Source organism: Paracoccus yibinensis (genome assembly GCF_030846195.1).
Lineage (GTDB): Bacteria > Pseudomonadota > Alphaproteobacteria > Rhodobacterales > Rhodobacteraceae > Paracoccus > Paracoccus yibinensis.
Genome location: NZ_JAVCWH010000013.1, coordinates 1 through 56,119 on the forward strand (window position 1 = coordinate 1; position 56,119 = coordinate 56,119).

Genomic DNA, 56,119 nt, shown 5'->3' on the forward strand with positions numbered 1-56,119 from the left:
GGCGCGGGGTAGAGCAGCCCGGTAGCTCGTCAGGCTCATAACCTGAAGGCCGCAGGTTCAAATCCTGCCCCCGCAACCAACTGAAGCGAAACCGCCCCGCGCTGATAAGCCGGGGCGTTTTGCGTGTCTGACGTATCCAACATCATGACCAGATCGCCTTCGAGTTCCAGGCGGTGGACCGTCATCGCCGCATACCCGCACCTCGCCGAGAAGCTCCCGCAGCAGCGCATTCGCTGCCACCATCTGGTCGCTGCCGCTCAGCAGCGACTCCATTGCCATCATGTGGGAATGTGCTTGCGCAAGTCCCGGATGGCTGAGGAAGCCATCGAGAAACTGGAAAACTGGCTTTGTTCGGAACGTCCATGGGTTGAACTGGGCGAGATGGATCTTCGGCCATTCCGGTCCGTAGAAAGCGGTTGAGGCGTGAAAGGGAAGTGAGCAGCTGGATGCCAGCGGATGCTCCGTGTTCCGTCATCCAGTTGTCGTAGATAGTGGCAAGATTGCATGTAGCTGATGCCGAACTTCCCGGATAGTTACAGATCTCGGTGGTGTCAGACACTCGCAACCAATGTTCCCCCCATGCCAGTCCCGCATCTACTCCGTACTCGTGGCTGATCGCGGCAAGGCCGCTCAGCATTGCACCATATCCCTCAGCGGAATTTCAGGCCGTTTGACAACTCCAAGTCAATCCGGCTTACCGGGCTGATCCGCCAGATGCCGGGACGGACAGCAAAGGGCTGCTCGATCCGCAGATGGACGATCGACGGAGCTTCCCAGGCACTGGAATGACCAGCCAACCGGTTCCAAGCGGTCAGGGCAGGCGGGTGCCACCGGGCCGCCATGTTGCCACCCGCCCGATCCTGTCGAACACCGGGGCAAGCCTGCCGCGGCAGTAGGTCAATCCCTCGTAGACAGAATAGGCTTGGCTTGCCCAGCCGACATAGATTTGCGGCCGGCCGGCTGCCGCGGCCAGCCAGGCCATCCGGTGAGAGGCGCGGCTGATCGCGGCGCGGGTGCGATAGACCAGCTTTCTGCGCCATCCGATCCCTGACGCCGACGGCGTAACGCGCTTGATCGGGCGGATGCCGCGCCTGAACCAGGTCAGGCGATACGCCAGCCCCTCGCGCCGCTGGCGGAAGCCTGCGGCCTGGGTGCCGGCCACGAAATCGGCATCGACCGGCTCGAGGTCCAGGCGACCGTCGGCCCTTGCCTCATCGATAAGGTGCTGGATCAGGGGCGCGCGGACCACCACGACGTTGGTGCCCCGCCCATCCGATGAATAGGGTTCCACCCAAGCGTCGCCGAAGCTGACATCGGCCGTTTCCGCCACGACATCGTCGCAGAAATTGCAGGCAGAGTTCTGGAAGAAGCCTGCCCCCCAATCGCCGTCGGCCAGATGGAACCAGTCCTTTTGCACGGTGCTGCCGTCGTCCAGCGTCAGATGCGCGGTATACCAGTTCGCGGGCCGGTTCGCGTCCTTCAGCCGGTATTCCACCGCGCGCACGCGGTCCGGTTCAGCTCCCAACTGCCAGGCAAAGCTCTCGACGAAGCGCGCGCTTTTCATGTGTCCGCAGAACAGTCCCAGCATGTGGGTGATCCGTTCCGCAAGAACCGGGTCCTGCGCGCGGGCAAGGTGAACGGCCTTGATGAAGCAGGGGATCCCCACCACCGCATAGCGGCCGGGCGAAGCGCGGACCTGATCCAGAACGGCCGCCAGATGGACGGGATGATAGCGTGACCGGGCGCCGGCCAGCAGTTCTTCCTCGGACCGGCTGATGCGATAGCCGAAGAAGGGTTCGCCTGGATTGCCGGGGTGGACATGCAGGACGCCGTCGATCTCTCCCCGCCGCATCAGCTCGGCCGCGACCCAGCTGACCATGCCGCCGGAACTGCCACGTTCGCGGAAGGGCGGCTCGGCCGCTGCGCCGACGTAACAGCTGACATGGCGGCCCAGCCGCGCATCCAGCAGCGGCGCGTCAGGGAAGCGGGCGGCGGCGATGGTGTCTTCGTTCGCGGCTGAAGGCGAGAAGGGGCAGAGCGCGGCAAAACCTTCGCTGCGCCGGTGCGTGGCGGGGCCGGAGGGTTTCAACTGGCCGTAATCGTCCCAGGCCATCGCAGCATCCGCCCCCGACGCACAAGTCCCGCAACCGATGCAAAGGCCGGAACGGACGATCTGCGCGGGGCTGAGCGGCTGTGTCATGCCCGCCCCGCCAGCGCCGCGTCCAGCCAGGCCGACGAATGCGCGCGCAAGTCCGCGATGCGGGCCTGGACCGCGCCCGAGACAGGCTCGGACAGCAGTGCGCCCACATCGGCGGGATCGCGGTCCTCGAAGGTCAGGTGGCGTTCGGCGGCCAGCAAGGCCGTCAGATCGCGGACTTTGGTCCAGCGGTAATCCGAGGGTGCGCAGGCCAATGGCTTGCCGTTCAGCAGCGCGAAGCAGCAGCCATGGAAATAGGTCGTGGCTACAGCCTGCGCCCCCGCCACCAAGGCTGCGAACTCCTGCGGCCCGGCGTCCAGCCGCTGCTCGTCGGCCCAATCGTTGCGATAGCCGACGCTGATCAAGCGCAACCCTCGGACACGGGCGGCGTCCTGCACGCGGTCGGCGAACCAGATGGGGATATGGTGGCCATAGACCAGCAGGTAAGGATCCCCGTCGGCGGGTTCCACCTGCGGCGGGTTCAGCAGGACGGGGTCCAGCACCATGGCAGGTTCCCGTCCGGTGGCCTGGGCCACGATCCCCCGGCTGTTGTCGTCGCGCACCGAGATGGCGTCCAATTCCTGCAGGCGGGCGGTCCATTCCGGCTCGACATCGGGGGCGGCATAGTTGCCGAAGCTGGCGGCATAGGTCACGACGCGCGGGGCCGGGATGCCGTCGCCCCAGAAGATCGGCTTGCCGCCATACCAGGGATGGGACAGGTTCAGCACCTCGTCGCTGCCGATCACTGCCAGATCGACGGGCGGCATCGCGCCGGGGTCGTCCAGGTCGAAGGGCGCGGACAGCGGAAGCGTATCGAAGGTTTCCACGAACTTGCGCAGCTTGCGCCCGTATTGCGCCACATCGGCGCGCGACGACCGGTCCGGTGTCAGCGGCTGGAAGGCATAGCGCCATTCGCGAGAGGTCACGTCGCGGGAGTGGTGGTCTAGCAGCACGGCGTCATGTCCGCGTGCGGCGATCGCCTCGACCAGGCAACGGGCCTGCCAATAGCTGCCGTAATTGATGCAGCGGTGGAAGGTGAGCACCCCGACGCGCATTCTATCGGCCATAGATCCGGTCGATTACCCGCGCGACCGTCACCAAATGCCGCGCGTCACCGTCATGGCGCGCCCCTGAAGCCAGCCGCGCCAGCCAATTCACCGCCGCGCGTCCGCCCCAGTCGTCGGGCGGCTCGACCAGGGGTTCGGCGCGGATGTGGTGGTGGCGTTCGGCCCGGAGGTCGTAAAAGGATCCGTTGACATTGCGCAGGCTCGCGCCGCCTTCGGTGCCGAAGAACTCGGCCGCGATCACGGCTTCTCGCCCGGCCTGCAAGCCCCAGGAACAGGCGAGGCGAACAACCGTTCCGCCCGCAAGATCCAGGGTGGCGATGGCGTAATCCTCGACCTGCGACGCAGGATGGGCCAGGGGGGCGCCCTTGGCGTAAAGGCGGCTTTCGACGCCGGTGACCTCGGGCCAGCCCAGCGACCACAGCGCAAGGTCGATCAGGTGGACGCCCAGGTCCACGACGCAGCCGCCGCCGGACAGCACGGGGTCATAGAACCAGGGCTTGTCCGGTCCCCAGGCGTTGTGGAAGGTCACGTCGAGGCCAAAGACATGACCCAAGCTGCCGGTATCCAGCAGCGGGCGGATCGCCCCCATGGCGGCGGTGTGGCGATAGGACAGGTCCACGCCCAGCAGGCGGTCGGCGCGGCGGGCCGCCTCGACCACGGCGGCGACCTCGGGGCCGGTGCGGCCCAGCGGCTTCTGGCAGAAGACCGCCTTGCCCGCTTCCAGCGCGGCAATGGACTGTTCCGCATGGGCCGCGCTGGGGGTGGCGATCACCACCGCATCGATGTCCTCGCGCAGCAGCGCGTCCAGCCCATCGACGCGCTTCGCGTCCGGCGTCAGCTTCAGCGCCTCGGCGGCGCTTGCATCATCCGGTTCGGCCACCGCAATGATCTCGGCCAGGCCGGTCGCGGCCAGCGCGGCCATCCGGTGCCGCCCGATCCAGCCGGTGCCCAGGAAGCCAAGGCGCGGCCTCACAGCGCCACCCAGGCCTTGACGAAAGCGCCCGGCTTGTCGCGGGTCGCGGCCAGTGCCTCGCCCAACTGGTCCAGCGTATAGGTCCCGGTCAGCAGCGGCGTCAGATCCAGCCGCCCCGATGCCAGCGCATCCACCGCCGCCCGCAGCCCCGCCACGCGCACGCCCGCGTCGCGTTCATGGGCGCTGACGATGTCGATGCCCTTCCAGTTCCACATCTGCATGTTCACCTGCCGAGGCCCGTCCTGGTGATAGCCTGCGATGACCAGACGCCCGCCCTCGGCCACAAGTTCCCCTGCCAGATCCAGCGGCCACTGCTTGCCCACGCATTCGATCACCCGTTCCGCCATGCGGCCATCGGTCAGGCGGCGCACGTCCTCGATGATGCGCCAGTGATCGTCCATGGGGATGGTTTCGGCAGCGCCCATCCGGCACGCCAGGTCCAGCGTCTCGGCCCGGCGGGACACGGCGATCACCCGCGCACCCGCACCTGTCGCCAGCCGCGTCAGGATCGCGCCCAGAAAACCGATGCCGACGATCACCACCGTCTGACCCGCGCGAAGGTCCGACCGCGCGAAGATGTTCATGGCGCAGGCCACGGGTTCGCCCGGAACCGGCATTCCGTCCAGGGCCGCGGGCAGCGGCACCACCATCGCGGCGGGCGCAACGTCGTATTCGGCATAGGACCGTTCGGTCAGCGCCGTCACGCGGTCGCCCACGGTCAGCCCCTCGACCCTTTCGCCCACAGCCGCGATCCGGCCCCAGCCCTCGTGTCCCATGCCGCCCGGCGTGCCGGGCCAGGTGGACCAGGGCTGTCCTTCCCAGGGTTCCACGTTCGACGCGCAGACGCCGCAGCCTTCCAGGCGGATCAGCACCTCGCCCGCGCCGGGCTGGGGGACAGGCACTTCGGCCACGGAAAACCGCTGCGGTCCCTCAAGGACCGCCGCACGCATGGTCTGGATCATATGGCTTCTCCTGGAACCCGGGCGCCACCCGGGCCCTTGTTCTTGGCAGGCTTGGCGAGGCTGTCATGGACCAGAAAGATCCCATTCCCCCCGGCGATGACATGAAGGAGCAACTGACCAGCAACATCATGCGCCTGGTCCAGCGGCGCAGGCAGGAGGATGCCCGCGCATCTCTCAGCGACAAGATCGCGGAAAGGATTACCCGGATTGCGGGGTCGATGACCTTCATCCTGCTGCATGTCGTCCTTTACGGCGGGATGCTGCTGGTGCTGACCGACCTGATCCCCATTCCCGTCCCCTTTGGCGAAGGGCTGGGGCTGATCGGGTCTGTCGCCTCGACCGAGGCGATCTTTTTGTCGCTGTTCGTGCTGATGAACCAACGGCGCGAGGAACAGCGCGCCGACGCCCGCGCCGACTTCACCCTGCATGTCAGCCTGCTGACCGAGGACGAACTGACCAAGCTTGCGACCGTGATCCACCGGATGGCCGAAAGGCTGGACGTGCCCATCGACGAAGGCGCGGCCCAGGAGGTCGAGAAGAACATCGACCCCGAACAGGTCCTGGACGCGCTGGAGGAAGTGGAGGGGGAGGGCGCCCCCGGTCATCCCGCCAGCCGTCACGACAAGGACGCCGTGGCAGGCAGACCCCCGGCGATGAAGGATTCGACCGCCTCGTAAGCCTCGTCGTCGGTCATCTGTTCGGGCGGGTGCTTGCAGAACCAGGCGGCGGGCGCGATCACCGGACCGGCAAGCCCGCGGTCGCGCGCGATGGCGGCGCAGCGGATCATGTCGATGGCGACGCCTGCGGAATTCGGGCTGTCCTCGACCGACAGGCGCAGTTCCAGGTTCATGGGCACACCGCCGAACAGCTCCCCTTCCATGCGCAGGAAGCAGACCTTGTTGTCGTTCTGCCAAGCCACATAGTCGGACGGACCGACATGGATGTTTTCATCCGCAATGCGGTCGGCGGCGACCGACTGCACGGCCTCGGTCTTGGAGATCTTCTTCTTCTCCAGCCGCTTGTGGTTCGCCATGTTCAGGAAGTCGGTATTGCCGCCGGTGTTCAGCTGATAGGTCCGGCACAGCTTGACGCCGCGCTTGTGGAACAGGTCGGTCAGCACCCGGTGAACGATGGTCGCGCCCAATTGGGCCTTGATGTCGTCGCCGATGATCGGCACGCCCGCCTTTTCGAACCGTTCCGCCCAGACCGGATCCGAGGCGATGAAGACCGGGATGTTGTTGACGAAGGCCACGCCCGCCTCCAGCGCACATTCGGCATAGAACTCGGTCGCCTGCTGGCTGCCCACGGGCAGGTAGTTCATCAGGACGTCCACCTGCGCGTCCCGCAGCGTGGCCACCACGTCTTCGCGCGTGGGTTCGGGCGCGTCGGCGGGGACGAAGGTGCGCGCCTCGGGATAATCGGCCATATGCTCGGCCACGCCGTCCAAGATGCGGCCCATGCGGACCACCGCGCCGGTGTCGGGCACCTCCGGCGCAAAGACCGCCGTGCAGTTGGGCAGGGCGAAGATCGCCTGCGCCACGTCGCGGCCCACCTTGCGGGCGTCGATGTCCCAGGCCGCGACCACGCGGATGTCGTCGGGGCGATAGCCCCCCAGCGAATGATGCATCAGCCCCGTGGCATCGTTGCGCCCCGTGTAATGCGCCAGCCCCTGCACCAGCGAGCTGGCGCAGTTGCCGACCCCGACGATGGCGATGTTGATCGGCATATGGGCGTCTTTCATGTGGGGGCCTTCCGGTCAGGACGGGTCAAGTCAGGGCGGCCAGCTTTGTAGCTGGCTGTGCCTCAACCCGTTGGGGCGCATATCGTTCAATCATCGCCGCGCAGAAGTCGGCGAACTGTTGCGGATCATGCGGCGGGCTGGTGTGATGCGCGCCTGGACCCAGATGTTCCGGCGTGAAGCAGAAGGTGACGGTGGTGTCGAAATCGGCCAGGGCCTCCATCTGCCGGTCGAACCAGCCCAAGGCATCGGGGCGGAAGCTGTCCGCCCAGGACAGGCCGGTGCGCAGGTGCCGCACGCCCAGCCGTTTCATCCAGGCCACCGCGTCGTCCAGGCGCGGATCCTGGTAATGGAACCACTGCATCAGCCCCATGTCGGCGGCGTGGGGCGCATAGGCCTCCAGCCCCGGCTTGGGCGTGCCGTCGGCGCGGATCAGGCCCATGTAGAAATGGCGGTAATAGGAGGAACCCTCGGCCTCGCGGTGCCGCGTTGTGGCGCCCCATTCCTGCGGCAGGTCGAACAGCGAATACCAGAAGATGCGCGGCACGCGGCCGACCAGCAGCTCGGCGGTCTTCTGCACGCCGAAGACCTGCACTTCCTCGGCGCCGAAGGAACCCACGCCCACTTCCGTGACCCAGACGGGCTTGTCGGTGACGGCCTCGATCTCGGCCACCTTGGCGGGCCATTCGTGGATCTGCCACAGGTTCCAGTCCAGCGGAAAGCCGTGGACCGCGACCACGTCCACATGATCCAGCGCGCCATGCCCTTCCATCCGCTGCACCCACAAGGGGTCAATGGGCGACATGCCGCCCAGCACGCGGGTCACACCCGGGTTCACGTCGCGGATCGCTTGCCCCGCCAGCGTCACGCATTGGGCAAAGCGCGACCAGTCCGGGTCGAGTTCGGGATCCCAGTGGGACTTGTTGTTCGGCTCGTTCCAGATCATCGCGGCTTCGATCATCGGGCGGCACCTCCTTGGCTGGGATAGACCGCGTGCGGTCCGTATTGGGCGAATGGCACCGGCGCGGTGCGGCACAGGTAAACTTCGTCGGCGGGTCCGGCATCCACCGCAAAGCCCGAGGCGCGCAGCATCGCCTCGACGCCCGCGCGGTTCGGGACCCACCAATTGGTCCAGTCATGCGCCCACTGATGCTCGATGAAGGCCATGCGCGGCCAGTCGGGCTGCTGGAACTGCGCGTCCTCGCTGAAATCGTAGTCGGCGGCGGGCTGCGCCACGCTGTCGGAACCGCGCGTCAACGTCTGGAACAGCATCAGGTCGCCCGCGACGTGTTCGCGGATCAGATCCAGCGCCAGAAGCGGGTGGCGCAGGTGGTACAGCACCCCCATGAAGACCACGAGGTCGAAGCGTTCGCCCAGGGCCGCCACGTCATAGACGCCCATCTGCCGGAACTCGACCTTGTCGATGTCCAGCACCTCGGACGCGAAACGGGCCTGGGCCAGATAGCGGGCGTCGGTGTCGATGCCAAGGACGCGGGCGGCACCCCGGCGGCGCATTTCAAAACTGTAGAAGCCGGCGTTGCAGCCGATGTCCAGCACCGTCTTTCCGGTCAGATCGGCGGGCACCAGATGCGAGAAACGAGAGAACTTATCCGCAGGATAATCGCCCAGGAAATGCGCTGGCGCGGTCCTGACGCCCTTCAGATCCAGGTTCTGGAACCAGGGGCCAAGTCCTTCTGCTTTCTGGGCAATCTGCGTTGTGTTCATTATGCGTTCCGTTATTCCCTGCCATTTATGGTTAGGACATGGGCCTTGCCTTGTCCATGCGCCATGACCCAACTGACCGATGCCGGGTCGATATCGAAGCGCAGGATGTTGTCCAACGACAGGCCCAGAGCATGGGCGATCACGCCCCGGATGACGTCGCAATGGCTGACGCAAAGAACCGGCCCGCCCCCTTGCCGCGCAAGCCCGTCCAGATGGGCCATTGCACGCGACACGGCACCGGTCATCGTCTCGCCGCCCGGCGTGGGCGCGGTCGCTCGTGCCGCGTTCCAATGCTGCCAGGCAGGATCACCGTCCAGGTCCGCAAACCGCGCGCCGGACCAGGCGCCGAAGTCGATCTCGTCCAGCCCTTCCGCCCGGACCGGGACCAGGCCCATGCCCTGGCCCAGGATCGCCGCGGTTTCGACCGTGCGGCGGCGGGGGCTGGTGGCGATGCCCGTGACACCCCGCTCCGCCAGCCGTCCCGCCAGCGCCGCCGTCTCCTCGCGCCCCGCTGTGTTCAGCGCGATGTCGCGGCTCCGCCCGCTTAGCCAGGTGCCCAGGTCGTCATGCGCGCCATGGCGGACCAGTCCCACCAGCACGCTCATGCGGCGGCCCGGACGGACCGCAGGCAGGCCAAGCAACAAAGATGAAGGTGATGAGGGAACAAAATCCGCATGGAAGCTTTAACACCACAGGACTGAAACAGTTGCAATTTCTCGATCAGAGAACGGGGGACACGATGGAAAAGGTTCTGATCACCGGCGGCGCGGGCTTCATCGGCCGCTTCGTCACCGACGAGCTGCTGCGGCGCGGCCACCAGGTGCGGGTGCTGGATGCCCTGATCCCGCAGGTCCATGGCGAAGGCGCCTCCCGCCCCGATGCGCTGAACCGGGACGCCGAATTCATCCAGGGCGACGTGCGCGACGGGGACGCCGTGGCCCGCGCGCTGAAGGGCGTGGACAGCGTGATCCACCTGGCCGCCGAGGTCGGCGTGGGCCAGTCCATGTACGAGGTCGAACGCTATACCTCCACCAACGACGTGGGCACCGCCGTCCTGTTCGAGAAGCTGATCGACAATCCCGTGCGCCGCGTGGTCACGGCATCGTCCATGTCGATCTATGGCGAGGGGCTTTACCGCGACGCCGACGGCGCGATGGTCGAGGATGCCGAGCGCGTGGGCATCCGTGACGGGCTGAAGCAGTGGGATCCGACCGACGCCCAGGGCCACCCGCTGACCCCGGTCGCCACGCCGGAATGGAAGCGTCCGAACCTGGCGTCGATCTATGCGCTGAACAAGTTCGTGCAGGAACGCACCACCCATATCATGACCGCCCCTTATGGGATCGAGGGCGTCTGCCTGCGGCTGTTCAACGTCTTCGGCCCCGGCCAGGCGCTGTCGAACCCCTATACCGGGGTGCTGGCGATCTTCGCCTCGCGTTACCTCAACGGCCAGGCGCCGATGATCTTCGAGGATGGCGAGCAGCGCCGCGATTTCGTCCATGTCTCCGACGTGGCCCGTGCCTTTGCGGAATCGCTGTCGCTCCCGCAGGCGGCGGGCGGCACCTTCAACATCGGCTCGGGCCACGACCGGTCTGTGACCGAGGTCGCGCAGGAACTGGGTCGCGCCATGGGCCGCAATGCGCTGGAGCCGCAGCTCGTTGGCAAGGCCCGGATCGGCGACATCCGCCACTGCTTCTGCGACACCACGCTTGCGGCGGAAAAGCTGGGCTTCACCGCGCAGACGGATTTCCGCGAGGGGCTGGCCGAACTGGCCGAATGGGTCGCCAGCCAGACCGCCGTGGACAACGTGGAAAAGATGCGGGCGGAACTCGACAAGCGCGGGCTGGTGGCGTGATGGCCAGGTCCGACGCATCCGCCGATCCGCGCCCGGTGCTGGTCACCGGCGGCGCAGGCTTCATCGGCTCGAACCTGGCCGACCGGCTGGCCGGCGACGGGCACCGGGTCATCGTCTATGACGCGATGAGCCGCCCGGGGGTCGAGCGGAACCTCGCCTGGCTGCAAGGGCGCCACGGCGACCGGATCACCCACATCCAGGCCGACATCCGCGACGCGGCCCGCATGGCACAGGCGGCGCAGCAGGCGAAGGTGGTCTTCCACCTGGCCGCCCAGGTCGCCGTGACCACCAGCATGGTCGAGCCCGTCGAGGACATGACGATCAACCTGATCGGCACCATGAACCTGCTGGAGGCGTTGCGCGCCAAGGGTGACGGCACGCCGCTGGTCTTCGCCTCGACCAACAAGGTCTATGGCGATCTGGCCGACCTCGACTTCGCGCTGGAAGGCGAGGCCTACAAGCCCACCGACAGCGACGTGCGCGCCCATGGCATTGGCGAGGCCCGCCCGCTGGACTTCCACACCCCCTATGGCTGTTCCAAGGGCGCGGCGGACCAATATGTGCTGGACTATGCCCGCAGCTTCGGCGTGCCCACCTGCGTCTTGCGCATGTCCTGCATCTATGGCCAGCGCCAGATGGGGACCGAGGACCAGGGTTGGGTCGCCCATTTCCTGATCCGCGCGCTGAAGGGCCAGGGGATCACGCTTTACGGCGACGGCTGCCAGGTGCGCGACATCTTGGACGTGTCGAACGCGGTCGAGGCCTATCTGGCCGCCTGGAACCGCATCGACCAGGTCTCGGGCCGGGTCTTCAACCTGGGCGGCGGGCCGAGCAACGCGGTCAGCCTGCGCCAGCTTTTGGACTTCGTGGGCCGGATCATCGACCGACCCGTAGACATCACCTATGCCGACTGGCGCGCGGGCGACCAGCGGTATTTCGTGGCCGATACCCGCGCGGCGGATCAGGCGCTTGGCCTTTCGACCAAGGTGGACTGGCAGGACGGCGTGACCCGGCTGGCGCAATGGCTGGCCTCCGAGGGCGGGATCAACCTGCCCATCGGCCAGCCCCTGGCGAAATCGGCATGATGCGGGTGCTGATGACCACCGACGCGGTCGGCGGCGTCTGGCAGTATGCGCTGGAACTGGCCGGGGCGCTGGACGCCCAGGTGGTGCTGGCCGTGCTGGGCCCCGCACCGGATGCGGATCAGCGCGCCGCAGTGGATGCGGCGGGCGTGACGCTGTTGGACATCGGCCTGCCGCTGGACTGGCTCAGCCCCGGCCCCGCGCCGGTGCTGGCGGCGGCGGATGCGGTGGCGCGGCTGGCCCGCGAAACCGGGGCGGATCTGGTGCATCTGAACGCCCCCGCGCTGGCCGTGGCACGGTTTGACCAGCCGGTCGTGGCGGTGAACCACGGCTGCCTGGGCACCTGGTGGGACGCGGCGCGCGGCGGGGCGGTGGACCCTGCGCTGGCCTGGCTGCCCGACCTGGTGGGCCAAGGGTTACGCGCGGCGGATCGCGTGGTGGCGCCGACCCGCGCCTATGCCGAGGCGACAGCGCGGCGATATGGCCTGCCGGTGACGCCCCTGGCGGTCCACAACGGCCGCACGGCCCTGCCCCTGCCGGACGCGCAGCCCTTCCACGGCGCGCTGACGATCGGGCGGCTCTGGGACGAGGCCAAGGACAGCGCCACCCTGGACGCCACGGCGGCCCGGCTGGACGCGCCCTTTGTCGCCATCGGCGCCACCCGCGCGCCCCATGGGGCCACTGTCACGCCCGCGCATCTGCAAGCGACCGGCCCGCTTCCGGCCGAGATCATCGGCCACTGGCTCGCCCGCCGCCCCGTCTTCGCCAGCGCCGCGCGGTTCGAGCCCTTCGGCCTGGCCGTGCTGGAAGCTGCGCAAGCCGGATGCCCGCTGGTGCTGTCGGACATTCCCACGTTCCGCGAACTCTGGGACGGCGCCGCCACCTTCATTGCGCCCGGCGACGCGCAGGGCTTTGCCGATGCCATCGGCGCGCTTCTGGTCGATCCCTCGCGCCATGCCGCGCAGGGCAAGGCCGCCCGAAGCCTCGCCGCTCGCTATACCCCCGCCGCCACCGCAGCAGCGATGACGGAAATCTATCGCGACGCCCTTTGCAGACGGACCCAAGCCGCATGAAGATCGTCTATTTCACCCATTCGCTGCAAAGCTGCTGGAACCACGGCAACGCCCATTTCCTGCGCGGCGTGCTGCGGGAACTGGCCGCCCTGGGCCACCATGTCCGCGCCCTGGAACCGCAAGGCGCCTGGAGCCTGGAGAACCTGCTGCGCGACCATGGCCAGACGGGGCTTGATCCCTTCCGCCGGAACTATCCCGACCTGTCGGTCGAAACCTATGACCCTGCCGCCGATCCGGTGGATCTGGCGGGCGATGCCGACTTGGTGATCGTCCACGAATGGAACGACCCGGTGCTGGCCGCGACCCTGGGGAAGGCGCGCAAGGGGGGTGCCCGCTTCAAGCTGCTGTTCCACGACACCCATCACCGCGCCGTCAGCGACCCCGAGGCGATCCGCGCCTTCGACCTGTCGGGCTTCGACGGCGTGCTGGCCTTTGGCGAGACGCTGGCGCAGGTTTATCGCCGCTGGGGTTGGGGCGATCGCGTCTGGACCTGGCACGAAGCCGCCGACACCCGCCTGTTCCACCCGCCCGCGCAGGAAACCAACCGCGAGGGCCTGGTCTGGATCGGCAACTGGGGCGACGGAGAGCGGACCGAGGAGCTGGAAAGCTTCCTGTTCCGCCCAGGCCGCGATGCGGGCCTGCCGCTCGACATCTACGGCGTCCGCTACCCGGCCGAGGCGCTGGCGACGCTGGACCGCTATGGCGTCCACTATCACGGCTGGGCGCCGAATGCCGCAGCGCCCGAGATCTTCGCCCGCCACATGGCGACGGTCCACGTGCCCCGGCGCTTCTATACCACGATGCTGCCCGGCATCCCGACCATCCGCGTCTTCGAGGCGCTGGCCTGCGGCATCCCCCTTGTCTCGGCCCCGTGGCAGGACAGCGAGAACCTGTTCCGCCCCGGCCAAGACTTCCTGTTCGCCCGCGACGGGGCGGAAATGACCGCCCATCTGCGCGACCTTGCGCATGACCCCGACCTGCGCGCCTCGCTTGTGGCGCATGGGCTGGAAACCATCCGCGCCCGCCACACCTGCGCCCATCGCGCGCAGGAACTGCTGTCCATCGCCGCCCAGCTCGGCCTGAACCAAGGAGCCTCCGCGGCATGAAGATCGCCTTCTACGGATCCAGCCTTCTGTCGTCCTACTGGAACGGTGCTGCCACCTATTACCGCGGCGTGCTGGGGGAACTGGCCAAGCGCGGCTACCAGATCACCTTCTATGAACCCGATGCCTTCGACCGGCAGAAGCACCGCGACATCGACCCGCCCGACTGGTGCCGGTCGGTCGTCTATCCCGCGACCGAGGACGCCATGCGCGGCGTCCTGGCCGAGGCGGCGCAGGCCGACATCGTGGTCAAGGCCAATGGTGTCGGCGTGTTCGACCGCGAACTGCTGGAGGGCGTGGTCGCCACTGCCCGCCCCGGCGCGCTGAAGATCTTCTGGGACGTGGACGCGGCGGCGACCCTGGATGAGATGCGCGCGGATGCCAGCCATCCCGTGCGCCAGGCGCTGCCCGGCCTCGACATGGTGCTGACCTATGGCGGCGGTCCCCCGGTGGTGGAGGCCTATCGCGGCTTCGGCGCGAAGCTGTGCGAGCCGGTCTATAACGCGCTGGACCCCGCGACCCATCACCCGGCGCCCGCTGATCCGAAATTCGCCTCGGACCTTGCCTTCCTGGGCAACCGCCTGCCCGACCGCGAGGCGCGGGTCGAGGAGTTCTTCCTCAAACCCGCCGCGATGCTGGCAGACCGCAGCTTCCTGATCGGCGGCAACGGCTGGGACAGCAAGCCCATGCCCCCCAACGTGCGCCACCTGGGCCATGTCTATACGCATGAGCACAACGCCTTCAACTGCACGCCGCTGGCCGTCCTGAACGTTGCCCGCGACAGCATGGCGCATGTGGGCTTTTCCCCCGCCACCCGCGTCTTCGAGGCCGCCGGCGCCGCCGCCTGCCTGATCACCGACGCCTGGGAAGGGATCGAGCAATTCCTGACCCCGGATCGCGAAGTCCTGGTCGCCCGCGACGGGCAGGACGTGGCCGACCACCTGGCGGCGCTGACGCCCGAGCGCGCAAAGGAAATCGGCCAGGCCGCGCTGGCGCGGGTCAAGGCGGAACACACCTATGCCCTGCGCGGTGCGCAGGTGGACGCGCTGCTGCGCGCGCAGGCAAAGGGAATGGCGGCATGAAGCTGGTCGTCCTTGGCCTGTCGCTGTCGTCGTCTTGGGGGAACGGCCACGCCACCACCTTCCGCGCCCTGCTGAAATCCTTTGCCCGGCGCGGGCACGAGGTGCTGTTCCTGGAGCGCGACGTGCCCTGGTATGCCAGCCAGCGCGACCTGAGCGACCCCGACTGGTGCCGGCTGGAGTTCTATGCGGACCTTCCCGGCCTGGACGTCTGGCGCAAGGAGATCGCTGCGGCGGATGCGGTGATCGTCGGCAGCTATGTCCCCGACGGGGTCGAAGTGTCCCGCCGGGTGCAAGACTGGGCGCGCGGCACGACGGGCTTCTACGACATCGACACGCCGGTGACGCTGGCCAAGCTGGAGCGGGGCGATTTCGAATACCTCTCGCCCGCCGTCATCCCCGGCTTCGATGTCTACCTGTCCTTCACCGGCGGCCCGACGCTGCGGCATATCGAGGGCCGCTATGGCTCGCCCATGGCGCGGGCGCTGTATTGCTCGGTCGATCTGGACCTGTATGGCCCGCGCGACGTGCCCACCCGCTGGGACCTGTCCTATCTGGGCACCTACAGCGACGACCGCCAGCCCACGCTGGAACGGCTGCTGCTGGAACCCGCGCGCCAGCGCCCCGACCTGCGCTTCGTCGTAGCCGGGCCGCAATATCCCGCCCATATCGACTGGCCCGCCAATGTCGAACGGATCGAGCATTGCCCGCCCACCGACCACGCCGCCTTCTATTCCGCCAGCCGCTTCACGCTGAACGTGACGCGGGCCGACATGATCCGGGCGGGATACTCGCCTTCCGTCCGCCTGTTCGAGGCCGGAGCCTGCGCCACGCCCATCATCTCGGACAGGTGGGACGGGATCGAGACGCTGTTCCGGCCCGGAGAGGAAATCGTGCTGGCCGATAGCGCGGCTGACGTGTTGGCGGCGTTGGGCCGTGACGCCGGGGCCATGGGCCGCGCGGCACGGGCGCGGATCGAAGCCGCGCATTCGTCCGACCATCGCGCGGCGGAACTGGAGGCGCATCTGACCGATGCGGCGCAACACAAGGCTGGCACCCGTCCAGTCGAAACAGCGGAGGGATAAGCAGCATGAGGAAACAGACCAACCTGGATCGTGACCCTCGCGGAACTGTGCAACCCTTGTCGCTGAACGTCGTCGCGGGGGGCGCGGGCTTCATCGGATCGCATCTGTGCCGCGCGCTTCTGGACCGGGGGGAGTCGGTCCTGTGCCTTGACAACCTGCAGACCTCTCGCCCCTCGAACCTGCGGGCGCTGGAGGGCCAGCTCCGGTTCCGCTTCCTGCGCCACGACATCACCCAGCCCTTGCCGGCGGAACTGCTGCGCCTGGCCCCGCGCATCACGCGCGTCTGGAACCTGGCCTGCGCGGCCTCTCCGCCGCATTACCAGCGCGACCCGGAACACACGATGATGACCAACGTGGTCGGCACCAACCACCTGCTGCGGCTGGCCGAGACTGCCAAGGCGCGCTTCCTGCTGACCTCGACCAGCGAGGTTTACGGCGACCCCGAGATCCATCCCCAGGCCGAAAATTACCGCGGCAATGTCAGCTGCACCGGCCCCCGCGCCTGCTATGACGAAGGCAAGCGCGCGGCAGAATCGCTGGCCTTCGATTATGCGCGCGCAGGCCGGGCGCAGGTGCGCGTGGCGCGCATCTTCAACACCTATGGTCCCAACATGGACCCGGGCGATGGGCGCGTGGTGTCGAACCTGATCTGCCAGGCGCTGCGCGGGGACGAGTTGACGGTCTATGGCGACGGCAGCCAGACGCGTTCGTTCTGCTATGTCTCGGACATGGTGGCCGGGCTGATGGCGCTGATGGAGGCCGAGATCGACGGGATGGAGCCCGTGAACCTGGGCAACCCCGCCGAGATGACGGTGAACGAATTGCTGGGCCATGTCCTGGCCCTGACCGGCACGCGTGCGCCCGTCGTTCATCGCCCGCTGCCGGTGGACGACCCGCGCCGCAGGCGCCCTGACATCAGCCGCGCCGGCGTGCTGCTGGGCTGGGCGCCGCAGGTGCCGCTGGCTGAAGGGTTAGAGGCGACCTGCGCGTGGTTCGCGGCGGAACTGGCGGCGGCCAAGCCCGCTGCGGCCGGGATTGTCGGTTAGGGCCATGGATGCGCGCCATGCCGCAGGGGACCGGCCACCAGGACCGGGCGAGACGGGTGCCATGACCGATCGCGATCCCTGGACCACTGCCATGCGGCGTGGCGACTTTCCTGCCGCCTGGGCCATCGCGGCCGAGGAACTGGCTCGTCGCGACCCGGCGACACGCGACGACCCTCGCCAGCCCTACCATCTCCGCTGGGTCTGGGATGGCCGTCCCTTCGAAGGGCGGGATGTGCTGGTTCGATGCTATCACGGGCTGGGCGACACGCTGATGTTCTCGCGCTTACTGCCCCTGCTGGCAAGGCGGGCGGCGCGAGTTACTGTCGAGATTCAGCCCCATCTGGTGCCGCTGTTCCGGGGCTTTCCCGGCATCGACCGGCTGGTCCCCTTCGATGTGGCGCGGCCCCTGCCGCCGCAGGATTGCGACATCGAGATCATGGAACTGCCGCTTGCCTTGCGCGCCGGCCCGTCGGACGCGCCGTTTCCCGCGCTGGACGTCGTTGCGCCCGCCGCACTGCCGCCCGACACGGTCGGGCTGTGCTGGGGCGCGGGCGATTGGGACGCCCGGCGATCCGCGCCCGAGGCCATGTTTGCGCCCTTCTGCACAGGCCCGGCGCTGTCCCTGATGCCGGGGCCGACCGCGCTTCCGGTCCTGAACCCGGAGGGCTGCCCCTTGGACATCCTGCAAACGGCGCAGCTTGTGGCCGGATCGGCCCTTGTCGTCACGGTGGACACCATGATCGCCCATCTGGCCGGAATCCTGGAACGGCCGGTCTGGCTGCTGGCCCGGCACGACCCCGACTGGCGCTGGCCCGTCCAGGCCGAATGCACCCCCTGGTATCCGACGATGCGCGTCTGGCGCCAGTCCGCGCCCGGAGATTGGGCTGGCGTGATCGGCAGGGCGGTCGCGGCATTGGATCGCGTGCCCCGGTTTCAGCCTGCAGAAGGGAAATGAGCATGACCCCCCAGTTCCGCCCTGCGCCGCTGGCCCCCGTATCCTGGGGCGAGCTTCTGGACAAGATCACCATCCTGGAAATCAAGGCGGTCCGCATCTCCGACACTGCCGCCCGCGCCAACGTGGACCGCGAACTTGTCTTGCTGCGCGATGTTGCAGAACCAGTCCTGCCGCAGCCGGGCCTTGCCGTCCTGATCGACAGCCTGCGCCGGGTGAACCTGGAATTGTGGCAGATCGAGGACGACATTCGCGCCAAGGAAGCCGCCGCCCAATTCGATGCGGAATTCATCGCGCTGGCGCGCTCGGTTTATTTGAAGAACGACCGGAGGGCGGCGTTGAAGCGCGACATCAACACCCTGCTGCGGTCCGAACTGGTCGAGGAGAAACACCACCCTTGCACCCCACGGACGTTCCAGAGCGAAGCCCCCGCCCCGGGTGACGGTCGATCCACCTGACCCGGCACGGTGGCCCGCAGCCCGGAAGGTGTTATCCGCTCCAAGAGCGTCACTTCACCCTGGGACGAGGCGACATGTGAAATCGCAGGCATCGTTGCGGTGGCAAGGGTCCGTTCAGGCTGGGGCTGCACTTGTGTCAGCAGTTCCGACAGCGGACCGCCTGAACCCCGCAGATCGCAGCCCGCAAGTGCCTTTCGCATGATTGCGGCGAAGCCTGCCGATGGCAAACGGCGGGAACTGGCCACGGCTGCCGACGGCTGACCTGAGATCGGCACCCCGGCATGGCGTGGCGCCTCAGCGGCCTTCCCCTGCATCTGGACCACCCGATGCCAGTGCTTCTTCCGCTTCATCAGGTCCACCGGCCGTTCCGCCTTCGCCGGCTTCTATGATGCGCCCATCTGCTCGACCGTGGTCCTCTGGAGCGATGTCGGGGGGAAGTTCGGACAGGCCGCGGTCTTCCTCTTCTTCAACGGGCGCATTGTTGTTCGGGATGCCGCTTTCGCCAAGCTCGGCCTTGGCCTGCGCCCAATGCTGGGCCTCGCGGCCCTCGGGGCGTCCTTCAGCTTCCCAGATCTGATACGCGCGATGGCGAATGTGTTCGTCGTCCTGCATGGTGCCTCCAGGATCCTTCGCAGTCGAACCCCGACCGGTGCCAAAATGTTCCTCGACGCCCAAGGCGGTTGAGTGGGGGCTGCATGACCACGGGCGCCGTTCCGGTTGGAAACGGGAACGCGGGTTCGGATGGACGAAGGTCAGTCTGCGTCAGTCTTCGCGGCAGACGGCAAAATGTCTTCAAGCGCCAGGTTCACCGAAACAATCGGCGCTGTCGAAGGTTCTAGTCAAGGACACGTTTCCCGGAGGCCATTGTGAAACATCGCGTCGTCGTTGTCGGGGCTGGCTTTGCCGGTTTGCAGCTGGTGAAGGATCTGGCGGGTGCCGATTGCGCGATCACGCTGATCGACCAGCGCAACCATCACCTGTTCCAGCCGCTTTTGTATCAGGTTGCGACCACGCTTCTGGCGACATCCGAGATTGCCTGGCCGATCCGCCGGGTATTGCGCCACCGGCCCGACGTCGTGACCCTGCTGGCGCGCGTGACAGGCATAGACCGGACTGCCGGTCAGGTGGTGCTGGATAACGCGGACCCGGTGCCCTTCGACACCCTGGTGCTGGCGACAGGCGCGCGCCACGCCTATTTCGGCCATGACGAATGGGAGGTCCATGCGCCGGGCCTGAAGACCCTGGAGGACGCGACCACCATCCGCCGCCGCCTGCTTCTGGCCTTCGAGCGGGCGGAGTTGACCCATGATCCGGCGGAACGCGACGCGAACCTGACCTTTGCCATCATCGGCGGCGGGCCGACCGGGGTTGAACTTGCCGGGATCGTGGCCGATCTTGCGCATCGCGTCCTGCCACGGGAGTTCCGGCGCATCGACACGCGCACCGCGCGGATCATGGTGATCGAGGCGGGGCCGCGTGTCCTGCCGGTCTTTCCGCAGGGGTTGTCCGATTACGCAGCGGCGGCCTTGCAGCGACGCGGCGTGCAGGTCCTGACCGGGCAGCCGGTGACCGGCATCTCGCCCCTGGAGGTCACCATCGGCGAAAGCCCGGTTCCCTGCCGGACGGTGATCTGGGCTGCCGGAGTGCAGGCCTCGCCGGCTGCGGAATGGCTGGCGGCACCGGCCGACCGCGCGGGACGGGTGATGGTCGATGCGCACCTGACGCTGCCTGGCGATCCCCGGATCCTCGTGCTGGGCGACACCGCCCATGTCGAGATGGACGGCAAGCCGGTGCCCGGACTGGCACCGGCGGCCAAGCAGCAGGGCAGGTATGCAGCGGCCCTGATCAAGGCACGGCTGGCCGGAAGGCCGATCCCTAAGCCCTTCCGCTATGTCCATCAGGGCAATCTGGCCACCATCGGGCGCAATGCCGCAGTGATCGATCTTGGCCGCATTCGCCTGACGGGCTGGCTGGCCTGGTGGATCTGGGGCATCGCCCATATCTACTATCTGATCGGCGTCAGGTCGCGGCTGGCTGTCGCCATCAACTGGCTATGGAGCTTTCTGTCCCGTCAGAACACGGCCCGTCTCATCACGCAAAAGGAACCCGCCCGGCCCGGATGATCTGTCCGGGCGGGACCTGGCGCGCGGGGCCGGCGCGGAAAGGACGCTGACCGCCCGGCAATCCCGCAGGCCGGGTTACTGGTTCTCCTGCGGGTTGCCGGGTGTCTTGCCGGTCTTCGCCGGGTTCATGACATCGAATTCCTCGGGGGAATGAGGAACGCCCTCATGGTCGCCCTGACCATGCTGGCGCGGGGGATCGGTGGCTGGATTGGGTTGCTTGGGCCGTTCACGGGTCATGATGGTTCCTCCTGAACCACAACCCTGGGACTGGGCGGTTGTTCCGCCTGTGCCGCAAGATGGCTGCAAGCGTGCGTCGGCCGACTGCGACGCGCGCCAGCCGAACCGGGCGCCCGGTGCGCCATGCAGATCAGCTCGCGGGAAGCTTGAAGGGAATGACCTTCGGGTCTTGCCTCGACCTCAGCGCCTCAAGCACCGCTTTCTCCAGTTGGGCCTGGAAGTAGGGCTTGTCGAGCTTGAACGCGATGTTGGGATGATCCGTGGGAAGCTCTGCATAGCCGGTGGCAAGGATCACCGGCAGGTTCGGGTGCCGAACCTGAATGGCTTCGGCAAGCTGCAAACCCGTCATCCGCGGCATCGCCTGGTCGGTGATCACAAGATCAACGTCGCCGGTCTTGTCGAGGAGGCGGAGGGCCTCCTCTCCGTTATGCGCGGGAATGACCCGATGCCCCATGTCCTCGAGCATGGCCTGGGTGTTCATCAGGACCAGCAGGTCGTCGTCCACGGCCATGATCGTGGACGACGCCTTTTGTGCGGGCGCCTGTTCGGGGAATGTCCGAACCGGCTCGGCAACGACTGGTGCCTCTGCTGCCTGCAACAGGATCGTTGCTTCGGTTCCTTCCCCCGGCGTGCTGGAGAGGTGGAGACGGCCGCCGGACTGGGCCGCGAAGCCGTGAACCATGGAGAGGCCAAGCCCGGTGCCCTTCGTCGGACCCTTGGTGGTGAAGAAGGGGTCTGTCGCGCGAGCCAGGGTTTCGGCATCCATGCCGGAACCATGATCGACGACCTTGACGGCGATCTGCCGCGAGGATGGGTCGGTGCCCAGGGTTTCCACGATGACCTTGATCAGGCCTCCTTCCGGCATGGCGTCGCGTGCGTTGACGATCAGGTTCAGAAGCGCCATCTCCAACTGGTTTTCATCGACGTTCGCAACGGCGACGAGATCGGCTTGGGGAAGCTGCAATTCGTATTGAGGTCCCAGGGACCGCTGCAGAAGGTCAACCATGCCGTTGATCAGGGCAATCACGTCCACCGGCTCGGGTGCCAATGTCTGGCGGCGCGCGAAGGCCAGCATGCGCTGCGTCAGCATAGAGCCTCTCTGCACGCCCTGAATGGCGACTTCGATCAGCTGCCGGGCGCGCTGGGCGTCGGTGTTTCCCTTCCGCAGCAACTCCAGGTTTCCCAGAATGATCGCAAGCAGGTTGTTGAAATCATGCGCCACGCCGCCCGTCAGCTGCCCCAGCACCTCCATCTTCTGCGTCTGCCTGAGCGCGATCTCGGCCTCGTTGCGGGCCGTGACATCGACCAGGCCCTCGATGCAGGACAGAAACTCTCCCTTGGCGTCCACTTCGATCCGGCGGGCGATTTCCACTTCGATCACCTTTCCCGACCTGCTGACAAGGGCCGCCTGGACCTTGTGGATCCGTTCGGTTTCTTCAAGCGGCCATCGGGTGGCTTTCATCCGATCTTGTGCGGAAGCGGGCGTCATGAACTCCCAGACGGGACGGCCGATGACCTGGTCGCGGTCAAAGCCCAGCAGGGCAAGCCAGGCGTCGCTGATGTCCAGGATCCGGTCATCGCGATCAACGGCATGCAAGGGAAGCGGCGTCCGGCGGTAGAGCAGCCGGAAACGCTCCTCGCTTGCCTTCAGAAGTTCCGCTTCCCTTCGGCTTTGCTGTGCCATGCGACGGTCCAGGGTGGCCGCAATCAGGGCGAGGGACAGGATCACGAAGGTGATGGCCGAAATCCCGGCGGCAAGCCCTTCGTGATTCACGCTGTGCATGCCGATGCTTTCGCCGCCTGGAAGCGGAGAAAAGACAGCCGCGTGCATTCCCGAGAAGTGCATCCCCGAAATGGCGGCGCCCATGACCACGGCGGCTATGAATTTCTCGACCTGACCCGTGTTCATGAAGGCCAGCCACAGTGCGGCCGTGGCAGCGGTGATCGAGATCAGAAGCGAGATCGCCACCCAGGCCGGATCATAGCTGACGCTCATGGGGATCTGCAGGGCCGCCATGCCCGTATAGTGCATCGCGGCAATCCCGAAGCCCATGAGCGGACCGCTGAGAAGAAGCGCGAGCGCACGCTGGCGCACATGGCCCACGATCGAGAAGCCAACTCCGGTCGCCCCGACCGCGAGGAAAAACGAGAGTGTCGTCAGCCCCAGGTCATAGGACGGCTGCATCCCCGGCATCGAATAGGCCAGCATCGCCACGAAGTGCATGGACCAGATGCCCCCGCCAAGCGAGAACGCGGCGCCTGCGAGCCAAACCGCCCGTGCGGATCGAGTGGCTGCGGCACCAAAGCGGCCTGCAAGATCCAGCGCGGTATAGGAAGCGACCACTGCGATCAGAAGTGCCAGAAAGACAAGAGCCTCGTTATGGTGGCCGTGCATGCGTATTCCTGCATCGATTCAGCTGCAAATGGCGCACTATAATAACAGCCTCGATCCGAACGCCATCGGGAGCTTCGGCCCGGGGCCTTCGATCAAGGCGGCGTCGCGGGCAAGGATTGCAGGTCCTTTCCAGAGGCGACGTGGCTGATGTTTCGCTGAAGGCATGGACCTGCCGTTGAAGCCCGGGTCGCGGGCAAGACACGGGGCCAGGGTGCCATGCGCGTTGTTGAGGAAAAGGACCCAATTGTCTGCCAAAGGTGTTTGAACCATATTATCCCTTGCCCTTGCGAACACCCTGCGGAGGCATCTCTTGGATCTTGATGAACTCTACCGCCTGTTGCGCGGCTCGCATGTCCAGGCTGTCAGCATCGTCAACACGCTGCGCGATCCGTTGGTGGTGCTGGATGACGATTTCAGGGTCCTGACCGCCAACCCGGCCTTCTACAAGACCTTCTCGACAAGCCGGGACGAGACGATCGGGACTGCCTTGGCCGATCTTGGCAACGGTCAATGGAACATCCCGGAGTTGCGCCTTCTGCTTGATCAGGTGATCCCGAGAAGCACCTCGGTCATCGACTACGAGGTGCGGGCAGAGTTTCCCCATATCGGCCCGCGCACCATGCTGGTCAGTGCCCAGCGTCTGAGCCACCCCGACAGCGGCCAGCGCATCCTGCTTTTCACCATCGTGGACGCCACCGAGAGGCGGCAGGCCGACGATGACAAGGACATCCTGATCGGAGAGCTGGGCCACCGGATCAAGAACCTTCTGGCGGTGACGCGGGCGATCGCCCGGCGAACCGGGGTCGAGGGGCGCAGCGCGGAGGAATACCGCGACGACTTCCTCGGCCGCTTCGATGCTCTGGCCCGTTCATTGGCCGTCTCGACCCAGGAAGCCGAAGCCGACCTGGGTCAGCTGGTGCGCGCGGTAATGGAACCTTGGCTCGAGGAAACAAGCGCCATCACGCTGGACGGGCAGGGGGCCATCGCCCTGCTGCCCAGGCAGGCCATGTCCCTGGGGATGATCCTGCATGAACTGGCCACCAATGCCCTCAAGCATGGGGCGCTGTCGGTTCCCGGCGGGCTGCTGGATATCTCCTGGAACCTTGCCGAGGACAGGGACGGCCAGCGCCAGGTGCATCTCTGCTGGCGGGAAAGCAACGGACCGGAAGCCTCGCCACCCGAGGCTGTCGGCTTCGGGACGTGCCTGATCAGGTTTGCCACGGAAGTGGACCTGAAGGGCCAGGCGGAACTGAGCTATCGGCAAGACGGTTTTGTGGCTGATCTGACGTTTCCCCAATAGCGGTTCCCGGTTGGCCGATGTCTGACAAGCCCGCTCCATCTTCTCCGGGCGCCGGTGTTTCGGTACTGGTCGTCGAGGACGAGATGCTGATCGCTCTCGATGTGCAGATGATGCTTCAGGACAATGGCTACACCGTTCTGGGACCGGCAGGGACCGTGGAAGGCGCGCTGCGCCTGCTGGACGACATGCGCCCCGATGTCGCGGTGCTGGACGGGAACCTGCGCGGCCGTCCGGTGGTGCCGGTCGCCCAACGGCTGCGGGACCTCGGGATCCCTTTCGTGCTCTCGTCGGCCTATGACATCCTGGCCTTCGATGGCTGTGAAGCCCTGGCGGGGGCCGAGAATGTCGGGAAACCGGTCACCGAGTCCCGCCTGATCGCGGCATTGCAACGTGCACTGCCCTAGGGAAAGACGCAGGATGCCTTCCCCTTAAGGGCCGAGGTGTTTCCGACAGGCAACTGCGACATATGAACGCAAGGCCTTGGTAATGCTTCTGAACCGCCGCGTCGCACGTTCGGATTGCCTTGCCGAGCAGTCATTGAGGGTGATCGTCTTGCCAGGGCGTCATGTTCCCCGCCTGCACGATCTCCACTGTTCTCACGGCAATATCCGTCGCGGCCTCCTCGTTCAGCCCGGCCGCCGCGCAAGCCTGCAAGACCGCCTCGAACAGTGTGCCATAACCTTCGCGGACGTGCCGGTCCGTGTTCTTAGTCATCGGGCCTCCTCCTGGTGTTCGCCTTCGCCCGCAACGCTACCGCACGTCGCGCCATGTCCTGGCCTTCGGCATCGGACATGCCCATCGAGTTGCACGCAAACCTGATGCGGTCGGCGACAATCTCATCCGACTGCCGGTCTTCTGCCGTTTCTGTCATGATGCGCCCTTTCATGGCTGAGCGTTCACCTGATCATGGCAGCCCCGTTAAGGCAAATCACCACAGGAAGATCACTCAAGGTCTAGGCTGGCTGGTCCGCAACCAGGCCTGTCAGACGCCTCGGGCGCCGACGGTGTCGATCGCTGCCATCACCGCACCCGGACTGGTCTGGTGTACCATGTGACCGCAGCCCGGAACCAGGTGGAGACTGCTTTGGGCAATCGCCTGATGGAGCCGCTGCGACTGCGCGGCAGGATCGATCAGGCGGTCCTGGGCACCCGCGACGATGGCCACGGGCATCGTCAGGGACGCGTAGTCCTTGCACATCGCCGCAGCGGACGGGATCAGGAGGGCCGACTCCGCGGCCTCGGCCCGGATCTGCGACGGGCGCACGGCCATCTCCTCGGGGAAAGCCCTGAACTTTTCCGGGACTGGCGCGGGGCCGAAGATCTTGCGCATCAGAAGCGGCCAGATGAGCCTGCTGGCAATGGGCGCGACGGTATGGCGTGCGACGTCTCCCAGCAGCGGCACGGCCGGACCGGAGAGAAGCGCCATGTCGACCCGCGCGGTCGGAAAGTAGTAGCCGGAGGCGAGGACCAGGCCCCGGACCATCTGCGGATGGTTCAGCGCCATCGCCAGGGCCACCGAGGCCCCCCAGGAATGACCCAGGATCACGGCTTGCGACACGCCAAGCCGCCCGAGTGCCGCCTGGAACAGATCGGCCTGGGCCTGCGGGCTCCACACCCGGCCGCGCGGCCGCGGGCTGTGCCCATAGCCGGGGCGGTCGAACACGATGACGCGGTGCCGCCGGGCCGCCAGGTCAACAAGCCCGCTTGAGACGAAGTCCTGGATCATGCTGCCATTGCCATGCAGCAGGACCAGCGGCGATCCCTCGCCACGTTCCAGGTAATGAAGGCGGATCCCGTCCACCTCGATGAACTGCCCGACAGGGGGATTGCGCCTTTCCGCCCGCCTTGCAAGCTGGTGGTTGACCACTGCCGTGGCCGCCAGAACGCCCGCAACGGCAAGTCCCAGCCGCCGCCTTCGCGCTGTCCGCCCAGGACGGGGGTGTTCGGCGTCTGCAAGGGCCTTGAAGGAATGTCCTGTCATGCGATCCGTTCTGGTTGGGTCGGGAACTCCGGGGAGTTCAGGGAAAACTGCGCAAAAGCGGTTCCGGCGATCAAGGATGCGCCAGAAGACGGCGCGCTGTGCGGCCGTGCAGGACGGTGTTCGTTTCCACCGTGCCCGCCCGCCGCAGCGCGGATTGCCGCCGGCACCCGGGGCGGCCTTAGCGGCGGGCGACCAGGATGCCAAGCAGAAGGCCAATCCCCGCCGCGATGCCCAGGGCCTGCGAGGGATGGCTGCGCGCCCAGTCCCGGACTTCCTCATAGCCCAGTTCCGCATAGAATGCCGCTTCCTCGGCTCTCCGGTGCCCTGTCTGATAGACGTCTTCGGCCAAGTTCTGTCCCGCCTCGCGGATGCGGCCGGCATATTCGCGTCCTGTCTCCAGGGTATCGTTCACGGTCGCGGCAGCACGCCCGGCCAGATGGGAGGCCCCGGACTTGAGATCGTCGATGACCCCGGTCGCAGTCGCTTCGGGGCCTTGTTCGTGTTCAGCAATCTGGTTCTGTGCCATTCTCGCGTTCTTTCTGCAGTGGGCTGTTTCGACAGGAACAACAAGACACGCCGCCAGTCGTTCCATGATGCGGTCGCGCAAGGCCACGAATGGCCGGCTTTCAGCAACCGCGCCGCTCTTCAGCCTGCATCCGTTTCGGAAAGTCCGCCAATCGGAGGCGCAAGCGACGGGCTGGAGACGATTGGGGGCCGCTTTCGGAGCGTAAAGCACCAAGCATTCGGAAGCTCCGCAATGGGCCAGCCATCACGGGCCAAGAGGCTGAAGCTCCCTCATATCCGTGGAAAGCGACCGGCAGGTTTGCTATGCTCGATCTGCTGTCGGAACTGTTTCCCTGAACGCGGCTGTCCTTGAAAGGCTGCCCGGAACTCCTGCTTTGCCGCCTTGTGATGATCGACATGGAACGGAGGTTGCCGATGTCGTCCGGCCCCTATGTATGGAAAGAGCGGCCCCTTGCCGCGGGCATTCAGATTGCCGTTGCTGACTTCATGGCAGTGCATACCGCCTGCGGAACAATCGGTTGTTTCGTCCGGCAGCGGCCGAAGTCTGGTATCGCGGCGGCAGACAACCCGCCTTATCTTCTGACTGCAGGTCATGTGCTGATGCCCCAGAAGAAGGGGGGCATCACGCCGGTGGATCAAAGGGTGTATCAGCCAGCGCCCGTCGGGTGGATCAACGGCGTCGCCTCTACAAGCGAGGTTCATTACGAGGGAAGCATCGATGCCGGCATCGCGCTTCTCGACAGCGATACCGGCTTCAGGAACTACGTCTGGAAGATCGGAGACATTAAGGGCATCGCCGATCCGGTCGATGGCATGATCGTCTCGAAGCATGGTCGCACGACAGGGCGAACGGTCGGCCTGGTTACCATGTCAAGCTACACCTATGGCGGCTTCCACGACCTCTTCCAGATCACCTTCAATGCCGACGACCCCGCCAACAACAGCAGTCGTTTCGGATCCGAGGGCGACTCCGGCGCCCCGATCATGACCGGCGACGGATTGCTTGTCGGCATCCTCCACGCCGTCGACGAGGACGGAAGCGGGGGTTATGCCTGCAAGATCAGCAACATCTTCGACGCGATGAGGCTGAGCCTCGCTTGATCCGCTTCGGTGCAAGCGACGCCCATGGCCGGTGAAGACCAGGGGCTGTGAAAGACATCGCGATGCCTCTTATCGGCGCCCCGGACGGCTTACAGGCGAGGCGGTGATCACTGGGGCGTGAGCGTGCAGGAACCTTTGTCGCGCAAAGCCGGTTTTCCTGACATGTGGCTGCGAGGGAAGGTATCATGCTGGGCAACAACGGGACGAACGGAACACACCAGGACGCGGCCCCGGGTACTGCAGGCACAAGGTCGCAGCCGGATCCCGAGGCAAGGTCGGACGCAAGGCTCCGGGCGCTTGCCGCGCAGCGTATCGCCATCGAAGGCGTCTCGATCGAAATCGATGGCGGCCGCTTTCCTGCCAAGGCCGTCGCGGGTCAGCCCACGGTCATCGAGGCCGACATCTTCTCGGACGGGCATGACTCGATCGCCGCCGCAATCCTGTGGCGTCGTGCTGGTGATGAGGACGCTTCTGAATCCGCGATGACCCTGGTCGAGAATGACCGATGGGCCACCAGTGTCGTGTTTTCCGAGAACGACTATTACGAATGCACGATCCTGGCCTGGCGCGATCTGTTCACGACCTGGCACAAGGAGGTGACCAAGAAACTGGCGGCCGGCCAGAGGATCGCCTTGGAATTGGAGGAAGGCCGCAGGCTTTTGCAGGCCGGGTTGGAGGATGGCCATGCCTCGGGTGAAGCGCGCGCGACGGTCATCGGGGTTCTGGCGGCGGATTCAGCCTATGCCGAGGCTGCCGGGGACGACGCGTCGGTGGATGCAGCCCGCTTCGCCCGGCTGGGCGATCCTTCCGTTCTGGCCCTGATGCAGCAGTTCGGCCCCCGGACCAATCTGACCGAATACAAGACGCTGACGGTCTTCGTGGACCGCAAGCCTGCCGCCTTCAGCGCGTGGTACGAACTGATGCCCCGGTCCCAGTCCGGCGACGTGAACCGCCACGGCACCTTCGACGACGTGATCGCGCGCCTGCCCTATGTCCGCGACCTGGGCTTCGACGTGCTGTATTTCCCGCCGATTCATCCCATCGGCAAGACCAACCGCAAGGGCCGCAACAACAGCCTGACCGCGCAGGAGGGCGAGCCGGGCAGCCCCTATGCCATCGGCAGCGAGGCAGGCGGCCACGACGCCATCCACCCCGAGCTTGGCAGCTTCGACGATTTCCGCCGCCTGATCGCCGCCGCTAAGGATCACGGGCTGGAGATTGCGCTGGACTTCGCCATCCAGTGTTCGCCCGACCATCCCTGGATCCGCGAACATCCCGAATGGTTCGACTGGCGCCCCGACGGCACCATCAAGTTCGCCGAGAACCCGCCCAAGAAATACGAGGACATCGTCAACGTCCATTTCTATCGCGGGGCCATCCCCTCGCTGTGGTATGCGCTGCGCGACGTGGTGCTGTTCTGGGTGGACCAGGGCGTGCGCATCTTCCGCGTCGACAATCCGCACACCAAGCCCTTCCCCTTCTGGGAATGGCTGATCGAGGAGGTGCGCAGGAAGGACCCCGGCGTGATCTTCCTGGCCGAGGCCTTTACCCGGCCCAAGGTGATGAAGCGGCTGGCGAAGCTGGGCTATTCGCAGTCCTATTCCTATTTTACCTGGCGCAACGAAAAGCAGGAGATCATCGACTATCTGACCGAACTGACGCAGGAGGAGTGCCGCGAATACATGCGGCCGAACTTCTTCGTGAACACGCCCGACATCAATCCCCGGTTCCTGCAAACCAGCGGCCGCCCCGGTTTCCGCACCCGGCTGGTCCTAGCTGCGACCCTAGGGGGCAACTACGGCGTCTATAACGGCTTCGAGATCTGCGAGGCCGCACCCGTGCCGGGCAAAGAGGAATACCTCAATTCCGAGAAATACGAGATCCGTGCCTGGGATATGAACCAGCCCGGCAACATCCAGGACGACATCCGCCTGATGAACCGGCTGCGCCGAACGCATCCCGCGCTTCAGGACTTCACGAACGTGAAATTCTACAACGCATCCAGTGACAAGGTCCTGTCCTATGGCAAGCAGACCGGCAACGACTTCGTCCTGATCCACGTCAACCTTGACCCCCACAACACCCAGGCCTTCGAGTTCGAAGTTCCCCTGTGGGAGTTCGGCCTGCCTGACGAGGCCTCGGTCGAGGTGCGCGACCTGATCCACGGCAACAGTTTCACCTGGCACGGCAAGAACCACTGGCTGGAGCTTGAGCCCCACAGCCGTCCCTATGCCATCTGGCAGCTTTTCGCCCCCGGAGTTCCCCGCTGATGAACGATCTGACAGAGTTCATGGTCCTGGACACGTCGAACGGGCGGGTGGCGACGGCCCTTGAGGGGCACGAAGGCACGCAGTTCAGGACCGAGGTCCTGCCGAAATGGTTGCCATTGCAACGCTGGTTCGCGGGCAAGGACAAGGCCATTGGTGCGGTCGCCATGACGCCACTGGGCGACTTGGCCCAGGGCGAGCATGAGTTGGTTTCGGTCAATGTGACGGTCGGAGACGAGGATCAAAGCTATCTGCTGCCCATTTCCGTCCGCTGGGGGGATGAGCACTCCGGTGCGCCGAAGACGTCTTATGCGCTGGCCAGGATCCGCCATGCCGACCGGGCAGGCACCCTGATCGACGGCGCCTATGACGAGCGTCTGCCGCAACTGCTGCTGGACGGGTTGAAGGAAAACCGCCTTGACGGACCCCTGCGGTTCGAGGGAACGGACGCCTTGCGCCAGATCGAGCAGCCGGGCGATCCCCGGCAGCTTGGCGCGGAACAGTCGAACCTGTCCATCGCCTTCGGCGACAGGATCATCCTGAAGCTTTACCGCCGCCTCCGCGAGGGCGAGCAGCCGGACGTGGAAGTCGCGAAATTCCTGACGGAAGTCGCGGGCTTTGACCATACACCCCGCTTCCTGGGTCAGGTCGTGCATGGATCGACGACCCTGGCCGCGGCCTTTGCCTTTGTCGCGAACCAGGGCGACGCTTGGAGTGGCATCGTTGACGCGCTGCAGCAGGAAGCTTCGGCCGGCGAGGCGCAGTCCGGGACGGCCGTCTTCGACTTCCCGCTCAGCCTGGGGTCGATCCTGGGACGGCGCACGGCGGAACTGCACAAGGCGCTTGCGACGGAAACCGAAGATCCGGCCTTCGCGACCAAGGATCTGACGTCGGACCAGCTTGGCAAATGGGCCGAAGATGCCCGGGCCGAGGCCGAGGCGCTGATCGCGCGCCTGGAACAAGCGCAGCTGCCCGACACCGTTGCCCCCTTGGTGCAATCCCTGCTGGCGCAGCGGCAGGCGTTGCTGTCGCGGCTGCGGGCGGTGGCCGATCTTGCACCGGGCTGCAAACTGTCGCGCATCCATGGCGATTACCACCTGGGGCAGGTCCTGCTGGCCCAGGACGATGTGGTGATCATCGACTTCGAGGGCGAACCGGCGCGCACCCTTGCCGAACGGCGCGAGAAATCCTCTCCGCTGCGCGATGTGGCGGGGATGCTGCGGTCCTTCGACTATGCCGCGATGACCGTGATCGCGCGGCACGACAATGTCGAGGGTGGACGGGACCGGATCGAGACATGGCGGCAGTCGGTCATGCGCGACTTCCTGGATGCCTACCGCCGGCATTCGGAAGGCGCGGCCAACCTGCCGTCCGACGAGGGATCGCGCGAAACGCTGCTGGACTTCTTTCTGCTGCATAAGGCGATCTACGAGGCGGGCTACGAGTTGAGCAACAGGCCCGCCTGGATCGGCATCCCGCTGAAGGGAATCCTCGACCTGCTGGAAGGAAAAGACCAATGACCAAGGCGTCCGCATCGGAAATCGAAGCCATCCTGCGCGGCAGCCATCCCAACCCGTTCGCCATCCTTGGCCCCCATGACGGCGAGGTGCGGGTCTTCGCCCCGCAGGCGGCCGAGGTCTCGGTCCTGGCCGACGGCAAGCGCGCGCCGCTGGAACGTGTCCACCCCGAAGGCTTCTTTGCCGGCCCCTTCGACGGCGACCACTACCAGCTTGAGATGACATCGGGGGACCACAGCTGGGTGGTCGAGGATCCCTATCGCTTCGGTCTGGTTCTGGGCGAGATGGACGAATACCTGATCGCCGAAGGGCGGCACCGCCAGCTTTACGAAAAGCTGGGCGCCCATCCCATCACCCATGGGGGCGTGGACGGCGTGGCCTTCGCCGTCTGGGCACCGAATGCGCGGCGGGTCAGCGTGGTGGGCGATTTCAACGCCTGGGACGGACGCCGCCATCCCATGCGCAGGCGGCTGGGGCCGGGCTTGTGGGAACTGTTCATTCCCGGCCTGTCGGTGGGCGAACTTTACAAGTACGAGATCATCAGCGCCCATGGCGAACGGATGCCGCTCAAGGCCGATCCGGTGGGCTTCCTGCACGAGCAGTCGCCCGGAACCGCATCCGTCATCAGCGGCCTGCCGGATTATTCCTGGCAGGACCGGGACTGGATGGAAAGCCGCGCGGCACGGCAGGACCGCACGGCCCCGATTTCCATCTACGAGGTCCACCTGGGATCATGGCGGCGCGGGGCCGAGGGCGAGATCCTCGACTATGACGCCATCGCCGACCTGCTGGTCCCCTATGTGACCGAGATGGGCTTCACCCATGTCGAATTCCTGCCGGTGTCGGAACATCCCTTCACCGGATCCTGGGGATATCAGCCCATCGGATTGTTCGCGCCGACCAGCCGCTATGGCTCGCCCAAGGCTTTCGCGCGGCTGGTGGACCGGCTGCACGCCTCAGACATCGGCGTCATCATCGACTGGGTTCCTGCGCATTTCCCGTCCGACGCCCATGGCCTGGGCAAGTTCGACGGGACCGCGCTTTACGAACATGCCGACCCCCGGCAGGGCTTCCACCAGGACTGGAACACGCTGATCTACAACTTCGGCCGGCGCGAGGTGGCGAATTTCCTTCAGGCCAGCGCGCTTTACTGGCTGGACATGTTCCATGTCGATGCGCTGCGCGTGGATGCGGTGGCCTCGATGCTGTATCTGGATTATTCGCGCCAGCCAGGCCAGTGGATCCCGAACCAGTTCGGCGGGAACGAGAACCTGGAAGCCATCGACTTCCTGCGCGACGTGAACTGCCGCGTCTGCGAGGATTATCCCGGCGCCATCACCATCGCCGAGGAATCGACCGCCTTTCCCAAGGTCAGCCGCCCGGTCAAGGACGGCGGCCTGGGTTTCGGCTTCAAGTGGAACATGGGCTGGATGCACGACACGCTGGGCTATTTCCGCCGCGACCCCATCTATCGCCGCCACCATCAGAACGATCTGACCTTTGGCATGGTCTATGCCTGGTCCGAAGACTTCGTGCTGCCGCTGAGCCATGACGAGGTCGTCCATGGCAAAGGCTCGCTGATCCGCCAGATGGCGGGCGACCGCTGGCAGAAATTCGCGAACCTGCGCGCCTATTTCGGCTTCATGTGGACGCATCCCGGCAAGAAGCTTCTGTTCATGGGAGGCGAGTTCGCGCAGGACCGCGAATGGAACCACGACCAGTCGCTGGACTGGCATTTGCTGGACGATCCCCTGCACGGCGGGGTCCAGCGGTTGATCAGGGACCTGAACCACCTTTATCGCAGCCAGCCCGCCTTGCATCGTCTGGACTGCGATCCCGAAGGTTTCGAGTGGATCGATGCCAGCGATGCCCAGCAAAGCGTGCTGGTCTTCATGCGAAAATCCGACGACGGCGCGCCCCCTGTGGTGGTCGTGTGCAACCTGACGCCCCAGGTGCACCATGGATACCGCATCGGCCTGCCGCAGCAAGGCGGCTGGCGCGAGATCCTCAACACCGATGATGCCGATTTCGGCGGCTCGGGTGTCGGCAACGGGGAAGCGCTTCAGTCGGAGGATATCGCATGGCACGGGCGCCAGGCCTCCATTGCCCTGACGCTTCCCCCGCTTGCAACGATCATCCTGGCACCCGAGTGACTGGACCCGTCCTGTGCTGCATCCGGGCCTGCGGTAAACGCACGACCTGGCCGGATCGGACACCGGTCGCCGGCAAAAGGCCTGACCAGCGACGATCTTGCCGCAAATTCGGCGATCTGGCGGGTTGTATCCGAACCGCGATTTCGGGCGGCGATCCTGAATCCGCATGATGACGCGCTGGATGATCAGCTTGCCATGCCCGGGCGAGGCACCGGGATGGAAGGCTCTACCGAGGAACCTCGTCCAAGCTCTGCTGTTGTTTCGAACAACGTGAAGATGGGATTGCATACTATGACCACAGCGCCCGACAGCGATATGATTGATAAGCTGGTCTCCTTATCGATGCTTCATCAGGCACGTCGCTTGGCCGAAAACTACGGCGGCAAAGGGCGGATGTGGCAAAATCCCTATGCAGATTCCCGGCCCCGTGCTGCTTCCGCGATCGCTCCGGTATGGTTCACGGCCTATCCGCCTTCCGTGATCACCCGCCCTGGCCAATCGGTTCTTGGTGCGCTCGGCGATCCCCAGCTGTGGTCGGCGCTGGCTTCGATGGGGGTCCGGGCGATCCATACCGGTCCCACCAAGCAGGCGGGGGGATACAAGGACGGAAGATATACGCCGACGATCGACGGGAACTTCGATCGGACCGGCTTCGGAACGGACCCTGCCTTCGGCGCGACAGAGGAATTCCAGGCGATCAGTCGCATGGCAGCCGCCCATAATGCCGTCGTGATCGACGACGTGATCCCTGCCCATACCGGCAAGGGTCCCGATTTCCGCCTGGCTGAAATGAACCATTCCGGCTATCCCGGCCTCTATCACATGGTGGAGGTTCCCGAGGAGGAATGGCCGGTTCTTCCCGAAGTTCCCGAAGGGCGGGATGCCGTCAACCTGTCGCCCGCGATCGTCGATCATCTCAAGGAACGCGGCTTGATCGTCGGGCAATTGCAGCGTGTCATCTTCTTCGAGCCGGGCGTCAAGGAAACCGACTGGAGCGTGACGGGTCCTGTCGTCGGCGTGGACGGAAAGGTTCGCCGCTGGGTTTACCTGCACTATTTCAAGGAAGGCCAGCCCAGCCTGAACTGGCTCGATCCCTCCTTTGCGGCGCAACAGATGATCATCGGCGATGCGCTGCATTCGATCGACCAGATGGGCGCACGGGGGCTGCGGCTCGACGCGAACGGGTTCCTGGGCGTCGAGCGCCGGACCGACGGTCCCGCCTGGTCGGAAGGCCATCCCCTGTCCGTCACCGGAAACGCATTGCTTGCCGGCATGATCCGAAAGGCCGGGGGCTTTTCGTTCCAGGAATTGAACCTTACCGTGGACGACATCGCCACGATGTCGAAGGGCGGGGCGGATCTGTCCTATGACTTCATCACCAGACCTGCCTATCACCATGCGCTTCTGACCGGCGATACGGAGTTCCTGCGCATGATGCTTAGGATGGTGCATGATTTCGGCATCGACCCGGCATCCTTGATCCATGCCCTGCAGAACCACGATGAACTGACCACGGAACTGGTCCATTTCTGGACCCTGCATGCAGACGACATCTATACGTTTGCGGGCCAGACCTGGCAGGGGCGGACGTTGCGGATGCATCTGCGCGATGAAATCCGGGAAAGGCTTACGGGAACCAACGCCCCCTACAACCTTCCCTTCGTAACCAACGGGATTGCCTGCACGACGGCAAGCGTGATCACCGCCGCCCTTGGCATTTCCGACCTGGACGAGATCACCGACGAGGATATCCAGCTTATCAAGAAGGTTCACCTGCTGCTTGTCATGTACAATGCGTTTCAGCCGGGGGTGTTTGCCTTGTCGGGCTGGGATCTGGTCGGTGCGCTGCCCCTTGACCCCACGCAAGTGCAGGCTCTCATGTCGGACGGCGATACGCGCTGGATCGAACGCGGAGCATATGACCTCACCGGAGAGGCGTCGGACCAGGTCTCTTCACCAGATGGCATACCGCGCGCCCGCTCCCTTTATGGGTCGATCTGCGAACAACTGGAACAACCGGACTCCTTCGCATCGCAGCTCAGGCGTCTTCTTGCGGTCCGGGAATCCTATGGCCTTGCTGCAAGCCATCAAACCCATATACCCGACGTTTCCGCAGCAGGTCTTCTGGTCATGGTGCATGTCCTGCCCAACGGGCGGGGAACACAGGTCACCGCGCTGAATTTTAGCGGCGAGGCGATAGAAGAGGTCGTCCTGCTGACCGACGTTCCGCCCGGCCCGGTGGTCGATATGGTCGCAGAGACGATCGTGGGGGACTTGCACGAAGACGGTGCCCTTGCGATCAGGCTCAGCCCCTACGAGGGACTTTCGCTGCGCATCGTCAGCACCTTGCCATCGCTTTAGAAAGAGCCGCCGCGTAGGTCGCCCTGTCGGTCGCCGAGCCGGTCGCATCACGGTCGGAATGGCGGCGATGCGTGTTTGGCGGCGTCGAGGGCGGCTACCACACCAGGACCTCGCGACGAACACGCGGTCAAAGCGGCCGTCCGCCTGCAAGCCAAGTGCTTTGCTGTGCAGCATCGCCTTGTTTCAGGGTATTTGAAAGATCACACCGTTGATGATTCCGCTCCGACGGCGGTATTCGCAGATAGGGATCGGCCTTGGTGGGCAGGGGACGGCTGGTCCCGCGCGACATGGGTTGCGCTGCCTCCAGGGCTGCCGCATCGCTATGCGGTCGCGGCCTTCACGAACCTGCGCACGGACGAAAGCCGCCGGCAGCGGTCCCGTATCGCAGCCTCGGGAACGCTGCGGGCAGTTCATTGAAATGCGGGAAAACGGTTGGCATCGCAACGTCGAACCAAGGATGGCGGCTTGGGGTCGGTTGATTGCGCTCCAACCGCAGCGCAATCAACTTTGGCATAGCAGCCGCTACAGTCCTGCTATCAGGATGTAGAGCCGAGGCGTTCGGACTGGCTGCCGGACTTCGAAGTGGAATCAGTATCCGAGCCTTGGCTGGAACTGTCGCTGCCGCCTTTGGTCAGCTCTTCCTTCGCTGCCGCAGTCACCTGTGCAGCGGCCGATTTTGCCTCATTGAGACCGGCGGACACGGCATTCTGAACCTTGGCCTTTTCTTCCTCGAAGATGCTTTCGGCTTCATGGAACAACTGATCGCTGTAACTGCCAAGCATCTCGTCCTCTTGCCGGGTCCGTGGCAACAGGCAGGCAAGGCCGGCACCGATCGCGGCCGCCGCAGCGCCAAAGATCAGGGGTTCGCTGTCATAGCCCTTGGAAACGGTGCGGCTGCTTTCACGAAGGCGCCTTGCCGCACTGTCCCGGGCATCGACTGCGCGGCGGCGGGCGTCATAAACCCGGCGTCGAGCCTCTTCGCTCAGACCTTCGGTTCCTTCGCTCAACCGGTCATGCAGGCTGCTGGTGCTGCCGCTGATCCGGTCCCTCCAGTCGTAAGCCTTCTGGCGCACGGTTTCAGCCATCCCGCCATGCCCGGAACTGCTGCCCGAAGCGTTGTGCTGACTGCCGCTTCCAGTGCTGTCCCAGCGGTCCGGCCTTGATGTCGTGTATGACGACGATCTGCTGACGCTGCCGGGCCCCGCCATGTCGCTTCCTGTGGTGCTGACGGCATAAGGCTCGCTTGGTCTGTCCCAGTCGCTGTCACGGCGACGGGAACGGTAATCCATCGCCCGATGCGTGGGATCATAGCCGCGGCCGAAAATCAGCCAGGCCAGACCCACCCCCGTCAGCGCAAGCGCCACCGGGTTCGAACGCGCCGCATCGCTGGCGGTATTGGCCCATTCGGATCCGTTCTCGCGGAACTTGTCGGTCAGGCGGCGCGCAAGGCCGTCCAGCGACAGTTCATCCTGCAGGTCGTCCAGGGTGCGGCGCAGCGCATTCCGGTCCTGCTCGATCTCACGCTCGATGCGTTCTGGATTGTCCGTCTCATTTGTCATTGTAGGCCCCCTTGATGGTTTGCGCGTCGCGCTGCACGTTCTGGACAGTGCGGGACGGCATCAGCGCTTCGGGCTTCAGGTCGTTCGTGCCCTTGCGCAGCAGGATGTAGGCAAGCACCGCCAGCACGACGCCCACGATGACCGCGCTCCAGATCGGACCAAGCTCGGTTTCGGCAAGCGCGGCGACCAGTGCCGCCACCAGCACGTTGATGGTGACGATGGCGATCACCCCCGCGGCGGCGATAAAGCCTATCGCGACACCGGCCCGCTGGATGTTCTGGCTGACCTCGGCCTTGGCCAAGGCGACTTCCTTGCGAACAAGTTCGCCCGACAGGCGCAGTGCTTCGGATGCCAGCGACGCGGGGTTATGCGACCGGACAGGATCGTCGACGCGTCCGGTATCGTTTGAATAATCAGACATCTCGGCCTCCATTCCGATCAGTGGCGGGTGCATTGCGATAAGACTGGCCCTGGGCTCCAGAGGTGCCTCCGGTGCCTCCGGTGCTGCCGGTGCGGGAAGACTGCGCCGACGGATCACCGCCAATCTCGCTGCCCGCGCCACTGCCGCCGATCCCGCTGCCGGAGGTTCCCATTGCGGGCGACATGCTTCCGGCGGTGCTGCGCGGGGGCGTGGTCCCGGATCCGGTACCACCCGTGCTGGTGGATGACAGCCCGGAACCGGACGAGCCACCGCCCGCGGGGGTGCCGGATGTTCCATACCCGGTAGAGGTGCCGGAACCGCCGGTTCCACTGTGGCCCATGCCAGCCTGTCCCGTCCCGGTCCCGGCCTGGCTTGACCCGGACATGCTGCCGGTCATGGCGCGCGCCTGGCTGCCCGACCCACCCATCGCCGCATGTGACCGCGACGAACTGCCAGAGTAGCTGGAGCCTGATGAGCTGCCCGGATAGCTGGAGCCGCTTTGGCTGCCGGTGCCGTTCCGATGGCCCTCGGGGGCACTGGCCAACAGGAAGCGTGCTGCCGCAAAGCCTCCCAGCGCGCAGATGCCCAGGAATGCGCCTGGACGTTCGCGCGCAAAGTCGCGGACGCCGTGCACGATATCGGTCGTGTCCGTGGATTTCATGTTCTGCGCAAGGCTGCCGACGCTGTCGGCGGCATAATCGAACATCCTGCCGATGCTGGAATCGGGATCGATTTCGGACTTGGCGGATCGCAAGGCCGAGGCCAGTTGGTCCGCCTGCTTGGAAAGTCCGCCGCGAAAACCTTTCTCGCGTTTCGCGGCTTCTTGTTTCAGGGTGTCGGCAGCCTGGCTGACCTTTTCGCCTGCCTGCTCCTTAAGACTGCCCAATGTGGACTGGTTGTTTCCTTCCGAGGTCTTGTGATCTTCTGAGTGCATGGGAAGCCTCCCGATATCTGAGATTTCGTTGCCGAGGATACGGTGCCCCAACCTTGTCATAGGGTTCACAACGACCCAGTTTGGCAAATGTTCCAATGCAGCTTGGCAAGGTCGTCCATGGAACCATCGGCTGCTTCCCGCGCGTTCCAACCGCAGCAAGGCAGTATGCTTTCCCGGGGATTTGCAAAAACGCCCACTCCGCAGCGCCGCACCGGTAGTGAAGGAACACGCTATGTCACGACACGATCGCAACAATCCTGGCAGAAGCGCAGAGACGCCTGCCCGCATTCCGGCCGCCGGATGGAAGCAGATCCTGTGGCGGGTCAAGGACGAGATTTCTCGTGACCACATCTCGGTCGTGGCGGCGGGCGTCGCCTTTTACGCGCTGCTGTCCCTCTTTCCCGCCATCGCGGCGCTGGTGTCGATTGCAGGGCTGGTTCTTGATCCGGCGGACATCGCGGGCCAGCTGGAAACCGTGGTGGGGATGTTGCCCGAGGAAGCTGCCGGGATCCTGCAGGATCAGGTCACGAAAGTCACAAGCGGCAGCCAGACAGGGACCGGCCTGGTCGCGTTGTTCGGGGTGGCGGTGGCCCTTTACGGCGCCATGAAGGGGGTAATGACCCTGATAGAAGGGCTGAACATCGCCTATGACGAGGAAGAAACGCGCAGCACCATCAAGCTTTACCTGACCGCCCTGGCGATCACGATCGGCGCGATCCTTGGGACTGCGGCGGGGCTGGGGCTGATGATCCTTTTGCCGTCACTGGTTGCCTGGGGCAACCTGCCACCGATCCTCGAAACCGTGGTCAACGTCCTGCGCTGGCCCTTGATGGCGGCGCTGGCGATGCTGGGACTGGCGGCACTCTATCGGTTCGGTCCTTCGCGTGCGGAGCCGAAATGGCGGTGGATCAGCATCGGCGCCGTTGTCGCGACGACGCTGTGGATCGTCGGCACCCTCGGTTTCTCGATCTATGTCCGCAATTTCGGCAGCTATACCGAAACCTACGGCACCCTGGGCGGCGTGATCGTGCTGCTGACCTGGCTGTGGCTGTCAGCCTTCGTGATCCTTGGCGGCGCCGAGTTGAACGCCGAGACAGAGCAGCAGACGGAAAAGGATACGACAAGTGGCGCACCCCTGCCCATGGGTCAGCGCGACGCGGTCAAGGCCGACACGCCCCCGCCCGCCGAACAGGGCCGGTCCGGGCAGGGCCGGGCTGGACAGAACCGTGGGCGAAGGGCGCGGAACGCAGCCGCGGCGACTTCACCGACGACCGACCTGTCCCTGGCGATGGTGCTGATGGGAAATGCGGCCTGGAAGATGTTGCGGCGAAACCGCTGACAAGGGCTGCTTGACGGGCGACTGTCAGGCGGCGGTATCCTGCGGCTCGGCCAAGTCGGGGGCGGGCGCCTTGGAACGGGCGGCCTCGTCCTCGCGCTGGGTGCGGCGCAGGACGATCAGGCCGGAACCCACGATCAGGGCCGCCCCTGCGATCATGCCGGTGGCAGGAACATCGCCGAACACGATGAAGCCTAGCAGCGCGCCCCAGACCAGCAGCGAATATTGCAGCGGCGCCACCACCGAGGCATCCGCAAGCTTCAGCGACCGCGTGACCAGCATATGCGCCCCCGTCGCGACCAGCCCCAGCAGGAACAGCAGGCCCAGGTCGCCCGCGGACCGGACCGGCTGCCAGTCGAAGGGCGCCAGCAGCACCCCCGCCACCAGTGCGGCCGCAAGCTGGAACAGCACCAGGTCGCGGTCGGGGGTTTCGCGCAGGGACCGGCCCAGGATGACCATGGCCGCGAAGGCCGCCGTGCCCAGCAGGGCGAACAGGACGCCCAGACCGGATACCTGCAGCGACGGGGCCAGCAGGATCAGGACGCCCGCAAAGCCTACGGCGACGGCGGTCCAGGTCTTTGCCGACACCCTCTCGCCCAGCAGAAGCGGGGACACCGCGACGACATAGATCGGCGCGGCCATCCAGAAGGCCATCACGTCGACCAGCGGCATATAGAAGACGGCCAGGTAGAAGCAGAACACCTCGGCCGTGGCGCAGATCGCGCGAAGGGCTTGCAGGCCCGGGCGGGGGGCCGACTTGACCCGCGCCACGATGCCCTTGCCGCGCAGGAAGAAGGGCGCCATCAGCAGGCAGGCCGCAAGGGATCGCAGCAGGATCACCTGCGCCACACCGTAATCGGCCACCAGCCATTTGCCGATCGTGTCGTTCAGCGCGAAGGCCGCCATGCCCAAAAGCATCAGCAGCGCGCCGGCCAGATTGCCTGACATCCAGAATCCCGCCCCAAGCCCGTTTTCTGTCATGCCCGCGGCGTCGTCACCGGCGCCGCGGGCTGTCTTGAAGCTGCCGGGTCAGTTGCCCGCGCGCAGGTCCGCCAGGGCTGCCTGCACCTGGTCCACGACATCGGCGCCGATGGCGTCCTTGTGCTTTTCATAGACGACCTGCGATTTCTCCAGCATCTCCTCCTGCTCCTCGGGCGAGATGGTGTTGAACTGCAGGCCGGCCTCTTGCATCTTCGCCAGCGACTCCTGGTTCAGCTTCTGGATCGCCTCGCGTTCCACATCGCGCCCGACGATCGCGCAGTCGCGCAGCGCCTGCTGTTCTTCCGGCGAATAGGTGTCGAAGATCGCCTTCGAGAACAGGAACAGGAACGGCGTATAGGCGTGCTTCGTCTCGCTGATGTATTCCTGCACCTCATAGAACTTCGAGGTGTCGATGGTCACATAGGGGTTTTCCTGCGCGTCGATCGCCTTGGTTTCCAGGGCCGAGAAGACTTCGCCGAAGGCCATCGGCGTCGCGTTGGCCCCGAAGTTCGAGAAGGTGTCCAGGAAGATGTTGTTCTGCATCACGCGAACCTTCATCCCCTCGAAGTCTTCCCACTGGGTGATCGGCCGCTGAGAGTTCGACATGTTGCGGAAGCCGTTTTCCCAATAGGCCAGATTGACCAGGCCCACCTCGTCCAGCTTCTGGTTCAGCATGTCGCCGAAGGGGCCGTCCATGATGGCATAGGCTTCCTCCGGGGTGCGGAACAGGAAGGGCAGATCGAAGACGCCAAGCGCAGGCACCATCCCCACCAGCGGCGAGGACGAGGTCACGACGGCTTCCTGCAGGCCGCTGCGCAGCGCCTGCGTGGCCTGCAGGTCGCCGCCAAGCGCGCCGCCCCAGAAGCCCTGCATTTTCATCTTGCCGCCGGTCTTTTCGTCCAGGCAAGCCTGCATCGCCTGCATCCCGGTGTTGACCGGGTGGTCTTCGTTGATGCCGTTCGACACCCGGAACGTACGTTCCTGGAACTGGGCCAGGGCCGGCCCGGCGGCGGTCAGTGCCGTGGCCGCGCAAAGGGCGGCGGTCAGGATGGTATGTTTCATGGTATCTCCTCCCATTTTCGTTTGGTCTTTGGTCAATAGAACCAGTTTGCCGGAACGATCACGATGCTGGGGAACGCGACCAGCAGCAGCAGCACCAGGATCTGCGCGATCAGGAACGGCCAGACGCCGATGATCACCTTGCCCAGCGGCACGCGCCCGACGCCGCTGACGACGTTCAGCACCACGCCCACCGGCGGCGTCAGCAGCCCGATGCAGCAGTTCATGATGAACATGACGCCGAAATAGATCGGGTCGATGCCCGCCTTGGCGATGATCGGCATCAGCACCGGGGTCAGGATCAGGATCGTGGGCGTCAGGTCCAGGGCCGTGCCGACGATCAGGATCAGGATCATGATGGCCAGCATCAGCAGCTTGGGGTTCTCGATCAGCGGCTCGATATAGCCGGTGATCTCGGCGGGGATGTTGGCGGCGGTGATCAGCCAGGCCGACACAAGGGCCGCGCAGACCAGGAACATGATCGCAGCCGTGGTCCGCCCGGCCGCGATCAGCACGGCGGGCAGGTCGGCCAGCTTCAGTTCGCGATACACGAACATGCCGACGAACAGGGCATAGAAGGCGGCGATCACGGCGGCCTCGGTCGGGGTGACGACGCCCAGCTTGATGCCGCCCAGGATGATGACCGGCATCCCCAGGGCCCAGATCGCCCGTCCCGAGGCGCGGCCCCGGTCGGCCCAGCTTGCGCGGGGCAGGGTCTCGACCCGGTCGTTGCGGGCCACGATCATCCAGGTCACGGCCAGCGACAGGCCCATCAGGACGCCCGGCACGATGCCCGCCATGAACAGCTTGGAAATCGACACATTGGCCGCCACGCCGAAGATGATGAAGGCCATCGACGGCGGGATCACCGGCGCGATGACGCCCCCCGCCGCGATCAACCCGGCTGACCGGGGCACGTTGTATCCCGCGCGCGCCATCATCGGGATCAGGATCGCGGCCAGTGCCGCCGTGTCCGCCGCGGCCGAACCCGAGATCGAGGCCATGATGACCGCCGCGATGATCGCCACAAGGCCCAGGCCGCCCCGGATATGGCCCACGCAGCTGATGGCAAAGTCGATGATGCGCCTGGACAGCCCGCCCGCGTTCATCAGCTCTCCCGCAAGGATGAAGAACGGGATCGCCAGCAGCGTGAAGGTGTCGGCCCCGATCAGCATGTTCTGGGCGATGATCTGGGTGTTGAACATGCCCATGTAGGACATCAGCACCACGCCGCAGAAGATCAGCGCGAATGCAACCGGGGCGCCGATGGCCATGGCCCCCAGAAGCGAGACGATAAAGACCAGCAGCGTCATTCCATGTGTCCCCGGGTGCTGCCGTCCGGCAGGGTGTCGTCATGATCCCCGCCGAAGCCGTTGATCTCGGCATCGGTCATTCTGCCGGTCAGCAGGCGGAACAGCCGTTCGGCCGTGATGACGATGATGCCGATGCCGGTGAACAGGCCGATGCCATAGACCCAGGCCATCGACAGGCCCGTAACCGGCGCGCTCATGCTGGCGTTGATGGGAAGCTGCTTCCAGGTGCCCACGGTCAGGACACCCGCGCAGCCCAGGATCAGCAGGTCGGACAGCCCCATCAGCACGGTGCGGCCCCGGCGGCCGAACCGGGCGACGACGGTCTCCATCCCCATGTGCTGATGGTGATGATGCGCCACGACCGCGCCGATGAAGGTCAGCCAGACGAAGGCAAAGCGGGACAGCTCGTCCGACACCGCGATGCCCGAGTTCATGGCATAGCGCATGACGACGTTGACAAAGACCATCAGCGCCATTCCTGCCAGCAACAGCGCCAGAAGGATGTCGAGGAAGCGGAAGAACAACTGCACCGCCCTTGCCATGTCAGATCCTTTCGCCCAGGCCGCGCCCGACCAGGTTTCGCATCAGCGCGCCGACGCCGAAGTCCCATGGGGGACAGCGGTCGGTCCGGTCCACCCAGTTAACCAGCCGGCCCAGGCGGGGGGACGCGATCTCGACCCGGTCGCCCACCTCGTGGGTGAAGCCCTGGCCCGCGCCGCGACGGTCCTTGACCGGGGCGAACATGGTGCCCAAAAACAGCACCGCCCCGTCGGGATACTGGTGCGAGCGGTTCAGAAGCTGGCCGACCAGGTCGGCCGGGCTGCGGCTGATCGCCTCCATCGGGCTTTCGCCGGTCATCACGAAGCCGTCCTCGCCCTCGACCCGCAGCGACACGCGCAGCCGGTCCAGGTCGCCCTGGGTGAAGCCGTCGTCGAACAGGCGGATGAAAGGACCGATCGCGCAAGAGGCGTTGTTGTCCTTGGCCTTGCCCAGCAGCAGGGCCGACCGCCCCTCGACATCGCGGAGGTTGACGTCGTTGCCCAGCGTGGCACCCAGGATCGTGCCGTCCGACCGCACGACCAGCACGACCTCGGGTTCGGGGTTGTTCCATTCGGACATGGGATGGATGCCGACCTTGTCGCCGCAGCCGACCGCCGACATGGGCTGGGCCTTGGTGAAGATCTCGGCGTCCGGGCCGATGCCGACCTCCAGATACTGCGACCAGAGGCCCATTTCCTGCAACAGTGCCTTGACCTGCCCGGCCTTGTCCGACCCGGCCCGGACGCCGCGAAGGCTGTCCCCGATCACCGGCGCCAGGCGGGCGCGCACGTCCTGGGCGCGGGCGCTGTCGCCGCGGGCCTGTTCCTCGATCACGCGTTCCAGCATGCTGTCGGCAAAGGTGACGCCTGCGGCCTTGACGGCCTGCAGATCGACCGGCGCCAGAAGGTGTCCCGCCGTTCCGTCCAGAAAGTCGTCCAGGGCGCCAAGATCGGGCAGGTCGCCCGCGGCGATGGCCGCTGCCAGGTCGTGCCGCTCCAGCAGGCCCGACATCGTGGCCGAAATTCCCGTCAGATCGAACAGCCGGCCTTTGCGCAGGACGGCGGGGCAGGGGCCGCCCTGACGGTCCGACCAGATGCGCGCCAGCAGCGTCGCGCGATTCTCGTCATCGGGCAAAAGCGCGGATGCGCTTAGGGCCTGTTGCAAAGCCACGTGTTCCCTCCCTTCGGTGCCCTCCAGCACCTGCGGTTGATGTCAGACAACCGTATGATAGGACCATAACGAGGGGAAAACCGACTTGTCCATGACAAACTTCCCTGTGTTTTCAGTCGGCCTCAGTCATAGACCTCCAGCTTGAGGGCCACCCGCTCGGCAGAATTGCGCATGTGTTCCCGCATGGCTTCGCGCGCGCGCAGCGGGTCGCGCGCGGCGATGGCGTCGCGCAAGGCGCGGTGTTCGCGGCTGACGATCGCCACGATTTCCGTCAGTTGCAGCAGCTCCCGCGATGCGACGATGGTCTGCATGATCCGGTCCGAAATGGCGCCCAGGAACTGCACGAAATAGTCGTTGCCGGTCGCCATCGCGATGGTCCGGTGAAAGTCCAGGTCGGCGATGATGCCGTCATTCGCGCGTTCGCCGGTGTCGTTCATGCGCACCAGCGCCTGGTCCATCACCTCCAGATGTTCGGGACGATGATAGACCGCAGCCAGGCCGGCGGCCTCGATTTCCAGCGGGACGCGCAACTGGAACAGGTCGCGGAAGGCGTGCTTGTCCATCTGCCCTCCGTCGTCCAGGCGGATGTGTCGGGCCGGACGCTCGATCACAAAGGCGCCGACGCCCTGGCGGGTTTCGATCATGCCTTCGTTGCGCAATTGCGCGATGGCCTCGCGGATGACGGTGCGGCTGACCCCGAAGCTTTTCGACAGCGCCAGTTCGGTGGGCAGCTTGTCGCCCGGCTTCAGCGCGCCCTTCTGGATCTGCCGCGAGAACTGCGTCGCGATCCGGGTCGGCAGGTGTTCCGTCCGCATGATCTGGGTAAAATCGCCGCTCATCATCAGCTCCTGTGGGGGTTGCCATCGCCCGGTCAGGACGGATCGGTCTGGCAGCCCGGGTTCATCGTCATCTTCGGGTCTAGCGCATTCTTGACCAGCCCAAGAAGATGACGCCTTACCGCAGGCAGGCGGTTGTCGAAATCGGCCTTCTTCAGCCGCCCGATGCCATGTTCCGCACTGATCGACCCGCTGTATCGATCCAGCACCTCGTTCACGATCTTCTTGGCCGCCAGGATCTGCGCCTCGACCCCGGCGGGGCCCTGCGCGAAGTCCGGCAGGACGTTCAGGTGCACGTTGCCGTCGCCGACATGGCCATAGGACACGCAGGTGCAGCCCGGCATCCGCGCCGTGATCGCGGCCTCGGCCTCGGCCACGAAATCGGCCAGGCGCGACAGCGGCACCGACACGTCTGTCCGCAGGTGCCGGCCACGCTGGGCTTGGCCCAGGTTCATGCCCTCGCGGATCGCCCAAAGGTTCCGGGCCTGCGCCTGCGACTGGGCCACGACCCCATCGACGGCAAGGCCGGATTCGAAAGCGGATTCCAGAAAGCGATGCATCAGGTCGTCGATATCGACCAGTCCCGACCCCGAGATCTCGATCAGGACATAGGCGGGATAGGTCGCCTCCAGCGGGATCGGCAGATCCGGCATCGCCTCTCGCGCCAGGTCGATGGCCAGCGGCGGCATGAACTCGAAGGCCGACATCAGGTCGCAGCAATCCCGGCGCGCGCGGCGGTAAAGCTCGATCGCGTCCTCCAGCCGGGACAGGGCGACCAGGGCGGTGGCGACCTTGTCGGGCGCGGGCAGCAGCTTGATCGACACAGCGGTGATGATGCCCAGCGTGCCCTCCGCGCCGATGAAAAGCTGCTTGAGGTCGAGGCCGCTGTTGTCCTTGCGCAGCTGCGATAGCCCGTCGAACAGCTGGCCGTCGGGCAGCACGACCTCCAGCCCCAGGACAAGTTCGCGCGTCATGCCATAGCGCAGCACGTTCACCCCGCCCGCATTGGTCGAGACATTGCCGCCGATCTGGCAACTGCCCTGCGCGCCAAGGGTCAGCGGGAAATACAGGCCTACTGCTGCCACGGCCTCCTTGACCTGTTCAAGAACCGCCCCCGCCTCGACCACGGCTGAAAAGTTGTCGGGGTCGAGGCAGCGGATGCGGGACATTCTTTCCAGGGTGACGACCACCTGCCGTGCAGGCTGGTCGGGCAGGGCGCCCAAGACCAGCCCGGTATTGCCGCCCTGCGGAACGATCTGCAAGCCCAAGGCCACGGCCGCGCGGACGCAGGCCTGCACCTCGGCGGTGTCGCGCGGGCGCAGGACCGCGATCGCGCTGCTTTGGACGTCGCCATGCCAGTCACGGCAATAAGGCAGGACGGCGTCGCCGGAGATCACGATATCGGCGCCCAGCATTCCGGCCAGCCTGTCCGCAAGGCAATGGCCTTCGGCATCTGTGGTGGTTTCAGCCGCCATGTCAGGCAGTCCGTGTGCTTCGATCATCGCCGGGCCTTCAGATATTTATGTTTGCAGGTCATCAGACAACCATACTAATCTAAGCCGAGAGATTTTCCACCAGGATCTAATGAGGAGCGCGCGAATGCATGTCCTGACCATCGGTGCCGCCGGCATGCTGGGCCGAAAGCTGACGCAGCGGCTGGTGCAAATGGGGGAATTGGGGGGAAAGCCGCTGGAGGCGCTGACCCTGGTTGACGTGGTCGCGCCCGAAGCGCCGGAGGGATTTGCGGACAAGGTTCGGCTGATCGCGGCGGATCTGTCGGCACAGGGCACTGCGGCGCAACTGATCCAGACGCGGCCCGACGTGATCTTCCACTTTGCCGCCATCGTGTCCGGCGAGGCCGAGGCGGATTTCGAGAAGGGCTACCGGATCAACCTGGATTCGACCCGCGACCTGTTCGAGGCAATCCGTCTTGCCCACATCGCGGAGGGCTATTTCCCGCGCGTCGTCTTCGCCTCGTCCATTGCCGTGATGGGGGCACCGCTGCCTTACCCGATCCCGGACGACTTCCACACGACTCCGCTGACAAGCTATGGCACCCAGAAGGCGATTTCCGAGTTGCTGCTGGCCGATTACACCCGCCGCGGCTTCTTGGACGGAATCGGCATCCGGCTGCCCACGATCTGTATCCGACCGGGCAAGCCGAACAAGGCGGCGTCAGGCTTCTTCTCCAGCATCCTGCGCGAACCCCTGGTCGGGCAAGAGGCCGTCCTGCCAGTGCCCGACAGCGTCCGGCATTGGCATACCTCGCCCCGGTCGGCGGTGGGCTTCATGGTTCACGCAGCCACCATGGACCTGTCCCTTGTGGGGCCGCGCCGCAACCTGTCGATGCCGGGCGTCAGCGCCACGGTGGGCGACCAGATCGAAGCCCTTCGCCGCGTCGCCGGCAATGATGCGGTCCGGCTGATCCGCCGCGAACCAGACCCGGTCATCACCCGCATGTGCGAAGGCTGGGCGCCGGGCTTCGAGGCCACGCGCGCACGCCAGTTGGGCTTTGTTTCGGAAGACAGCTTCGACGACATCATCCGCGTGCATGTCGAAGATGAACTGGGCGGCGCGACATGAACCGCATCGCGTTTCTTGGCACCGGGCTGATGGGCGCACCAATGGTCCGGCGCCTGCTGGCGGCGGGCCACCACGTCACCGTCTGGAACCGCAGCCCCGAAAAGGCGCAGGTGCTGGCCGACGCAGGCGCGGTGCTTGCCTCTGATCCCGCGCAGGCCGTCCGTGATGTCGAGATTGCCTTCACGATGCTGGCCGACGGCGCGGCCGTGGCGGATGTCCTGTTTTCGCGCGGCGCCGCCGATGCCATGCGCAAGGGCGCCATCCTGATCGACACCTCCTCGATCGCGCCCGCACAGGCCCGCGAGCATGCCGATGCCCTGGCCGCCAAAGGCATTCATGCGGTCGATTGCCCTGTGTCGGGCGGCGTCGCGGGGGCCGAGAACGGCACGCTTGCGCTGATGGCCGGGGGCGAGGCTGCGGTGATCGCTCGCATCGCCGATGTCATGGCGCCGCTGGGCCGCATGACGCATGTCGGCCCGGCCGGGGCGGGGCAGGTCTGCAAGCTGGCGAACCAGCAGATCGTGGCCATCACCATCGGCGCCGTGGCCGAGGCCATGGTGCTGGTGTCGTCCGGCGGCGCCGACCGCGCCAGGTTCCGCGAGGCGATCCGCGGCGGTTTCGCCGAAAGCCGCATCCTGGACCTGCATGGCGCCCGGATGATCGCGCGGGACTTCGCACCCGGCGGATCGTCCCGATTTCAACTGAAGGACCTGAACGCCGTCGCGGATCTGGCGGCGGGCGCGGGGCTGGCCCTGCCGCTGACCGAAACGGTTCGGGCGGCCTTCGGCGATTTCGTGGCCTCGGGCCACGGCGACACAGACCACAGCGGGCTGCTGCTTCATCTCGAGGCGATGAATGGGGCGCATCCCGAAGCGAGGACGACCGATGACTGACAACCCGCCCCGCCGCCTGCGTTCGCAAGACTGGTTCGACAATCCCGACCATGCCGACATGACAGCGCTTTATCTTGAACGGTTCATGAACTATGGCACCACACCCGAGGAATTGCGGTCGGGCCGGCCCATCATCGGCATCGCCCAGTCGGGCAGCGACCTGAACCCCTGCAACCGGCACCACCTGGATCTGGCCCGGCGGGTGCGCGACGGCATCCGCGACGCCGGCGGCATCCCCATCGAATTTCCCAGTCACCCGCTGTTCGAAAACTGCAAGCGTCCCACCGCCGCGCTTGACCGCAACCTGGCCTATCTGGGCCTGGTGGAACTGCTTTACGGCTATCCCTTCGACGGGGTGGTGCTGACCACGGGCTGCGACAAGACCACGCCCTCGGCCATCATGGCGGCGGCGACGGTGGACATCCCTGCCATCGTGCTGTCGGGCGGGCCGATGCTGGACGGCTGGCACGAAGGCAAGCTGGCGGGGTCGGGCACGGTGATCTGGCAATCCCGCCGCAAATACGCCGCCGGAGAGATCAGCCGCGACGAATTCCTGCAGACCGCCCTGGATAGCGCGCCGTCCATCGGCCATTGCAACACGATGGGCACCGCCTCCACGATGAACGCCATCGCCGAGGCGCTTGGCATGTCGCTGACCGGCTGCGCCGCGATCCCCGCCGCCTATCGCGAACGGGGGCAGATCGCCTATCGCACCGGGTTGCGCGCCGTGGAGCTGGTGCGAGAGGACCTGCGCCCGTCGCAGATCCTGACGCGCGGGGCCTTCCTGAACGCGATCCGGGTGAACTCGGCCATCGGCGGGTCCACCAATGCGCAGCCGCATCTGATGGCGATGGCCAAGCACGCAGGCGTGGCGCTTGATCCGTCCGACTGGCAGACCCACGGCTATGACGTGCCCTTGCTGGCCAATGTCCAGCCTGCGGGCGCCTATCTGGGCGAACGCTTCCACCGCGCGGGTGGGGTGCCTGCGATCATGTGGGAACTGATGCAGGCGGGCCTGCTGGAGGGCGACTGCCCCACCGTCACCGGCCGGACCATGGCCGAGAACCTTGTGGGCCGCGAGGCCACCGACCGAGAGGTGATCCGCCCCTTCGACGCGCCGCTGATGGACCGCGCGGGCTTCCTGGTGCTGAAGGGCAACCTGTTCGACTTCGCGATCATGAAGACCAGCGTGATTTCCGAGGATTTCCGCGCCCGCTACCTGTGCCAGCCGGGCCACGAGGGCGTGTTCGAGGGCACGGCCTTCGTCTTCGACGGATCGGCCGACTATCACGACCGGATCAACGACCCGGCCCTGCCCATCGACGAGAACTCGATCCTGGTGATCCGCGGCGCCGGACCTTTGGGCTGGCCCGGCGCGGCCGAGGTGGTGAACATGCAGCCGCCCGACCGCCTGCTGAAGCGCGGTATCCGCAGCCTGCCCACCCTGGGCGACGGGCGGCAGTCGGGGACCGCCGACAGCCCCTCGATCCTGAACGCCTCGCCGGAAAGCGCGGCGGGGGGCGGGCTGGCCTTCCTGCGCACCGGCGACCGCATCCGCATCGACCTGAACCAGGGCCGCTGCGACATGCTGGTGGACGAGGCCGAGATCGCCCGCCGTCGGGCCGAGGGGCTACCGCCCGTGCCGCCCTCGGCGACGCCCTGGCAGCGGATCTATCGCGAAACGGTGACGCAGCTTGAAGACGGCGCGACCATCCGGGGCGCCGAGGATTTCCGCCGCATCAGCGCGACGCTGCCCCGGCACAACCATTGACCGGGGCCCGGACCAGACCCTGAAGGAGCTTTATCCATGTCCATCTCGCTGTTTGATCTGACGGGCAGGACGGCGCTTGTCACCGGCTCGTCTCGGGGACTGGGCCGGGCCTTCGCGGAAGGCTTGGCCGGGGCGGGCGCGCGCGTCATCCTGAACGGCCAGGATCCCGACCGGCTGGAAGCCGCGGCCACCGCCATGCGCGCGGACGGGCATGACGTGCTGAAGCTTGCCTTTGACGTGGCCGACGAACAGGCCATTGTCGCCGCGTTCCGGCAACTGGATACCGACGGCGTGGATGTCGATATCCTGGTGAACAACGCGGGCATCCAGTTCCGCCGCCCGATGCTGGACCTGGACAGCGCCGACTGGCGCCGGGTGATCGACATCAATCTGACCTCGGCCTTCGTGATCGGCCGCGAGGCTGCGCGCCGCATGGCCGCGCGCGGGCGGGGCAAGATCATCAACATCGGCTCGGTCAACTCGCACATGGCCCGCGCCACCATTGCCCCCTACACCGCAGCAAAGGGCGGGATCGTGATGCTGACCAAGGCAATGGCCGCCGAATGGGGCGAAAAGGGCATCCAGGCCAATGCCATCGGGCCGGGCTACATGGTCACGGAAATGAACAAGGCCCTGCTGGAGAACCCCGAGTTCGACGCCTGGGTCAAGGGACGCACGCCGATGCGCCGCTGGGGCCTGCCCAGGGAACTGGCAGGCACGGTGATCTATCTCGCCTCGGACGCATCCAGCTATGTGTCCGGGCAGATCATCTATGCCGATGGGGGAATGACCTCGGTGCTTTAGGGCGCGCAGATTGGGGCCGAGGCGATCATGGTCGGCCCGACAGGCCGCGTCCCTGACAAGGGTCCGGCGGCATCTCCATGAGCTGAAGTCCCGGGGGTCCCTTCCCGGTCACCGGTGACACCCCGGGGGAACCTTTGGGCGTGGTGCAGGATTGGGCTTTCTCATCCCGCTGGCATCGGGCCGGTGGAACGGCTTGCAATTCATGAGGTGCCCATGTCCGCGTCCTCTCGATCCGGGGACCGTGTTCAGGAAGAACTCGTCTCCAACATGATGGCCATTCCGGCGGCGATCGGCCTGATCGTCGCCGTGCTTGCCTTTTTCCAGCACGGCTCCGGCATCGCCGGCACGCCCGGCGCGGGCCTGGCGATCCTGGGCTTGGCGGCCCTGGTCGCGGCCTCGCTTCTGGTCGGACGCATGGCGCCGGGACGGTTTCGCACCTTCATCACGGTCATGATCCTGATCGGCGGGCTTCTGACGCTGGTCTGCGCCTGGTTCCTGATGCAGGGCTGGATCATGCTGGCCGTTGCGCTGACGCTTGTGGCGTGGCTGATCTTCATCCTGATCGCGAGGTGACGACATGGGGCGGATCCTTCTTCTTCCGGCATTGCTGATGGTCACGACCGCGCAGGCCCAGCAGACCGAATGGAAGACCTTCCACGGCAATGCGATGGCGCAGAAATATTCCGCCTCGACCCAGATCACGCCCGAGAATGTCGGCGATCTGGAAAAGGCATGGGAGATCCATACCGGCGACGTTTCCGACGGATCGGGGGAACTGGTGGGCACTGTGTGGTCGGCCACGCCGATCCTCGCAAACGACCTTCTGTATGTCGGCACGCCGTTCTATCGCATCTTCGCCGTCAGGCCCGACACGGGCGAGGTCGTCTGGACCTATGCCCCGGACGATACCGTGCTGAAACCCTTGACGCAGCCGGAATTGAAGAACCGCGGCGTGACCTATTGGGAAGACGCCGGGGCATCCGGTCCCTGCGCCAAGCGCGTCTATATCGGCACCATGGACGCCCATCTTCACGCGGTCGATGCCGACACGGGTCAGCTTTGCGCCGATTTCGGCGATGGCGGCATCCTGAACGTGAACCAGTGGAACAAGCCTGACGCCAATTTCCCGCTGTCGCAGTTGCAGCCGCCGACGGTCTTCCGCGACAAGCTGCTGCTGGGCTGGGCCGGAAAGGACTGGTATGACGCCGAAAACCCGCTGGGATCGGTCTTTGCCGTGGACGCGCGCACCGGCGAACTGGAGTGGAGCTTTTATTCCATTCCCGAAGGCTATGACGGCACGACGGGCACCGCCAATGTCTGGACCGCCATGTCCGTGGACGAGGAAAACGGGCTGGTCTATCTGCCCGTGTCCAGCCCCAGTGCCGACTATTATGGCGGCACGCGCCTGGACCCGATCCCGCTTGCGACCTCGGTCACGGCCCTGAACGGCGAGACAGGCGAAACCGTTTGGTCGCGGCAACTGGTCCATCACGACATCTGGGACTATGACACCGTCTCGGCCCCCACGCTGGTGGACATCCCGGCCGAGGGCGGGGCGACGCCCGCCTTGGTCCAGCCGACCAAGATGGGCTTTGCCTTCGTCCTGAACCGCCTGACCGGCGAGCCGATCTTCCCGATCGAGGAACGGCCCGTCCCGGCATCGGATGTCGAGGGCGAGGTCGCCGCCCCGACCCAGCCCGTTCCCACGCTTCCTGCCTCGACGACGGGCGACGACTGGGGCGGGGTCTTCGGCCTGGCCGACATCGCGTCCCTTGGCTATTGCTCGCGCCGGTTCGAGGAGCTGCGCTATGACGGCCGTTATACCCCGCCCAGCCTGCAGGGGACGCTGGCCTTTCCCGCCACGGCGGGCGGAATGCAGTGGGGTGGCGGGGCGGTCGATCCCGAAACGGGCATCTTCTATGTCAACAGTTCCCGCGTGGCGCAGATCTATCAGCTGATCGAGCGCGAGGAATACGAGACCATGACATCGGGCGGCAGCGAGGCCGAGGGCGGCCTGTTCCCGATGTTTGGCACCCCCTTCGGCTTCCGGCTGGAAAACTTCCTGAACCCCTTCGGGATGCCCTGCTGGAAGCCGCCCTATGGCCTGATGACCGCCATCGACCTGAAGACCGGCGAGACGCTGTGGGAGGTGCCCTTCGGGCAGGTCCAGAAATGGGGCTTCTACATGCCCGAAAGCTGGGGCTCGCCCACCATCGGCGGGCCGGTCGTGACAGCGTCCGGGCTGATCTTCATCGGGGCCTCCATGGACGCGCGGGTCAGGGCGCTGGATGCATCCTCTGGCGAGGTTCTGTGGAAGGCCCAGGTCGATGCCCCGGCGGTCTCGAACCCGGCTGTCTATGACTACAAGGGCCGGCAATATGTGGTCTTTGCGGTTGGCGGCAATTCCATCATCAAGCCGCAGGTCGCCGACCAGCTGGTTGCCTTCGCCCTGCCGGAATAAGGGCAGCGAAAGGCTGGCAGCCGCGTGCAGAGGGCGGCTATGACAATCCTCGCCTTCGTGTCCTGAACAATGGGTCCCGAGGGCGTGCTAGGGGACCGGACTGCCGGTCCGTTCCTGTCCCACCCATGCCAGGAAGGCTTCGCGCGCCCGCCTCCTGCCTGCATCCCGCGGCGTCAGATTGGACCGGATCAGATAATAGTCGAACTCCTCCAGAACCGGGGTTTCCGACAGTTGCACAAGCCGGCCTTCCTTCAGGTCCGGCCCGATCATGGCAAGAGAGCAGAGCGCCACTCCCTGTCCCGCCAGGGCGGCGGCGCGCAACAGGTTGAAGTCCTCGAAGATGGCTCCTGGCAGGCGGTCAGGCACAACCGTTTCCGCACGCGCCAGCCATGTCTTCCAGCCCGACAGGTCGCTGTCATGCAACAGCCCCACCCCCAGCAGCCATTCGGCGGACAGGGCGACGGGATCGGTCCCGACCAGGGCAGGACTGGCGACGGGAACGCTGCGCCCGGACAGGAACGGTTCGGCCAGGATGCCCTCGGCCACGGGGCGGGTATCCGCAAAGGTGAACGCCACATCGGTGGTCGTGAAGTCGATCTCGTGGCCATGATGGGCATAGATCACGCGCAACTGGACATCGGGATGCAAGGCCCGGAACCGGGGCAGCCGGGGGATCAGCCAGCAGACCGCGACCGAGGGGATCGCCGCCACGACCACTGCCCCCTCTGCCGATGCGGGCCTTGCCCGGCGGCACGCGGCATCGATTCCGTCGAAAGCCGTCGTGAGATCGCGGGCCAAGGCGATGGCGCGCGGCAGCAGGCGTGGCGTCCGCCCGCTGCGGTCGAACAGCGACACACCCAGCCAGTCTTCCAGGTGCTTGATCTGATGACTGATCGCCGATTGCGTCACGCACAGATCCTCGGCGCCCGCGCGAAAGCTTCCTGTTCGGGCCACGGCCTCGAAGGCGCGCAGTGCATTCAGGGGAGGCTGGGACATCGTCTGCCTTCACATGAGAATACCTAATCACCGCTTTATAAATGGTCCTTTGACTGCTGCAAACGTTCTTCGCATTTTCAAGGAAATATCATGCGAGGAGGAATGCC

The 56,119-nt window shown here is 65.8% G+C and carries 51 protein-coding genes and 1 tRNA gene; 26 read left to right on the plus strand and 26 right to left on the minus strand.

All coding sequences use genetic code 11. The features are described from left to right. The first annotated feature begins 2 nt into the window (after positions 1-2). Positions 3-79 (plus strand) — tRNA-Met (locus tag RAH32_RS17580). A gap of 732 nt (positions 80-811) precedes the next feature. Here RAH32_RS17580 and RAH32_RS17585 read toward each other — a convergent pair. From RAH32_RS17585 to RAH32_RS17600, 4 genes are read right to left on the minus strand one after another with little or no spacing between them, the layout of a single operon-like run. Then, a complete protein-coding gene (locus RAH32_RS17585) occupies positions 812-2,200 on the minus strand; it encodes a Coenzyme F420 hydrogenase/dehydrogenase, beta subunit C-terminal domain (protein WP_306609663.1) in 1,389 nt (462 codons plus the stop codon). Continuing rightward, on the minus strand, positions 2,197-3,264 hold the full coding sequence (locus tag RAH32_RS17590; RefSeq protein WP_306609665.1) for a polysaccharide pyruvyl transferase family protein: 1,068 nt from the start codon (positions 3,262-3,264) through the stop codon (positions 2,197-2,199). Before RAH32_RS17590 ends, RAH32_RS17585 begins: the two co-directional genes overlap by 4 nt. Further along, on the minus strand, positions 3,254-4,237 hold the full coding sequence (locus RAH32_RS17595) for a Gfo/Idh/MocA family protein (RefSeq protein WP_306609667.1): 984 nt from the start codon (positions 4,235-4,237) through the stop codon (positions 3,254-3,256). The genes RAH32_RS17590 and RAH32_RS17595 overlap by 11 nt, the downstream gene beginning before the upstream one ends. Then, the gene (locus RAH32_RS17600; RefSeq protein ID WP_306609669.1) at positions 4,234-5,199 is read right to left on the minus strand and encodes an MDR/zinc-dependent alcohol dehydrogenase-like family protein; all 966 of its coding nucleotides are present in this window, start codon (positions 5,197-5,199) and stop codon (positions 4,234-4,236) included. Before RAH32_RS17600 ends, RAH32_RS17595 begins: the two co-directional genes overlap by 4 nt. A 65-nt stretch (positions 5,200-5,264) precedes the next feature. Here RAH32_RS17600 and RAH32_RS17605 point away from each other — a divergent pair, with 65 nt between their 5' ends. After that, positions 5,265-5,876, plus strand: coding sequence for a DUF1003 domain-containing protein (locus tag RAH32_RS17605; RefSeq protein WP_306609671.1), 612 nt, complete (start codon positions 5,265-5,267; stop codon positions 5,874-5,876). Here the strand turns inward: RAH32_RS17605 and RAH32_RS17610 are convergent. From RAH32_RS17610 to RAH32_RS17625, 4 genes are read right to left on the minus strand one after another with little or no spacing between them, the layout of a single operon-like run. Further along, positions 5,816-6,940, minus strand: coding sequence for an inositol-3-phosphate synthase (locus RAH32_RS17610; protein ID WP_306609673.1), 1,125 nt, complete (start codon positions 6,938-6,940; stop codon positions 5,816-5,818). The two genes, RAH32_RS17605 and RAH32_RS17610, sit on opposite strands and share 61 nt — an antisense overlap. A 25-nt stretch (positions 6,941-6,965) precedes the next feature. Next, positions 6,966-7,898, minus strand: a complete 933-nt coding sequence (locus RAH32_RS17615) for a glycosyl hydrolase (RefSeq protein ID WP_306609675.1) — start codon at positions 7,896-7,898, stop codon at positions 6,966-6,968. Beyond that, positions 7,895-8,662, minus strand: coding sequence for a TIGR04290 family methyltransferase (locus RAH32_RS17620; protein ID WP_306609677.1), 768 nt, complete (start codon positions 8,660-8,662; stop codon positions 7,895-7,897). The genes RAH32_RS17615 and RAH32_RS17620 overlap by 4 nt, the downstream gene beginning before the upstream one ends. Before the next feature lie 11 nt (positions 8,663-8,673). After that, positions 8,674-9,267: a histidine phosphatase family protein gene (locus RAH32_RS17625; protein WP_306609679.1), complete on the minus strand. Its 594-nt coding sequence runs from the start codon at positions 9,265-9,267 to the stop codon at positions 8,674-8,676. A 134-nt stretch (positions 9,268-9,401) separates the two neighbouring features. On the opposite strand from RAH32_RS17625, the gene RAH32_RS17630 reads away from it, so the two are divergent. From RAH32_RS17630 to RAH32_RS17670, 9 genes are all read left to right on the plus strand, one after another. Then, the gene (locus RAH32_RS17630; protein ID WP_306609681.1) at positions 9,402-10,517 is read left to right on the plus strand and encodes an NAD-dependent epimerase/dehydratase family protein; all 1,116 of its coding nucleotides are present in this window, start codon (positions 9,402-9,404) and stop codon (positions 10,515-10,517) included. Then, positions 10,517-11,602, plus strand: coding sequence for an SDR family NAD(P)-dependent oxidoreductase (locus RAH32_RS17635; RefSeq protein WP_306609682.1), 1,086 nt, complete (start codon positions 10,517-10,519; stop codon positions 11,600-11,602). Before RAH32_RS17630 ends, RAH32_RS17635 begins: the two co-directional genes overlap by 1 nt. Before the next feature lie 11 nt (positions 11,603-11,613). After that, positions 11,614-12,672, plus strand: coding sequence for a glycosyltransferase family 4 protein (locus tag RAH32_RS17640; RefSeq protein WP_306609684.1), 1,059 nt, complete (start codon positions 11,614-11,616; stop codon positions 12,670-12,672). Beyond that, positions 12,669-13,778 carry a CgeB family protein gene (locus RAH32_RS17645; protein ID WP_306609687.1) on the plus strand — a complete coding sequence of 370 codons (1,110 nt, stop codon included), beginning with the start codon at positions 12,669-12,671 and terminating at the stop codon, positions 13,776-13,778. Before RAH32_RS17640 ends, RAH32_RS17645 begins: the two co-directional genes overlap by 4 nt. Beyond that, positions 13,775-14,857 carry a CgeB family protein gene (locus tag RAH32_RS17650; RefSeq protein WP_306609689.1) on the plus strand — a complete coding sequence of 361 codons (1,083 nt, stop codon included), beginning with the start codon at positions 13,775-13,777 and terminating at the stop codon, positions 14,855-14,857. Before RAH32_RS17645 ends, RAH32_RS17650 begins: the two co-directional genes overlap by 4 nt. Beyond that, the gene (locus RAH32_RS17655; RefSeq protein ID WP_306609690.1) at positions 14,854-15,939 is read left to right on the plus strand and encodes a CgeB family protein; all 1,086 of its coding nucleotides are present in this window, start codon (positions 14,854-14,856) and stop codon (positions 15,937-15,939) included. The genes RAH32_RS17650 and RAH32_RS17655 overlap by 4 nt, the downstream gene beginning before the upstream one ends. 5 nt (positions 15,940-15,944) lie before the next feature. Further along, entirely contained in the window at positions 15,945-16,985 is a 1,041-nt protein-coding gene (locus RAH32_RS17660) for a UDP-glucuronic acid decarboxylase family protein (protein WP_306609692.1), read from the plus strand. Between the two features lie 61 nt (positions 16,986-17,046). Next, positions 17,047-17,940: a glycosyltransferase family protein gene (locus tag RAH32_RS17665; RefSeq protein WP_306609694.1), complete on the plus strand. Its 894-nt coding sequence runs from the start codon at positions 17,047-17,049 to the stop codon at positions 17,938-17,940. 2 nt (positions 17,941-17,942) lie between these two features. Continuing rightward, a complete protein-coding gene (locus RAH32_RS17670) occupies positions 17,943-18,395 on the plus strand; it encodes a hypothetical protein (protein WP_306609696.1) in 453 nt (150 codons plus the stop codon). Positions 18,396-18,689: 294 nt separating this feature from the next. Here the strand turns inward: RAH32_RS17670 and RAH32_RS17675 are convergent, their stop codons facing one another. Then, on the minus strand, positions 18,690-19,007 hold the full coding sequence (locus tag RAH32_RS17675; RefSeq protein ID WP_306609698.1) for a DUF2934 domain-containing protein: 318 nt from the start codon (positions 19,005-19,007) through the stop codon (positions 18,690-18,692). Between the two features lie 254 nt (positions 19,008-19,261). Here RAH32_RS17675 and RAH32_RS17680 point away from each other — a divergent pair, with 254 nt between their 5' ends. Continuing rightward, positions 19,262-20,518: an NAD(P)/FAD-dependent oxidoreductase gene (locus RAH32_RS17680; RefSeq protein WP_306609700.1), complete on the plus strand. Its 1,257-nt coding sequence runs from the start codon at positions 19,262-19,264 to the stop codon at positions 20,516-20,518. Between the two features lie 75 nt (positions 20,519-20,593). Here the strand turns inward: RAH32_RS17680 and RAH32_RS17685 are convergent, their stop codons facing one another. Continuing rightward, on the minus strand, positions 20,594-20,755 hold the full coding sequence (locus RAH32_RS17685; RefSeq protein WP_158248072.1) for a hypothetical protein: 162 nt from the start codon (positions 20,753-20,755) through the stop codon (positions 20,594-20,596). 130 nt (positions 20,756-20,885) lie between these two features. Beyond that, the gene (locus RAH32_RS17690; RefSeq protein ID WP_306609703.1) at positions 20,886-23,150 is read right to left on the minus strand and encodes an MHYT domain-containing protein; all 2,265 of its coding nucleotides are present in this window, start codon (positions 23,148-23,150) and stop codon (positions 20,886-20,888) included. Positions 23,151-23,460: 310 nt separating this feature from the next. Between RAH32_RS17690 and RAH32_RS17695 the strand changes: the two genes are divergently transcribed. Both RAH32_RS17695 and RAH32_RS17700 read left to right on the plus strand, forming a co-directional pair. Beyond that, positions 23,461-24,450: an HWE histidine kinase domain-containing protein gene (locus tag RAH32_RS17695; protein ID WP_306609705.1), complete on the plus strand. Its 990-nt coding sequence runs from the start codon at positions 23,461-23,463 to the stop codon at positions 24,448-24,450. Positions 24,451-24,467: 17 nt separating this feature from the next. Next, on the plus strand, positions 24,468-24,854 hold the full coding sequence (locus RAH32_RS17700) for a response regulator (RefSeq protein ID WP_306609707.1): 387 nt from the start codon (positions 24,468-24,470) through the stop codon (positions 24,852-24,854). A 130-nt stretch (positions 24,855-24,984) separates the two neighbouring features. On the opposite strand, the gene RAH32_RS17705 is transcribed toward RAH32_RS17700, so the two are convergent. The 4 genes from RAH32_RS17705 to RAH32_RS17720 all read right to left on the minus strand — a co-directional run bounded on the left by RAH32_RS17705 (position 24,985) and on the right by RAH32_RS17720 (position 26,957). Further along, on the minus strand, positions 24,985-25,164 hold the full coding sequence (locus RAH32_RS17705; RefSeq protein WP_306609708.1) for a hypothetical protein: 180 nt from the start codon (positions 25,162-25,164) through the stop codon (positions 24,985-24,987). Further along, on the minus strand, positions 25,157-25,336 hold the full coding sequence (locus tag RAH32_RS17710) for a hypothetical protein (protein ID WP_306609710.1): 180 nt from the start codon (positions 25,334-25,336) through the stop codon (positions 25,157-25,159). Before RAH32_RS17710 ends, RAH32_RS17705 begins: the two co-directional genes overlap by 8 nt. Before the next feature lie 96 nt (positions 25,337-25,432). Continuing rightward, entirely contained in the window at positions 25,433-26,431 is a 999-nt protein-coding gene (locus RAH32_RS17715) for an alpha/beta fold hydrolase (RefSeq protein WP_306609712.1), read from the minus strand. 178 nt (positions 26,432-26,609) lie between these two features. Further along, the gene (locus RAH32_RS17720; RefSeq protein ID WP_306609714.1) at positions 26,610-26,957 is read right to left on the minus strand and encodes an ElaB/YgaM/YqjD family protein; all 348 of its coding nucleotides are present in this window, start codon (positions 26,955-26,957) and stop codon (positions 26,610-26,612) included. Between the two features lie 413 nt (positions 26,958-27,370). On the opposite strand from RAH32_RS17720, the gene RAH32_RS17725 reads away from it, so the two are divergent. The 5 genes from RAH32_RS17725 (at position 27,371) to treS (ending at position 36,355) form a co-directional block, all read left to right on the plus strand. Then, a complete protein-coding gene (locus tag RAH32_RS17725) occupies positions 27,371-28,057 on the plus strand; it encodes a chymotrypsin family serine protease (protein ID WP_306609716.1) in 687 nt (228 codons plus the stop codon). A gap of 185 nt (positions 28,058-28,242) precedes the next feature. Continuing rightward, positions 28,243-30,327 (plus strand): alpha-1,4-glucan--maltose-1-phosphate maltosyltransferase, encoded by a 2,085-nt coding sequence (locus RAH32_RS17730; RefSeq protein WP_306609718.1) that lies wholly within the window; start codon positions 28,243-28,245, stop codon positions 30,325-30,327. After that, positions 30,327-31,844, plus strand: a complete 1,518-nt coding sequence (locus RAH32_RS17735) for a putative maltokinase (protein WP_306609720.1) — start codon at positions 30,327-30,329, stop codon at positions 31,842-31,844. The genes RAH32_RS17730 and RAH32_RS17735 overlap by 1 nt, the downstream gene beginning before the upstream one ends. After that, positions 31,841-33,994, plus strand: a complete 2,154-nt coding sequence (glgB, locus tag RAH32_RS17740; protein WP_306609722.1) for a 1,4-alpha-glucan branching protein GlgB — start codon at positions 31,841-31,843, stop codon at positions 33,992-33,994. The genes RAH32_RS17735 and glgB overlap by 4 nt, the downstream gene beginning before the upstream one ends. 291 nt (positions 33,995-34,285) lie before the next feature. Next, entirely contained in the window at positions 34,286-36,355 is a 2,070-nt protein-coding gene (gene treS / locus RAH32_RS17745; protein WP_306609723.1) for a maltose alpha-D-glucosyltransferase, read from the plus strand. Between the two features lie 536 nt (positions 36,356-36,891). On the opposite strand, the gene RAH32_RS17750 is transcribed toward treS, so the two are convergent. The 3 genes from RAH32_RS17750 to RAH32_RS17760 are packed head-to-tail and all read right to left on the minus strand — an operon-like array spanning position 36,892 to position 39,269. After that, positions 36,892-37,914, minus strand: coding sequence for a DUF3618 domain-containing protein (locus RAH32_RS17750; protein WP_306609725.1), 1,023 nt, complete (start codon positions 37,912-37,914; stop codon positions 36,892-36,894). Beyond that, positions 37,904-38,335: a phage holin family protein gene (locus RAH32_RS17755; protein ID WP_306609727.1), complete on the minus strand. Its 432-nt coding sequence runs from the start codon at positions 38,333-38,335 to the stop codon at positions 37,904-37,906. The genes RAH32_RS17750 and RAH32_RS17755 overlap by 11 nt, the downstream gene beginning before the upstream one ends. Then, on the minus strand, positions 38,328-39,269 hold the full coding sequence (locus RAH32_RS17760; RefSeq protein WP_306609729.1) for a hypothetical protein: 942 nt from the start codon (positions 39,267-39,269) through the stop codon (positions 38,328-38,330). The genes RAH32_RS17755 and RAH32_RS17760 overlap by 8 nt, the downstream gene beginning before the upstream one ends. A 232-nt stretch (positions 39,270-39,501) precedes the next feature. Here RAH32_RS17760 and RAH32_RS17765 point away from each other — a divergent pair, with 232 nt between their 5' ends. Beyond that, a complete protein-coding gene (locus RAH32_RS17765; RefSeq protein ID WP_306609731.1) occupies positions 39,502-40,608 on the plus strand; it encodes a YihY/virulence factor BrkB family protein in 1,107 nt (368 codons plus the stop codon). 24 nt (positions 40,609-40,632) lie between these two features. Here the strand turns inward: RAH32_RS17765 and RAH32_RS17770 are convergent, their stop codons facing one another. From RAH32_RS17770 to RAH32_RS17800, 7 genes are all read right to left on the minus strand, one after another. Continuing rightward, positions 40,633-41,553, minus strand: coding sequence for a DMT family transporter (locus tag RAH32_RS17770; RefSeq protein WP_306609733.1), 921 nt, complete (start codon positions 41,551-41,553; stop codon positions 40,633-40,635). Positions 41,554-41,634: 81 nt separating this feature from the next. Next, complete coding sequence (locus RAH32_RS17775; RefSeq protein WP_306609735.1) at positions 41,635-42,648, minus strand: TRAP transporter substrate-binding protein; 1,014 nt, start codon at positions 42,646-42,648, stop codon at positions 41,635-41,637. 32 nt (positions 42,649-42,680) lie between these two features. Continuing rightward, positions 42,681-43,958, minus strand: coding sequence for a TRAP transporter large permease (locus RAH32_RS17780; protein WP_306609737.1), 1,278 nt, complete (start codon positions 43,956-43,958; stop codon positions 42,681-42,683). Then, complete coding sequence (locus tag RAH32_RS17785; RefSeq protein ID WP_306609739.1) at positions 43,955-44,500, minus strand: TRAP transporter small permease; 546 nt, start codon at positions 44,498-44,500, stop codon at positions 43,955-43,957. Before RAH32_RS17785 ends, RAH32_RS17780 begins: the two co-directional genes overlap by 4 nt. Position 44,501: 1 nt before the next feature. Further along, positions 44,502-45,662 (minus strand): fumarylacetoacetate hydrolase family protein, encoded by a 1,161-nt coding sequence (locus RAH32_RS17790; protein WP_373429736.1) that lies wholly within the window; start codon positions 45,660-45,662, stop codon positions 44,502-44,504. Between the two features lie 128 nt (positions 45,663-45,790). Continuing rightward, entirely contained in the window at positions 45,791-46,510 is a 720-nt protein-coding gene (locus RAH32_RS17795) for a FadR/GntR family transcriptional regulator (protein WP_306609743.1), read from the minus strand. A gap of 29 nt (positions 46,511-46,539) precedes the next feature. After that, entirely contained in the window at positions 46,540-48,006 is a 1,467-nt protein-coding gene (locus RAH32_RS17800; protein WP_306609745.1) for an FAD-binding oxidoreductase, read from the minus strand. Between the two features lie 97 nt (positions 48,007-48,103). Between RAH32_RS17800 and denD the strand changes: the two genes are divergently transcribed. The 6 genes from denD (at position 48,104) to RAH32_RS17830 (ending at position 55,016) form a co-directional block, all read left to right on the plus strand. Next, positions 48,104-49,087 carry a D-erythronate dehydrogenase gene (gene denD / locus RAH32_RS17805; protein WP_306609747.1) on the plus strand — a complete coding sequence of 328 codons (984 nt, stop codon included), beginning with the start codon at positions 48,104-48,106 and terminating at the stop codon, positions 49,085-49,087. Continuing rightward, on the plus strand, positions 49,084-49,980 hold the full coding sequence (locus tag RAH32_RS17810) for an NAD(P)-dependent oxidoreductase (protein WP_306609750.1): 897 nt from the start codon (positions 49,084-49,086) through the stop codon (positions 49,978-49,980). Before denD ends, RAH32_RS17810 begins: the two co-directional genes overlap by 4 nt. Beyond that, positions 49,973-51,751, plus strand: coding sequence for an IlvD/Edd family dehydratase (locus tag RAH32_RS17815; RefSeq protein ID WP_306609752.1), 1,779 nt, complete (start codon positions 49,973-49,975; stop codon positions 51,749-51,751). Before RAH32_RS17810 ends, RAH32_RS17815 begins: the two co-directional genes overlap by 8 nt. A 36-nt stretch (positions 51,752-51,787) precedes the next feature. After that, complete coding sequence (locus RAH32_RS17820; RefSeq protein ID WP_306609754.1) at positions 51,788-52,555, plus strand: SDR family oxidoreductase; 768 nt, start codon at positions 51,788-51,790, stop codon at positions 52,553-52,555. A 267-nt stretch (positions 52,556-52,822) separates the two neighbouring features. Then, positions 52,823-53,128: a hypothetical protein gene (locus RAH32_RS17825; RefSeq protein ID WP_306609756.1), complete on the plus strand. Its 306-nt coding sequence runs from the start codon at positions 52,823-52,825 to the stop codon at positions 53,126-53,128. A gap of 4 nt (positions 53,129-53,132) precedes the next feature. Further along, entirely contained in the window at positions 53,133-55,016 is a 1,884-nt protein-coding gene (locus RAH32_RS17830) for a pyrroloquinoline quinone-dependent dehydrogenase (protein WP_306609758.1), read from the plus strand. Positions 55,017-55,103: 87 nt separating this feature from the next. Here RAH32_RS17830 and RAH32_RS17835 read toward each other — a convergent pair whose 3' ends face one another. Beyond that, positions 55,104-56,012, minus strand: coding sequence for a LysR substrate-binding domain-containing protein (locus tag RAH32_RS17835; RefSeq protein WP_306609760.1), 909 nt, complete (start codon positions 56,010-56,012; stop codon positions 55,104-55,106). Positions 56,013-56,119: the final 107 nt, after the last annotated feature.

What these genes read in the sequence shown, in the direction of transcription:
- RAH32_RS17685 (WP_158248072.1), bottom strand. Translation starts at nt 20,755, where the DNA reads ATGACCCGTGAACGGCCCAAGCAACCCAATCCAGCCACCGATCCCCCG.
- RAH32_RS17825 (WP_306609756.1), top strand. Translation starts at nt 52,823, where the DNA reads ATGATGGCCATTCCGGCGGCGATCGGCCTGATCGTCGCCGTGCTTGCC.
- RAH32_RS17795 (WP_306609743.1), bottom strand. Translation starts at nt 46,510, where the DNA reads ATGATGAGCGGCGATTTTACCCAGATCATGCGGACGGAACACCTGCCG.
- RAH32_RS17810 (WP_306609750.1), top strand. Translation starts at nt 49,084, where the DNA reads ATGAACCGCATCGCGTTTCTTGGCACCGGGCTGATGGGCGCACCAATG.
- RAH32_RS17655 (WP_306609690.1), top strand. Translation starts at nt 14,854, where the DNA reads ATGAAGCTGGTCGTCCTTGGCCTGTCGCTGTCGTCGTCTTGGGGGAAC.
- RAH32_RS17735 (WP_306609720.1), top strand. Translation starts at nt 30,327, where the DNA reads ATGAACGATCTGACAGAGTTCATGGTCCTGGACACGTCGAACGGGCGG.
- RAH32_RS17760 (WP_306609729.1), bottom strand. Translation starts at nt 39,269, where the DNA reads ATGCACTCAGAAGATCACAAGACCTCGGAAGGAAACAACCAGTCCACA.
- RAH32_RS17815 (WP_306609752.1), top strand. Translation starts at nt 49,973, where the DNA reads ATGACTGACAACCCGCCCCGCCGCCTGCGTTCGCAAGACTGGTTCGAC.
- denD (WP_306609747.1), top strand. Translation starts at nt 48,104, where the DNA reads ATGCATGTCCTGACCATCGGTGCCGCCGGCATGCTGGGCCGAAAGCTG.
- RAH32_RS17665 (WP_306609694.1), top strand. Translation starts at nt 17,047, where the DNA reads ATGACCGATCGCGATCCCTGGACCACTGCCATGCGGCGTGGCGACTTT.
- RAH32_RS17630 (WP_306609681.1), top strand. Translation starts at nt 9,402, where the DNA reads ATGGAAAAGGTTCTGATCACCGGCGGCGCGGGCTTCATCGGCCGCTTC.
- RAH32_RS17610 (WP_306609673.1), bottom strand. Translation starts at nt 6,940, where the DNA reads ATGAAAGACGCCCATATGCCGATCAACATCGCCATCGTCGGGGTCGGC.
- RAH32_RS17830 (WP_306609758.1), top strand. Translation starts at nt 53,133, where the DNA reads ATGGGGCGGATCCTTCTTCTTCCGGCATTGCTGATGGTCACGACCGCG.
- RAH32_RS17670 (WP_306609696.1), top strand. Translation starts at nt 17,943, where the DNA reads ATGACCCCCCAGTTCCGCCCTGCGCCGCTGGCCCCCGTATCCTGGGGC.
- RAH32_RS17620 (WP_306609677.1), bottom strand. Translation starts at nt 8,662, where the DNA reads ATGAACACAACGCAGATTGCCCAGAAAGCAGAAGGACTTGGCCCCTGG.
- RAH32_RS17750 (WP_306609725.1), bottom strand. Translation starts at nt 37,914, where the DNA reads ATGACAAATGAGACGGACAATCCAGAACGCATCGAGCGTGAGATCGAG.
- RAH32_RS17585 (WP_306609663.1), bottom strand. Translation starts at nt 2,200, where the DNA reads ATGACACAGCCGCTCAGCCCCGCGCAGATCGTCCGTTCCGGCCTTTGC.
- RAH32_RS17710 (WP_306609710.1), bottom strand. Translation starts at nt 25,336, where the DNA reads ATGAAAGGGCGCATCATGACAGAAACGGCAGAAGACCGGCAGTCGGAT.
- RAH32_RS17650 (WP_306609689.1), top strand. Translation starts at nt 13,775, where the DNA reads ATGAAGATCGCCTTCTACGGATCCAGCCTTCTGTCGTCCTACTGGAAC.
- RAH32_RS17615 (WP_306609675.1), bottom strand. Translation starts at nt 7,898, where the DNA reads ATGATCGAAGCCGCGATGATCTGGAACGAGCCGAACAACAAGTCCCAC.
- RAH32_RS17690 (WP_306609703.1), bottom strand. Translation starts at nt 23,150, where the DNA reads ATGCACGGCCACCATAACGAGGCTCTTGTCTTTCTGGCACTTCTGATC.
- RAH32_RS17700 (WP_306609707.1), top strand. Translation starts at nt 24,468, where the DNA reads ATGTCTGACAAGCCCGCTCCATCTTCTCCGGGCGCCGGTGTTTCGGTA.
- RAH32_RS17770 (WP_306609733.1), bottom strand. Translation starts at nt 41,553, where the DNA reads ATGTCAGGCAATCTGGCCGGCGCGCTGCTGATGCTTTTGGGCATGGCG.
- RAH32_RS17605 (WP_306609671.1), top strand. Translation starts at nt 5,265, where the DNA reads ATGGACCAGAAAGATCCCATTCCCCCCGGCGATGACATGAAGGAGCAA.
- RAH32_RS17785 (WP_306609739.1), bottom strand. Translation starts at nt 44,500, where the DNA reads ATGGCAAGGGCGGTGCAGTTGTTCTTCCGCTTCCTCGACATCCTTCTG.
- RAH32_RS17725 (WP_306609716.1), top strand. Translation starts at nt 27,371, where the DNA reads ATGTCGTCCGGCCCCTATGTATGGAAAGAGCGGCCCCTTGCCGCGGGC.
- RAH32_RS17600 (WP_306609669.1), bottom strand. Translation starts at nt 5,199, where the DNA reads ATGATCCAGACCATGCGTGCGGCGGTCCTTGAGGGACCGCAGCGGTTT.
- RAH32_RS17720 (WP_306609714.1), bottom strand. Translation starts at nt 26,957, where the DNA reads ATGGCACAGAACCAGATTGCTGAACACGAACAAGGCCCCGAAGCGACT.
- RAH32_RS17775 (WP_306609735.1), bottom strand. Translation starts at nt 42,648, where the DNA reads ATGAAACATACCATCCTGACCGCCGCCCTTTGCGCGGCCACGGCACTG.
- RAH32_RS17835 (WP_306609760.1), bottom strand. Translation starts at nt 56,012, where the DNA reads ATGTCCCAGCCTCCCCTGAATGCACTGCGCGCCTTCGAGGCCGTGGCC.
- glgB (WP_306609722.1), top strand. Translation starts at nt 31,841, where the DNA reads ATGACCAAGGCGTCCGCATCGGAAATCGAAGCCATCCTGCGCGGCAGC.
- RAH32_RS17675 (WP_306609698.1), bottom strand. Translation starts at nt 19,007, where the DNA reads ATGCAGGACGACGAACACATTCGCCATCGCGCGTATCAGATCTGGGAA.
- RAH32_RS17660 (WP_306609692.1), top strand. Translation starts at nt 15,945, where the DNA reads ATGAGGAAACAGACCAACCTGGATCGTGACCCTCGCGGAACTGTGCAA.
- RAH32_RS17820 (WP_306609754.1), top strand. Translation starts at nt 51,788, where the DNA reads ATGTCCATCTCGCTGTTTGATCTGACGGGCAGGACGGCGCTTGTCACC.
- RAH32_RS17635 (WP_306609682.1), top strand. Translation starts at nt 10,517, where the DNA reads ATGGCCAGGTCCGACGCATCCGCCGATCCGCGCCCGGTGCTGGTCACC.
- RAH32_RS17645 (WP_306609687.1), top strand. Translation starts at nt 12,669, where the DNA reads ATGAAGATCGTCTATTTCACCCATTCGCTGCAAAGCTGCTGGAACCAC.
- RAH32_RS17705 (WP_306609708.1), bottom strand. Translation starts at nt 25,164, where the DNA reads ATGACTAAGAACACGGACCGGCACGTCCGCGAAGGTTATGGCACACTG.
- RAH32_RS17590 (WP_306609665.1), bottom strand. Translation starts at nt 3,264, where the DNA reads ATGGCCGATAGAATGCGCGTCGGGGTGCTCACCTTCCACCGCTGCATC.
- RAH32_RS17715 (WP_306609712.1), bottom strand. Translation starts at nt 26,431, where the DNA reads ATGACAGGACATTCCTTCAAGGCCCTTGCAGACGCCGAACACCCCCGT.
- RAH32_RS17625 (WP_306609679.1), bottom strand. Translation starts at nt 9,267, where the DNA reads ATGAGCGTGCTGGTGGGACTGGTCCGCCATGGCGCGCATGACGACCTG.
- RAH32_RS17730 (WP_306609718.1), top strand. Translation starts at nt 28,243, where the DNA reads ATGCTGGGCAACAACGGGACGAACGGAACACACCAGGACGCGGCCCCG.
- RAH32_RS17755 (WP_306609727.1), bottom strand. Translation starts at nt 38,335, where the DNA reads ATGTCTGATTATTCAAACGATACCGGACGCGTCGACGATCCTGTCCGG.
- RAH32_RS17765 (WP_306609731.1), top strand. Translation starts at nt 39,502, where the DNA reads ATGTCACGACACGATCGCAACAATCCTGGCAGAAGCGCAGAGACGCCT.
- treS (WP_306609723.1), top strand. Translation starts at nt 34,286, where the DNA reads ATGACCACAGCGCCCGACAGCGATATGATTGATAAGCTGGTCTCCTTA.
- RAH32_RS17800 (WP_306609745.1), bottom strand. Translation starts at nt 48,006, where the DNA reads ATGATCGAAGCACACGGACTGCCTGACATGGCGGCTGAAACCACCACA.
- RAH32_RS17780 (WP_306609737.1), bottom strand. Translation starts at nt 43,958, where the DNA reads ATGACGCTGCTGGTCTTTATCGTCTCGCTTCTGGGGGCCATGGCCATC.
- RAH32_RS17640 (WP_306609684.1), top strand. Translation starts at nt 11,614, where the DNA reads ATGACCACCGACGCGGTCGGCGGCGTCTGGCAGTATGCGCTGGAACTG.